General features: G+C 68.8%; 62 protein-coding genes (2 of these 62 running past the window's edge). 27 read left to right on the top strand and 35 right to left on the bottom strand.

What is annotated here, in order from left to right:
• From RZO50_RS13705 to RZO50_RS13720, 4 genes are all read left to right on the top strand, one after another.
• A protein-coding gene (locus RZO50_RS13705) for an HNH endonuclease (RefSeq protein ID WP_322600287.1) crosses the window boundary here: on the top strand, positions 1–356 show its 3' portion. The gene continues 19 nt to the left of window position 1, outside the view; the window shows 356 of its 375 coding nt (coding positions 20–375); the start codon falls outside the window, past its left edge; the stop codon is at positions 354–356.
• Positions 357–385: 29 nt separating this feature from the next.
• The gene (locus RZO50_RS13710; RefSeq protein WP_322600288.1) at positions 386–898 is read left to right on the top strand and encodes a hypothetical protein; all 513 of its coding nucleotides are present in this window, start codon (positions 386–388) and stop codon (positions 896–898) included.
• 23 nt (positions 899–921) lie between these two features.
• Positions 922–1,230, top strand: a complete 309-nt coding sequence (locus RZO50_RS13715; RefSeq protein WP_322600289.1) for a hypothetical protein — start codon at positions 922–924, stop codon at positions 1,228–1,230.
• Positions 1,231–1,414: 184 nt separating this feature from the next.
• Positions 1,415–2,437, top strand: coding sequence for an aggregation-promoting factor C-terminal-like domain-containing protein (locus tag RZO50_RS13720; protein ID WP_322600290.1), 1,023 nt, complete (start codon positions 1,415–1,417; stop codon positions 2,435–2,437).
• 56 nt (positions 2,438–2,493) lie between these two features.
• On the opposite strand, the gene RZO50_RS13725 is transcribed toward RZO50_RS13720, so the two are convergent.
• Genes RZO50_RS13725 through RZO50_RS13755 form a run of 7 tightly spaced genes read right to left on the bottom strand, consistent with a single transcriptional unit; the run spans position 2,494 to position 8,780 of the window.
• Entirely contained in the window at positions 2,494–3,210 is a 717-nt protein-coding gene (locus RZO50_RS13725) for an NUDIX hydrolase (protein ID WP_322600291.1), read from the bottom strand.
• Positions 3,211–3,236: 26 nt separating this feature from the next.
• Positions 3,237–3,794: an NYN domain-containing protein gene (locus RZO50_RS13730; RefSeq protein WP_322600292.1), complete on the bottom strand. Its 558-nt coding sequence runs from the start codon at positions 3,792–3,794 to the stop codon at positions 3,237–3,239.
• Positions 3,795–3,806: 12 nt separating this feature from the next.
• Complete coding sequence (locus tag RZO50_RS13735) at positions 3,807–4,151, bottom strand: DUF2200 domain-containing protein (protein WP_322600293.1); 345 nt, start codon at positions 4,149–4,151, stop codon at positions 3,807–3,809.
• A gap of 2 nt (positions 4,152–4,153) precedes the next feature.
• On the bottom strand, positions 4,154–5,437 hold the full coding sequence (locus RZO50_RS13740; protein ID WP_322600294.1) for a M18 family aminopeptidase: 1,284 nt from the start codon (positions 5,435–5,437) through the stop codon (positions 4,154–4,156).
• A 50-nt stretch (positions 5,438–5,487) separates the two neighbouring features.
• Entirely contained in the window at positions 5,488–6,429 is a 942-nt protein-coding gene (locus RZO50_RS13745) for a DMT family transporter (RefSeq protein WP_322600295.1), read from the bottom strand.
• A gap of 58 nt (positions 6,430–6,487) precedes the next feature.
• Complete coding sequence (locus RZO50_RS13750) at positions 6,488–8,170, bottom strand: ABC1 kinase family protein (RefSeq protein WP_322600296.1); 1,683 nt, start codon at positions 8,168–8,170, stop codon at positions 6,488–6,490.
• Between the two features lie 49 nt (positions 8,171–8,219).
• Positions 8,220–8,780, bottom strand: coding sequence for a PadR family transcriptional regulator (locus tag RZO50_RS13755; protein ID WP_322600297.1), 561 nt, complete (start codon positions 8,778–8,780; stop codon positions 8,220–8,222).
• 191 nt (positions 8,781–8,971) lie between these two features.
• Between RZO50_RS13755 and msrB the strand changes: the two genes are divergently transcribed.
• Positions 8,972–9,448 carry a peptide-methionine (R)-S-oxide reductase MsrB gene (gene msrB, locus RZO50_RS13760; protein WP_322600298.1) on the top strand — a complete coding sequence of 159 codons (477 nt, stop codon included), beginning with the start codon at positions 8,972–8,974 and terminating at the stop codon, positions 9,446–9,448.
• The gene (gene msrA, locus RZO50_RS13765) at positions 9,445–9,987 is read left to right on the top strand and encodes a peptide-methionine (S)-S-oxide reductase MsrA (RefSeq protein WP_322600299.1); all 543 of its coding nucleotides are present in this window, start codon (positions 9,445–9,447) and stop codon (positions 9,985–9,987) included. Before msrB ends, msrA begins: the two co-directional genes overlap by 4 nt.
• A gap of 92 nt (positions 9,988–10,079) precedes the next feature.
• Here msrA and RZO50_RS13770 read toward each other — a convergent pair whose 3' ends face one another.
• Positions 10,080–10,253, bottom strand: a complete 174-nt coding sequence (locus RZO50_RS13770; protein WP_322600300.1) for a hypothetical protein — start codon at positions 10,251–10,253, stop codon at positions 10,080–10,082.
• A gap of 113 nt (positions 10,254–10,366) precedes the next feature.
• Between RZO50_RS13770 and RZO50_RS13775 the strand changes: the two genes are divergently transcribed.
• The gene (locus RZO50_RS13775) at positions 10,367–11,554 is read left to right on the top strand and encodes a MalY/PatB family protein (RefSeq protein WP_322600301.1); all 1,188 of its coding nucleotides are present in this window, start codon (positions 10,367–10,369) and stop codon (positions 11,552–11,554) included.
• A gap of 64 nt (positions 11,555–11,618) precedes the next feature.
• Here RZO50_RS13775 and RZO50_RS13780 read toward each other — a convergent pair whose 3' ends face one another.
• Complete coding sequence (locus RZO50_RS13780) at positions 11,619–11,846, bottom strand: RNA-binding S4 domain-containing protein (protein ID WP_322600302.1); 228 nt, start codon at positions 11,844–11,846, stop codon at positions 11,619–11,621.
• 67 nt (positions 11,847–11,913) lie between these two features.
• On the opposite strand from RZO50_RS13780, the gene RZO50_RS13785 reads away from it, so the two are divergent.
• Positions 11,914–12,408 carry a GNAT family N-acetyltransferase gene (locus tag RZO50_RS13785; RefSeq protein ID WP_322600303.1) on the top strand — a complete coding sequence of 165 codons (495 nt, stop codon included), beginning with the start codon at positions 11,914–11,916 and terminating at the stop codon, positions 12,406–12,408.
• 15 nt (positions 12,409–12,423) lie between these two features.
• Here RZO50_RS13785 and RZO50_RS13790 read toward each other — a convergent pair whose 3' ends face one another.
• From RZO50_RS13790 to RZO50_RS13805, 4 genes are read right to left on the bottom strand one after another with little or no spacing between them, the layout of a single operon-like run.
• On the bottom strand, positions 12,424–13,866 hold the full coding sequence (locus RZO50_RS13790; RefSeq protein WP_322600304.1) for a cryptochrome/photolyase family protein: 1,443 nt from the start codon (positions 13,864–13,866) through the stop codon (positions 12,424–12,426).
• A complete protein-coding gene (locus RZO50_RS13795) occupies positions 13,863–14,483 on the bottom strand; it encodes a GyrI-like domain-containing protein (protein ID WP_322600305.1) in 621 nt (206 codons plus the stop codon). Before RZO50_RS13795 ends, RZO50_RS13790 begins: the two co-directional genes overlap by 4 nt.
• Positions 14,484–14,505: 22 nt before the next feature.
• The gene (locus RZO50_RS13800; RefSeq protein WP_322600306.1) at positions 14,506–14,895 is read right to left on the bottom strand and encodes a DUF3054 domain-containing protein; all 390 of its coding nucleotides are present in this window, start codon (positions 14,893–14,895) and stop codon (positions 14,506–14,508) included.
• A gap of 4 nt (positions 14,896–14,899) precedes the next feature.
• Positions 14,900–15,397 (bottom strand): DUF427 domain-containing protein, encoded by a 498-nt coding sequence (locus RZO50_RS13805; protein WP_322600307.1) that lies wholly within the window; start codon positions 15,395–15,397, stop codon positions 14,900–14,902.
• 68 nt (positions 15,398–15,465) lie between these two features.
• On the opposite strand from RZO50_RS13805, the gene RZO50_RS13810 reads away from it, so the two are divergent.
• On the top strand, positions 15,466–16,707 hold the full coding sequence (locus RZO50_RS13810; protein WP_322600308.1) for an NAD(P)/FAD-dependent oxidoreductase: 1,242 nt from the start codon (positions 15,466–15,468) through the stop codon (positions 16,705–16,707).
• On the opposite strand, the gene RZO50_RS13815 is transcribed toward RZO50_RS13810, so the two are convergent.
• Entirely contained in the window at positions 16,704–17,447 is a 744-nt protein-coding gene (locus RZO50_RS13815) for a sulfurtransferase (protein WP_322600309.1), read from the bottom strand. The genes RZO50_RS13810 and RZO50_RS13815 overlap by 4 nt on opposite strands.
• 85 nt (positions 17,448–17,532) lie before the next feature.
• Between RZO50_RS13815 and RZO50_RS13820 the strand changes: the two genes are divergently transcribed.
• The 5 genes from RZO50_RS13820 (at position 17,533) to RZO50_RS13840 (ending at position 20,753) form a co-directional block, all read left to right on the top strand.
• Complete coding sequence (locus RZO50_RS13820; RefSeq protein ID WP_322600310.1) at positions 17,533–17,973, top strand: MarR family winged helix-turn-helix transcriptional regulator; 441 nt, start codon at positions 17,533–17,535, stop codon at positions 17,971–17,973.
• A gap of 20 nt (positions 17,974–17,993) precedes the next feature.
• On the top strand, positions 17,994–18,416 hold the full coding sequence (locus RZO50_RS13825; protein ID WP_322600311.1) for an organic hydroperoxide resistance protein: 423 nt from the start codon (positions 17,994–17,996) through the stop codon (positions 18,414–18,416).
• Between the two features lie 128 nt (positions 18,417–18,544).
• Positions 18,545–19,348 (top strand): glycosyltransferase family A protein, encoded by an 804-nt coding sequence (locus RZO50_RS13830; protein WP_322600312.1) that lies wholly within the window; start codon positions 18,545–18,547, stop codon positions 19,346–19,348.
• Complete coding sequence (locus tag RZO50_RS13835) at positions 19,348–20,163, top strand: endonuclease/exonuclease/phosphatase family protein (RefSeq protein ID WP_322600313.1); 816 nt, start codon at positions 19,348–19,350, stop codon at positions 20,161–20,163. The genes RZO50_RS13830 and RZO50_RS13835 overlap by 1 nt, the downstream gene beginning before the upstream one ends.
• Positions 20,160–20,753: a hypothetical protein gene (locus tag RZO50_RS13840; protein WP_322600314.1), complete on the top strand. Its 594-nt coding sequence runs from the start codon at positions 20,160–20,162 to the stop codon at positions 20,751–20,753. The genes RZO50_RS13835 and RZO50_RS13840 overlap by 4 nt, the downstream gene beginning before the upstream one ends.
• Positions 20,754–20,760: 7 nt before the next feature.
• Here RZO50_RS13840 and RZO50_RS13845 read toward each other — a convergent pair whose 3' ends face one another.
• Positions 20,761–22,041: an NAD(P)/FAD-dependent oxidoreductase gene (locus RZO50_RS13845; protein WP_322600315.1), complete on the bottom strand. Its 1,281-nt coding sequence runs from the start codon at positions 22,039–22,041 to the stop codon at positions 20,761–20,763.
• 216 nt (positions 22,042–22,257) lie between these two features.
• On the opposite strand from RZO50_RS13845, the gene RZO50_RS13850 reads away from it, so the two are divergent.
• Entirely contained in the window at positions 22,258–22,575 is a 318-nt protein-coding gene (locus tag RZO50_RS13850) for a hypothetical protein (RefSeq protein ID WP_322600316.1), read from the top strand.
• 15 nt (positions 22,576–22,590) lie between these two features.
• Here the strand turns inward: RZO50_RS13850 and RZO50_RS13855 are convergent, their stop codons facing one another.
• Positions 22,591–24,138, bottom strand: a complete 1,548-nt coding sequence (locus RZO50_RS13855) for an MFS transporter (RefSeq protein WP_322600317.1) — start codon at positions 24,136–24,138, stop codon at positions 22,591–22,593.
• A gap of 62 nt (positions 24,139–24,200) precedes the next feature.
• Between RZO50_RS13855 and RZO50_RS13860 the strand changes: the two genes are divergently transcribed.
• Positions 24,201–24,914, top strand: coding sequence for an LON peptidase substrate-binding domain-containing protein (locus tag RZO50_RS13860; protein WP_322600318.1), 714 nt, complete (start codon positions 24,201–24,203; stop codon positions 24,912–24,914).
• Here RZO50_RS13860 and RZO50_RS13865 read toward each other — a convergent pair.
• The 4 genes from RZO50_RS13865 to RZO50_RS13880 are packed head-to-tail and all read right to left on the bottom strand — an operon-like array spanning position 24,911 to position 29,191.
• Positions 24,911–26,152, bottom strand: a complete 1,242-nt coding sequence (locus tag RZO50_RS13865; RefSeq protein WP_322600319.1) for a DUF6716 putative glycosyltransferase — start codon at positions 26,150–26,152, stop codon at positions 24,911–24,913. The two genes, RZO50_RS13860 and RZO50_RS13865, sit on opposite strands and share 4 nt — an antisense overlap.
• Complete coding sequence (locus tag RZO50_RS13870; RefSeq protein WP_322600320.1) at positions 26,149–27,021, bottom strand: N-acetylneuraminate synthase family protein; 873 nt, start codon at positions 27,019–27,021, stop codon at positions 26,149–26,151. Before RZO50_RS13870 ends, RZO50_RS13865 begins: the two co-directional genes overlap by 4 nt.
• The gene (locus RZO50_RS13875; RefSeq protein WP_322600321.1) at positions 27,018–28,274 is read right to left on the bottom strand and encodes an acylneuraminate cytidylyltransferase; all 1,257 of its coding nucleotides are present in this window, start codon (positions 28,272–28,274) and stop codon (positions 27,018–27,020) included. Before RZO50_RS13875 ends, RZO50_RS13870 begins: the two co-directional genes overlap by 4 nt.
• Entirely contained in the window at positions 28,271–29,191 is a 921-nt protein-coding gene (locus tag RZO50_RS13880) for a hypothetical protein (protein ID WP_322600322.1), read from the bottom strand. The genes RZO50_RS13875 and RZO50_RS13880 overlap by 4 nt, the downstream gene beginning before the upstream one ends.
• 181 nt (positions 29,192–29,372) lie before the next feature.
• On the opposite strand from RZO50_RS13880, the gene RZO50_RS13885 reads away from it, so the two are divergent.
• From RZO50_RS13885 to RZO50_RS13900, 4 genes are all read left to right on the top strand, one after another.
• Entirely contained in the window at positions 29,373–29,888 is a 516-nt protein-coding gene (locus RZO50_RS13885) for a hypothetical protein (protein WP_322600323.1), read from the top strand.
• Entirely contained in the window at positions 29,882–30,661 is a 780-nt protein-coding gene (locus RZO50_RS13890; protein WP_322600324.1) for a hypothetical protein, read from the top strand. The genes RZO50_RS13885 and RZO50_RS13890 overlap by 7 nt, the downstream gene beginning before the upstream one ends.
• Before the next feature lie 106 nt (positions 30,662–30,767).
• Positions 30,768–32,357 (top strand): sodium-dependent transporter, encoded by a 1,590-nt coding sequence (locus RZO50_RS13895; RefSeq protein WP_322600325.1) that lies wholly within the window; start codon positions 30,768–30,770, stop codon positions 32,355–32,357.
• Positions 32,354–32,521: a methionine/alanine import family NSS transporter small subunit gene (locus RZO50_RS13900; RefSeq protein WP_322600326.1), complete on the top strand. Its 168-nt coding sequence runs from the start codon at positions 32,354–32,356 to the stop codon at positions 32,519–32,521. The genes RZO50_RS13895 and RZO50_RS13900 overlap by 4 nt, the downstream gene beginning before the upstream one ends.
• A 19-nt stretch (positions 32,522–32,540) precedes the next feature.
• Here the strand turns inward: RZO50_RS13900 and RZO50_RS13905 are convergent, their stop codons facing one another.
• A complete protein-coding gene (locus tag RZO50_RS13905; RefSeq protein ID WP_322600327.1) occupies positions 32,541–32,912 on the bottom strand; it encodes a hypothetical protein in 372 nt (123 codons plus the stop codon).
• Between the two features lie 66 nt (positions 32,913–32,978).
• Between RZO50_RS13905 and RZO50_RS13910 the strand changes: the two genes are divergently transcribed.
• Positions 32,979–33,902 (top strand): 5'-3' exonuclease, encoded by a 924-nt coding sequence (locus RZO50_RS13910; RefSeq protein ID WP_322600328.1) that lies wholly within the window; start codon positions 32,979–32,981, stop codon positions 33,900–33,902.
• Here the strand turns inward: RZO50_RS13910 and RZO50_RS13915 are convergent, their stop codons facing one another.
• The 3 genes from RZO50_RS13915 to trpD are packed head-to-tail and all read right to left on the bottom strand — an operon-like array spanning position 33,903 to position 37,289.
• Positions 33,903–35,174, bottom strand: coding sequence for an MFS transporter (locus tag RZO50_RS13915; RefSeq protein WP_322600329.1), 1,272 nt, complete (start codon positions 35,172–35,174; stop codon positions 33,903–33,905).
• Between the two features lie 49 nt (positions 35,175–35,223).
• A complete protein-coding gene (locus RZO50_RS13920) occupies positions 35,224–36,219 on the bottom strand; it encodes a PHP domain-containing protein (RefSeq protein ID WP_322600330.1) in 996 nt (331 codons plus the stop codon).
• 8 nt (positions 36,220–36,227) lie between these two features.
• Complete coding sequence (gene trpD / locus RZO50_RS13925) at positions 36,228–37,289, bottom strand: anthranilate phosphoribosyltransferase (RefSeq protein WP_322600331.1); 1,062 nt, start codon at positions 37,287–37,289, stop codon at positions 36,228–36,230.
• A 179-nt stretch (positions 37,290–37,468) separates the two neighbouring features.
• Here trpD and ctaE point away from each other — a divergent pair, with 179 nt between their 5' ends.
• The 5 genes from ctaE to RZO50_RS13950 all read left to right on the top strand — a co-directional run bounded on the left by ctaE (position 37,469) and on the right by RZO50_RS13950 (position 42,335).
• Entirely contained in the window at positions 37,469–38,110 is a 642-nt protein-coding gene (gene ctaE, locus RZO50_RS13930; protein WP_322600332.1) for an aa3-type cytochrome oxidase subunit III, read from the top strand.
• Positions 38,111–38,129: 19 nt separating this feature from the next.
• A complete protein-coding gene (gene qcrC, locus RZO50_RS13935) occupies positions 38,130–38,927 on the top strand; it encodes a cytochrome bc1 complex diheme cytochrome c subunit (protein WP_322600333.1) in 798 nt (265 codons plus the stop codon).
• Between the two features lie 37 nt (positions 38,928–38,964).
• On the top strand, positions 38,965–40,044 hold the full coding sequence (gene qcrA / locus RZO50_RS13940; RefSeq protein WP_322600334.1) for a cytochrome bc1 complex Rieske iron-sulfur subunit: 1,080 nt from the start codon (positions 38,965–38,967) through the stop codon (positions 40,042–40,044).
• 23 nt (positions 40,045–40,067) lie between these two features.
• Complete coding sequence (gene qcrB / locus RZO50_RS13945) at positions 40,068–41,861, top strand: cytochrome bc1 complex cytochrome b subunit (RefSeq protein ID WP_322600335.1); 1,794 nt, start codon at positions 40,068–40,070, stop codon at positions 41,859–41,861.
• 63 nt (positions 41,862–41,924) lie between these two features.
• Positions 41,925–42,335, top strand: a complete 411-nt coding sequence (locus RZO50_RS13950) for a rhodanese-like domain-containing protein (protein WP_322600336.1) — start codon at positions 41,925–41,927, stop codon at positions 42,333–42,335.
• A 30-nt stretch (positions 42,336–42,365) separates the two neighbouring features.
• Here RZO50_RS13950 and RZO50_RS13955 read toward each other — a convergent pair whose 3' ends face one another.
• From RZO50_RS13955 to RZO50_RS13980, 6 genes are all read right to left on the bottom strand, one after another.
• Positions 42,366–43,190, bottom strand: coding sequence for a PP2C family protein-serine/threonine phosphatase (locus tag RZO50_RS13955; RefSeq protein ID WP_322600337.1), 825 nt, complete (start codon positions 43,188–43,190; stop codon positions 42,366–42,368).
• 2 nt (positions 43,191–43,192) lie between these two features.
• Complete coding sequence (locus RZO50_RS13960; RefSeq protein WP_322600338.1) at positions 43,193–43,627, bottom strand: cytochrome c oxidase subunit 4; 435 nt, start codon at positions 43,625–43,627, stop codon at positions 43,193–43,195.
• Positions 43,628–45,379: an aa3-type cytochrome oxidase subunit I gene (ctaD, locus tag RZO50_RS13965; protein ID WP_322600339.1), complete on the bottom strand. Its 1,752-nt coding sequence runs from the start codon at positions 45,377–45,379 to the stop codon at positions 43,628–43,630.
• A 2-nt stretch (positions 45,380–45,381) separates the two neighbouring features.
• Complete coding sequence (ctaC, locus tag RZO50_RS13970) at positions 45,382–46,275, bottom strand: aa3-type cytochrome oxidase subunit II (protein ID WP_322600340.1); 894 nt, start codon at positions 46,273–46,275, stop codon at positions 45,382–45,384.
• A gap of 161 nt (positions 46,276–46,436) precedes the next feature.
• Complete coding sequence (erpA, locus tag RZO50_RS13975; RefSeq protein WP_322600341.1) at positions 46,437–46,802, bottom strand: iron-sulfur cluster insertion protein ErpA; 366 nt, start codon at positions 46,800–46,802, stop codon at positions 46,437–46,439.
• A gap of 79 nt (positions 46,803–46,881) precedes the next feature.
• Positions 46,882–48,276 carry a dipeptidase gene (locus RZO50_RS13980; RefSeq protein WP_322600342.1) on the bottom strand — a complete coding sequence of 465 codons (1,395 nt, stop codon included), beginning with the start codon at positions 48,274–48,276 and terminating at the stop codon, positions 46,882–46,884.
• A 46-nt stretch (positions 48,277–48,322) separates the two neighbouring features.
• Between RZO50_RS13980 and RZO50_RS13985 the strand changes: the two genes are divergently transcribed.
• The gene (locus RZO50_RS13985) at positions 48,323–48,892 is read left to right on the top strand and encodes a DUF3043 domain-containing protein (protein ID WP_322600343.1); all 570 of its coding nucleotides are present in this window, start codon (positions 48,323–48,325) and stop codon (positions 48,890–48,892) included.
• On the opposite strand, the gene RZO50_RS13990 is transcribed toward RZO50_RS13985, so the two are convergent.
• The 5 genes from RZO50_RS13990 to dnaE form a co-directional block, all read right to left on the bottom strand.
• On the bottom strand, positions 48,867–49,913 hold the full coding sequence (locus tag RZO50_RS13990) for a quinone-dependent dihydroorotate dehydrogenase (protein WP_322600344.1): 1,047 nt from the start codon (positions 49,911–49,913) through the stop codon (positions 48,867–48,869). The two genes, RZO50_RS13985 and RZO50_RS13990, sit on opposite strands and share 26 nt — an antisense overlap.
• Before the next feature lie 47 nt (positions 49,914–49,960).
• A complete protein-coding gene (gene nrdR, locus RZO50_RS13995) occupies positions 49,961–50,452 on the bottom strand; it encodes a transcriptional regulator NrdR (RefSeq protein WP_322600345.1) in 492 nt (163 codons plus the stop codon).
• 8 nt (positions 50,453–50,460) lie between these two features.
• Positions 50,461–51,762: a histidinol dehydrogenase gene (hisD, locus tag RZO50_RS14000; RefSeq protein ID WP_322600346.1), complete on the bottom strand. Its 1,302-nt coding sequence runs from the start codon at positions 51,760–51,762 to the stop codon at positions 50,461–50,463.
• Positions 51,763–51,785: 23 nt separating this feature from the next.
• Positions 51,786–52,727 carry a hypothetical protein gene (locus RZO50_RS14005; protein ID WP_322600347.1) on the bottom strand — a complete coding sequence of 314 codons (942 nt, stop codon included), beginning with the start codon at positions 52,725–52,727 and terminating at the stop codon, positions 51,786–51,788.
• 95 nt (positions 52,728–52,822) lie between these two features.
• Positions 52,823–55,669 carry the 3' portion of a DNA polymerase III subunit alpha gene (gene dnaE, locus RZO50_RS14010; RefSeq protein WP_322600348.1) on the bottom strand. Its footprint extends 672 nt past the window's final position, so only the last 2,847 of its 3,519 coding nucleotides appear in the window; its start codon lies beyond the right edge, outside the window; the stop codon is at positions 52,823–52,825.

Genomic DNA, 55,669 nt, shown 5'->3' on the forward strand with positions numbered 1-55,669 from the left:
GTGCCGCGCGATATGCCAGACGGCGCACGAAGCGGGTCGCGGCGTCCGGCAGTGACCTCACGGATCTCCAGTGGAGCGCGATCCGCGTCGCATGGGGCGCGTGCGCCTACTGCGGCAACCAGGGGCCCCTGCAGAAGGACTGCGTCATCCCGATCTCGCGTGGGGGCCGTTACACGCTCGAGAACGTCGTTCCGGCGTGCCGATCGTGCAACGCGAGCAAGTGCAACGCCGAGGTGACGGGGTGGATGCGCCGCAAGCGCCTCGACGAGCCGGCCTTTCTGGCCCGGTGGGTCGCGGTGCTCAGCGAGCTGCGGACACCCGAGACCGCCACGGGTGACCCGCCGACTCGCTCTTGACGTATCTGAGCGGACGTTGAACCCTCGTGGTGAGTGAGCGACCCGACGCTCACGACGATCTGGGGGTTTCCATGCGCATCATCGACCGACTCGTTCCGCTCACCGCCCTGACCGCGGGCAGCCTGCTCGTCCTCAGCGGGTGCTTCGCGAACCCGCTGGAGCAGCTCATCGGCGGCGGCGCCGAGGACGCCGTCGAGCGGATCATCGAGGAACAGACCGGAACCGACATCGACCTCGACACCGGAGGCGGAGCGGACATCCCCGACGGCTGGCCGGACCTGCCGCTGCCCGCAGGGGATCTGGTCGCCGCGTACGCGGTCGACGGCACCTTCTCGCTGGTGTACGCCGTGGAGGGGGAGGCAGCCGCGGAGAGTCTGATCGGCGCCCTCGAGGGACAGGGTTTCGAATCGATCAGCTCGGGCGACGTCGGCGACCTCAAGACGGTGCTCCTGCAGACGTCCGAGTGGACCGTCAACGTGGGCTGGGGGCTCGAAGACGGCGATGCCGTCAGCCTCAGCTATACCGCGTTCCCCACGGAGTGACGCCTCGAAGCTACGCTGGCGGCATGGACGAGGACGCCGCCGTCGCGACGCTGACCCTCGTGGTCGATCTCGCGGTGACCAAGACCGACGCCCTCGACGTGATCGCGCTCGCGTGCCACGGCGAGGTCGTGGGTGCGCGCACGCCGCACCCGCGGGTCGGACTGACCGCCCACGAGTGGGCGGAGGTCGAGGTGCCGAAGTTCGGTGACCCACCACCGCTGGCCATCGACGTGCATTCGACACGGGATGAGCGGCACGCCCGCGGTGCGGCACGGGATCTCGCCGCAGGGCTCGCACGGCTCGGATGGACCGCGCACCTGGCCGGCCACTGACGGGGCCGACCCACCGCCCCCATCGCGACGCCCTCCGCGCGCGCCCGCGTCCGACGCGCCGGGGCGAGAAGGTAACGTTCGGGTCACATTCAGGTCGGGTCTGGCAGACTCTTGGACTTGTGTCCACCTCTGCCGACGCGAATCGCCGTCTCAACGGCGCGAAATCCCGATACGGAACCTGGTTTTGATACACACGAACACGAATCCCTCCCCCGTCACCACGCGGCGCGTCCGGCGCGAGGCCGAACGCCGGAACCGACGACGTCCGGCGGTCGCCGTCGCGAGCCTCGCGATCGGCGTCCTCGCCGTCGGCGCGATCACCGGCACCACCGCCGTCTCCCACGCATCCGCCTCCTCGGCGCCTGCTCTCGCCGCCTACGCGCTGGCGTCGAATATGACGGCGACACCGGCTCCGACGGCTTCCACGACGAGCTTCGACCTCGATGACATCACGGACGAAGCGGAAGAGGCCCTGACCGCCGCGGCCGCCGCGCTCGAGTCGGCCGACGAGGTCGAAGGCGACGTCGCCGACTCCGGACTCGATCTCGGCGACGCAGCGACCGAGATCGACACGGACGCCCTCGAAGAGGCGATCGAGGACCTCGACGGCGCACATCTGCTCCCCTCACCCGCCGTCGCGGATCTGACCGACGATGTGGATGCCCTCGTCGCCGCCATCTCGGAGGACGTGGCGGGCATGCGCGGCAGCCTGGAGGCCGCGGAGAAGAAGAAGGCCGAAGAGGAGGCAGCGGAGCAGGCCCGCAAGGAGGCCGAAGCCGCGGCCGCGGCGGCAGCCGCCGAAGCCGAGGCACAAGCCGAAGCGGCCGCGCAGTCCTCGAGCTCGACCTCGTCCGGGTCCACGACCGGCGTGGCCAACCCGGGCTACGCCTCCGGTGGCACGAGCGCCGGCGAGGCGCAGTCCATCGCGCGTGGCATGCTCGGCGGCTACGGCTGGGGCGACGACCAGTTCAGCTGCCTGGTCGCCCTGTGGAACAAGGAATCCGGGTGGAACTACCAGGCCTACAACGCGTCGAGCGGGGCCTTCGGCATCCCCCAGGCGCTCCCGGGGAGCAAGATGGCGTCGGCCGGCGCCGACTGGCAGACCAACGCCGCCACCCAGATCTCCTGGGGTCTCGGGTACATCTCCGGCCGCTACGGTTCGCCGTGCGGCGCCTGGGACCACTCTCAGGCGGTCGGCTGGTACTGATCCGCCCACACACCTCCGTGCCCCCGTCCACCTCTCGTGGACGGGGCACGCGTGTCTCACTCGGGAAACGGGAGGACGAACTCGCGGTTGCGGTCCCAGGGCTCCGTCCACCCGAGACGATCGAACAGTCGGTCCAAGAGCATCGCCGTGAAGCCCCAGACCACGTGTTCTCCCGTCGCGTGCGGGACGACGAAGCCCGGCCCCCGCCAGGACTCACTCCCTCGTCGCACGATGACCGTGCCGCGCCGATCGGTATCGAGCAGATCCGCCACAGGTACCCGGAACACGTCGGAGGACTCCCGCTCGTCGACCACGTGCACCGGTGACGGGCGCCGCCACCACCCGATCACCGGATGCACGACGTGTCGCGAGTAAGCCAGCGGAACCTCGTCGAGGACGCCGAGCACGTCGACGCCCGACGGATCGAGGCCGGTCTCCTCGCGAGCCTCCCGCAGGGCAGCATCAACCGGTCCGCGGTCACCGGGATCGACACGACCGCCGGGGAACGCGACCTGACCGGCATGGGAGTTGAGAGTGGTCGCTCGCGCGAGGAGCAGCACGTCGAGGTCTGCCGACACCGCGGCGTCATGCGCGTCGTGGTCACTGGGCAGATCGTCGAGCACCCCGAAGAGCATCAGCACGGCGGCCGGACGGGAGCCGGCCGCCCTCGGCAGGGATCGGAGGGCGGACAGATCGAGATGACGGCCCCGTCCGGCGGCCACGGCGGCCAACTCCGCACGGGCGCTGCGCTCCGACGAGGAGGAAGAGGACATCACCTCAGGCTACGCCGAGCCGGGGTTCAGATCTGAAGGAACACCTCGGGATCGAATTCCTCGATGGGGATGACGCGCACACGCGGCAGCGGTGCGTCGAACGCGTCCGCGTCGTACTCGAGATCGAACAGTTCCAGGTTCGGGATCGAGGCGTACTCACTGCTTCGGAATTCGTGGAACGCGAGCACACCGAGGCGCCGGTCGCCCTCCCCGAGCCCCCTCAGATCATCGACGAAGTCGCGATCGTGGCTGACCAGGACGACGTCGCCCTCGTGAGCGGTCAGCGCGCGCAACGTGCGCTGGATGGCGATGTCGACGACCTTCTCGTCGGACGGTCCCGACAGCGAGACGGGCTGATACCCCAACGCCAGCAGCGCCTGCACGAAGGACATCGGCAGGTGCGCGGAGGCATTGAGAAAGAACAGCCCGCGGGCGGGCTGACGCCACCGCCCTTCCACGAAGCTCAGCAGGCGGTCCCACCGCGGCCGCTCATCCGGTTGGGGACGGCGTCCGAGGATCGACGATCCCAGGGTCGCATCGATGTTCTCGCCGTCGACGAGCACCCAGGTGGTCCGTTCGGTCATGTCGTCCTCCGGTCACGGTGCACGAAGCACCTTCTCCATCGCCTTGCCCTTGGCCAACTCGTCGACCAGCTTGTCCAGGTATCGGATGCGCTGCATGAGCGGGTCCTCGACCGACTCGACGCGCACGCCGCACACCACGCCGGTGATGAGCCCGGCGTTCGGATTGAGCCGCGCATCGGCGAAGAACTGCTCGACGGTGGATCGCCGCGCAAGCTGATCCGCCAGCGCGGCCTCGTCGAACCCGGTCAACCACGAGATCACCTGGTCGACCTCTGCCCGGGTGCGCCCCTTCCGCTCGGCCTTGGCCACGTAGAGCGGGTAGAGGTCGGCGAACGGCGTCGCGAAGATCCGGTGCACGGTCAGGCTCCCAGATAGGTGGCGGCGACGCGGTGGAGATCCCACAGATCGCTCACACCGGCCAGTTCGCGAGCGGAGTGCATCGACAGGATCGGGATTCCCACATCCACCGTCCGGATTCCCAGTCGGGTCGCGGTGATCGGTCCGATCGTCGATCCGCACGGGACGGCGTTGTTCGAGACGAACTCCTGAGAGTGCACGCCCGCCTGGGCGCACCACGCATTCCACGCCGCGGCCCCCGCCGCGTCCGTTGCGTAACGCTGGTTGGCGTTGATCTTCAAGATGGGGCCGGACCCGAGGACGGGCTGGACCACCGGATCGTGCCGGTCCGCGTAGTTGGGATGCACCGAATGACCGACATCACTCGAGACGCACCAGGACTCGGCGAGGGACCGGAGCTGCTGCTCGCGATCGGCCCCGAGAGAGAGCCACATCCGCTCGAGGACATCCGACAGGAACGGGCCGGCCGCGCCGGACCGCGTGCCCGAGCCGACCTCTTCGTGGTCGAAGACGGCGAGCATCGGGATGTGATCGGCGACCTGGTCGGCTGCGGCGATCATCGCGACGACCCCCGCGTGCACCGACGCGAGGTCGTCGAGACGCCCGGCGGCGAAGAACACATCGTCGCGACCGAACACCTCCCCGCGCGCGGCATCGGCGGTCACGATGTCGTATCCGCGGATGCGGTCCGCGTCGACACCGGCGGCGGCGGCGAGCTCGGCGAGGAGATCGGCCGAATCGGTGCTCCCCAGCCCCCACACCGGCTGAGTCTGCGACTGCCGGTCGATGGACAGTGCCTCGTTGACCGCTCGGTCGAGGTGAATGGCCAATTGCGGCAGGCGCAGCAGTGGCCCTGTCGCTGCGAGCACGACGCTTTCGTCGTCGAGCACCAGCCTGCCGGCCAGACGCAGTTCGCGATCAAGCCACGAATTCAGAAGAGGCCCGCCGTACACCTCGACGCCGGCCTGCAGCCAACCGAGGCGCCCCGTGGTCGGTCGCGGTTTGAGTTTGAAGCCCGGCGAGTCGGTGTGCGCGCCGAAGATCCGCACACCGGTCGCGGCATCCGGCGTCGCCGGGACCGCCCACGCGATGAGCGCACCGTCGCGGACCACGAAGAAGCGCCCACCCGATGCACGGGGCCACGGCGCTGATTCACGCACGCGGACGAAGCCGGCGTCCGACAGGCGGCGGGCGGCCTCCTCCGCTGCGTGGAAACTGGACGGCGCGGCCTCGACGAAGTCGGCGAGGTCGGCCGCGTGGGCGCGGGCGTCGGGTGCGGTGGGCACGGGCTGGTTCTCTCCTGAGGGTCCGGGGACGACGATGCTTTCGAGCGTAGTCATCCGCTCGTTCGCGTCGACGCATCCGCCGGTGCGCCGCCGGCAGATGCCTCCGCCGGCTGCTCTCGGGCGAGCGCCCACACGCCGGCGATGGCGGCGGTGCCGGCCACCGCGAAGACGGCGAAGCTCCACACGGGTGCGCTCGCTGCCTCCTGGAGAACGGTGATCCCCAGGACGACGGCGACGAACGGATCGACCACCGTCAGTCCCGCCACCACGACCTGGGGGTTGTTGACGGTGTGGGCGGTCTGCACGAACCAGATCGACAGGGCACCGGCCACGGCGATGCCGGCCGCACACGCGATCGTGAGCAGGTTGGTCTCATCGAGCACGTCGTCGCGATGACGGATCGCCGTCTGCACGCGGAGGATCACGGTCTTGCCGAGCGTCGCGACGAAGCCCGAGTACAGGCCGCCCAACAGCACGTAGACCACCGCCGGCGTGCGGCGACGACGGAAGACCGCGAGTGCGCCGAAGGTCAGCGCGAGAACGGCCAGGAGGACGATCAGAACGGCGATCAGCTGCGTATCGGTGATCGTCGTCTGTTCACTCACGGCCGCGGCGACGGAAACGAACACGCCGAGGCTCACGACGCAGACCGCGATCGAGATGACCTCCCGCCACCGTGGCCGCGTGCGCGTCACCAAGGCCGTCAGCAATGACGCGAAGACCAGGGCGACCACGCCGACCGGCTGCACGACCATCAGCGGCGCGAACGCGAGTGCCGCGAGCTGGACCACGATCGCGAGGCCGAACAGGGCTCCTCCGACCAGCCAGATCGGATCGCGCGCCAGACGCCAGAACCCCACCGCGCCGATGCCTGCACCGCCGGTCGCGGCGCGAGCCACCCCCCGCGACTGCAGGAAGTTCGCGATCGTCAGAAAGAGCGCGGACACCACCGCGAGGACGATGCCGACGATCGGAAACGATGTGATGGTCACGCGGTGCCCCCTCTCGGTCTCCCACGCTAGCGGGGGCGCGGTGGTGCAGGCGAACCTCTCACGGGACGCGCCGCGCGATGACGCCGGCCAGCAGGGCGTGCAGGAGCGCCGGCACGGAAGCGATCATGAGCGACGCTCCGATGACCGCGTCTTCGGGACGCAGGACGGCTCCGGCGATCAGGAGGCCAGCGAACAGCACGGCCGAGACCACACGACGGGCGAGTGTCTCCAGCCCGCGCACCCGCGCATCCAGGCGGGGCGAGTCGACGGCGAGACGTCCGTCTTCGAGGCGGGTCAGGACGTCGTCGACCCGCCGCGGCATGCGGGCGACCAGCCCCGCCACCGATGCGGCCTCCTTCGCGAACGCCTGGACCAGGCCGCCGCGCTCGTCGCGGATCAGGCGTTGCGCGTACGGCTCGACGGCGTCCCAGATGTTGAAGGCGGGGTCGAGGGCGCTGCACACCCCCGACGTGAGAGACACGGCACGGATCACCAGCAGAAAATTCTCGGGGAGTTGGAACGGCATGCGCCGCACCAGGTCGCGGAACTCGATGGCGAAGTCGCGGAACTCCCGCGGGTCGACCTCCTGGAGTTCGGCGAACCCCATGCCGCCGAAGCGGGCGAACAGCGTTGTCATGGCCCGCTCGAGTTCGACGGTGTCGGCCGACGGCAGGAGAACTCCGACGTCGCGGATGCTGTCGACCAGCTGGCGGCCGTTTCGTGCGGCCACCGCGATGATCAGCTGCTGCAGTCCGCGACGCAGCCGGTCGGGAACCTCCCCCATCATCCCGAAGTCGATGAACGTCAGCGACCAGGGTCGCTCCGCCTCCGGGGTCGGCGTGACGAACACATTGCCGGGATGCGGATCGGCATGGAAGTACCCGTGGGTGAAGAGCTGGTCGAACATCACGGCCGCGAACTCGTGCGCGACCTCGGTGGGATCGATTCCGGCGTCTCGGAGCGCGTCGCGGTCGGTGATCTTGATCGCGGTGACATCGGCCAGCGTCAGAACCCGACGCGTCGAGCGTTCCCACGCGACGTCGGGGGTGCCGACGCGCGGGTCTCCCGCGAAGACCTCACGGAATCGCTCGGCGTTGGCCGCTTCGTGGAGGTAGTCGATCTCCTCGCGACTGGTGATCGCGAACTCCTCCAGCAGCGCCGGGAGATCGACGTGTTCCCGCACGACTCGCACCCGGCTCAGCCATGCGGCGACGCGGCGCAGCGCGGCCAGGTCGACGTCGACGATCCGATCGATTCCGGGCCGCTGGACCTTCACCACCACCTCCGCGAAGCCGACCTCGAGGGCCTCGACGCCGAGCAGCCGTGCACGGTGCGCTTGGCCGAGAGAGGCTGCGGCGAGCGGCTCCGGATCGATCCATTCGTAGATCGCCGACAGCGGCGCACCCAGCTCCGCCTCGGCGAAAGCGCGGATCTCTTCGAAGCGGACCGGCGGCACCTCGTCCTGGAGCCCCTCCAGTTCCTTGGTGATGACCGGCGGCAGCACGTCGAGGCGCGAGGACATGAACTGCCCCACCTTGATCATGAGCCCGCCCAGCGACACCGCGAGAGCGTGGAAGTTGCGGGCAAGGCGCTGCAACCGACGCGCGCGGCCACGGGCAGCGAGAGAGGCGAGGCCGATGCGCGGCAGGAACAGCTCGAACCACCACGCCTGCACCATGTAGCGCGCGGCGAAGCGCAGGATCCGTCGGTAGCGGGCGCGGGTATCCCCCACGTCGGTCATCGGGCCTCCCGTGTGCGACGCCCGGTGCCGACGTCGGGCCGGCATCCGATCAGTCCCGGGCGAGGATCGAGTAGAGCTTACGACGCGCGTCGTCGAGGACCTGCTCGGCCTCCGAGACCTGATCCGCCGTCCCGTGCTGTGCGACCTGGGCGGCGGCCTGGGCGAGCTTCACTCCGGCCTTGGGCAGCGCGGCGGCACGTGCGGCGTCCTTCATCCCCGGCATCTCCCACGGCGCCGATCGATCCGCGACGCTCTCGGCCTCCGCGCGGCCGGCCTCGGTGAGCGAGTAGGTCTTCTTGCCGCCGGACTCTTCGGCCGTGATGAGTCCCTCGTCGGCCAGCATCTGCAATGTGGGGTAGACCGAGCCCGGGCTGGGCTTCCACACCCCGCCGCTGCGCTCAGCGATCTCGGCGATGATCTGGTAGCCGTGCATGGGCGACTCGAGCAGGAGGGACAGCACGGCCGAACGGACATCACCGCGGGCCATGCGCGTGGGGAAACGTTGCTCGAAGGCTTCCCGCAGCTGATCCATCGCGTCGAAGAGGCCACCGCCGGCGGCTCCGAATCCGCGGCCTGCCCCGAACTGCCCCGATGAGAACGACGTGTTCACGATGACCCCTCTCTTCGCCCCGCGGACGATACTCGACGATATATCGCCACGATACGCTCGCTGAGCCGCCCCGGCAGCGCGCCGGGCATGTTCTCAGGGCGCACCCAGGTTCACGGGACCATTTCCGGGACCGCCGACGTTGCAGTGATGGACGCACCACCCCGGCGCGTCCCGGAGCGGAGGAAATGGACATGAACGACGACCACGCCACCCCTGAGGCCCTGGGAGGCCTCTCCGACATGCAGCGCCGCGTGACACAGCAAGACGGCACCGAACCGGCCTTCGCCAACGCTTACTGGGACCACCACGAGCCCGGGATCTACGTCGACGTCGTCTCCGGCCAGCCGCTGTTCTCCTCCGTCGACAAGTTCGACAGCGGCACCGGATGGCCGAGCTTCACTCAGCCGATCATTCCCGAAGCGATTCGTACCCGTCGGGACTGGTCTCTGCTTGTGCCCCGCACCGAGGTGCGCTCCAGCGCAGCTGACAGTCACCTGGGACATGTGTTCCGAGACGGCCCCCGCACGGCCGACGGCCTGCGATACTGCATGAACTCCGCCGCGCTGCGATTCGTCCACCGAGATGATCTCGTGGCGGAAGGATACGGGGAGCATCGCGGGATCTTCGCGGATGACGACGAGAGCGATCAGAAGGGACGTGCCGAATGACGAACGACGGAGCAATCACCGAGGTCGACGGGCTCGAAACCGCCGTGCTCGCCGGCGGATGCTTCTGGGGAATGCAGGATCTCATCCGGAAGCAGCCCGGAGTGGTCCAAACCCGTGTGGGCTACACCGGCGGCGTCAACGCGCACGCGACCTATCGGAACCATCCCGGGCACGCGGAGGCCGTCGAGATCGTCTTCGACCCGGCCAAGACCACCTATCGCGACATCCTCGCGTTCTTCTTCCAGATTCACGATCCGTCGACGCTCAACCGACAGGGCAACGACATCGGCACCAGCTACCGCTCGGCCATCTTCCCCCTGGACGCGGAGCAGGAGCGCGTGGCGCGGGACACCATCGCCGACGTCGACGCGTCAGGTCTGTGGCCGGGAGCAGCGGTCACCACCATCGAGAAGGCCGGACCCTTCTGGGAGGCCGAGCCCGAGCACCAGGATTATCTGCTCCGCATCCCGAACGGCTACACCTGCCACTTCCCTCGTCGCGGCTGGGTCCTCCCCGCGCGTTCGGAGTCCACGACCTGATCGTGCGGTGACGCGCGAAGAGCCGGACAACCGCGAACGGGTCGTCCGGCTCTTCGCCCATCAGTCGAGCACACGCCCGCAATCGGGAGCGCTCACCCCTCATCGCCGAAGTCGTCGTCGGCATCCGGTGCCGGCGTGTCCGGCGACGGAATCGACGGCGCCGGAGCACCCTCGTCGGATCCGCGGGGCGCCGGGGGCAGTGTGTCCCCCTCCCCCGCCGCGAGACGTGTCTTGTCTTCTTCGCTGAGATGTTCGCGATCGCTCATCCCCACACGGTACGAATCCCGCCGTACCCCACGCACCGGCTTGACAATGTGTGCGACGGTGGATTGTCCGCCCGAACCTCGTCGGCGGATGCGGCGAAGAGGGGACGACACCGGTGAGGCGATTCGACGAGATCACAACGACCGATCTGAGCGACGCGGGCAGCATGAAGTGGACCGCGTATCCGGGGAAGACCGGCGCCTGGGTCGCCGAGATGGATTTCGGTGTCGCTCCCGCCGTGCAGGACGCTCTCGCCGCTGCCATCGCCCGCGGCCTCACGGGATATCTCCCGGCATGGCTGACGGCGGATCTCGCACGGGCCACATCCGACTGGTACGCCGAGCGCTTCGGATGGCGCATTCCGGTCGGTCGCATCCATCCCGTTCCCGATGTGATCGCAGCGTTCGAAGCGACGATCGAGCACTTCACCCCGGCCGGGTCAGCCGTGATCGTGCCGACGCCCGCCTACATGCCGTTCCTGTTCGTCCCGCAGATGCACGGACGCGAGGTGATCCAGGTCCCCTCGATCGAATGCGACGGACGCATGACGATGGACCTCGAGGGTATCGGGCGGGCGTTCGACGACGGCGCGGGGCTGCTCGTCCTGTGCAATCCGCACAACCCGCTCGGCACGGTGCACACGGCGGATGAGCTCGCTGCCGTGGCCGAAGTCGTCCACCGCAGGGGCGGCCGGGTGTTCGCCGACGAGATCCATGCCCCCCTCGTCTTCGACGGCGCGCGACACATCCCCTACGCCTCCATCTCGGATGTCGCCGCGTCGCACACCATCACCGCGGCCTCGGCCTCGAAGGCGTTCAACCTGGCCGGACTCAAGTGCGCACAGCTGATCGTCTCGAACGACGCCGATGCCTCCATCTGGGCCGAGCACGCGATGTGGTCCGGTCACGGCACCTCGACGCTCGGCGTGGTGGCGAACATCGCCGCGTACCGCGACGGCACCGAGTGGCTCGGGGAGGTCGTCGACTACCTCGACGGGAACCGACGCACTCTGATCGACCTGCTCGCCGAGCACGCACCACTGGCCCGCGTCACGATGCCCGAGGGCACCTACATCGCCCTCATCGACTTCCGCGCATACGGACTGGAAGGCGACCTCGGCGAGTGGTTCCGCGCGCATGCCGATGTCGCCCTCACCGACGGTGCCGCCTGCGGCGAGGCCGCGGAAGGTCACGCCCGGATCATCTTCGCCCTGCCCCGACCGATCCTCGCCGACGCGATCTCGCGCATCGGCGAGGCACTGGCGCGACACGCCGCCACGAACGGTCGGACCTCGGCCGCGTGACGCGCGACTCGGCGACCGCTGCTGTCGTCGGAGGCCGTCACAGCCTCTCGGGGGGTGATCTGCGTCAGGCCTGCACGCGGACGCGGCGGCCGTCGAATCCGACGATGTCACCGACCCGGAGCTGACGACCGCGGCGGCGATCCACCTCGCCGTTGACACTCACGTAGCCGTCGATGATCGCCTCCTTCACGTCTCCGCCGGAATCGAGCAGGCCGGCGTACTTGACGAACTGCCCGAGACGGATCATGTCACCGCCGATGGGCACATCCTCGATGGGAGCCGAACGCGTCATGAGGCGATCGTATCGAGAAGCGGCGCCATCTCCCGGGGCGCGTCGGCGGTCGACGTAGGGTCGCTGTGTGGACATCCGATTCGCCGACGAAGCCGACGCCGGTGCGCTCGAACAGGTCGAGGCCTCCGCAGACCGTGCGCTCGTCGCCTCACTCGGGGTGGACGAGGCCTTCGAAACAGAGTCCGGTCTCGTCCGCGCCGCCATGCCGGGATTCATCCTCGTCGCCGAGCTCTCCGGACGGGTCGTCGGCTTCGCGCAGGTGCTCGAGCGGCCGGGACTCTGCCACCTCGAACAGCTGTCCGTGCATGTCGATCATGCACGACGAGGCGTCGGAGCCGCCCTGCTGGCCGCGGCGATGGACACCGCATCGGCGCGCGGCCACCAGGAGATGACCCTTCGGACGTTCGTCACCCCGCCGTTCAATGCTCCGTTCTACGCGCGACACGGATTCGTCTCGTGCGAACCGGAGCACGCCCTCCACGCCGAGATCGTCGGCGCCGAGGCCGACCTCGATCGCCTCGCTCCGCGCGTCCTCATGCGCGCGGCGCTCGCGGGACGGTGATGGACTCGGGTTCGGTCAGGCGGATTCGCGCCGTCTGCGCATCTGCGCGAGGGGCATGTTCAGACGGGGGTTTCCGGCAAGGAGATCCTCGTGCTCGTCGAGGAAACGCCAGTACGCGGCGGTGAACGCGGACTCGCGGGCAGCCCTCTCGGTCGGCCACCACGAGCCCATGCGCTGAAGATATGCGCCTCCGGATATATAGGGTTTGGTGGCCACGCGACCGCCGTCCGCGTACTGGCTCATCCCCTGCACATTGGGTACCATCGCCCACTCGTACGCGTCGACGAACAGCGCGGAGAACCACTCGTACACCGCGCGCGGATCGTATCCCTGCAGCAGGAACCAGTTGCCCAATACCATCAGTCGCTCGATGTGATGCGCGTAGCCGTATCGCATGACACGCGCGAGCACGGTGCGTACCGGCAACGGGATCTCCTCGGGGACGTCCACTCCCGTGTACCACCACTCCTCGAGATCCCTGCCGAGACGAAAGTGGTTCGCCGTCATGAGATCCGGCCACGCACGGTAGGCGCCCCGCATGTACTCGCGCCAGCCGATCACCTGTCGCGTGAACCCCTCGACGGCGGCCAGGGGAACATCATCTCGTCGGGCGACGACAGCGGAGACGACCTCCGCCGGAGCGAGAAGGCCGACGTTCAACAGGGGGCTGACCACGCTGTGGAAGAGGAAGGGCTCGTTCGCCGCCATCGCGTCTTCGTACCGGCCGAAGGACGCGAGCCTCTCGTCGACGAAGGTGTCGAGCCATGCTCGCGCGTGGGCGGGTGTGACCGGGAGCCAGAACTCCCGCGGGTCACCCGGCGCGCCCGGGAAGTGACTCGCGACGTCCTCGATCGCCGACGCCGTGAGCTCATCGATGTCGACGTCCGGGAGCGCGGGCACCTCGATCCCGTCGCGGGGCAACGGTTCACGGTTGTCCGCGTCGAAGTTCCACCGTTTCCCCGCCGGCGCCGCGCCGTCCATGAGGATGCCGGTGCGTCTGCGCTGCCATCGGTAGAAATCCTCCATGCGGGCAGCCGGATGCTCGGCGAACCACGCGTCGAGGTCCGCCGTCGGTGTCAGGAAGAGAGCGTCGTCGTAACGACGCGTCGAGATTCCCGCCTCGTCGCACACCGAGCTGATGCGCCGGTCGACGGCCCGATCGGTGGCGCTCATCCAGGCCAGACCGTCCACATCGTATTCCCGGATCATCCGCCGCAGTGCCTGCGCGAAGCCGAGACCCTCGTGGAGCGGCACTCGCGCAACGGCTCGACCGCGCTGCTCTGCGGCCGCGGCGGCATGACGAAGGCCGGCCAGCAGCAGCACGCGCTTGTGCGCGTGGTAGCGCCGCCTCGCGAACGAGGATCTCGCCTCGACGAAGAAGAACACATCGATCTCCTCGTCCGCATAGGCGGGATGCTCTTCGAAGAGCTGGGTGCCGAGGATGAGAGCCGCTTTCATCGCCCGCGGTCCTTCGACACCGGCTGTCGGAGGATCGTCCTCAGCCGCTCGGGAGCGCTTCGTCGCGGATCGCCCAGGTATATCTCATGGTGAACACCGCGCATGCGGAACCCGCGTTCCGGAATCACCTGCTCGTGCAGTCGTGCGAGCACGGGACCTTCCTCGTCATAGGGCCCGACGTGGAGCGTCTGGATGCAAAGCCCTTCGTCGAAGCTCTCGATGCGGAGCCGATCCAGCGCCGGGGCGTCCTTTCGATGCGCGACCGAGCGTGCCGCGTCGGTATGCACCTCCGCGATCCCCTCAGGCACGAGGATCATGACGGTCCACGACCACGCCTTCTTGTCGCGGGCGGTCGTGAAGGATGCCATGTCGTCAGCCCACCACAGTGCCTCCAGGGGGGCGACGACATGGTCCCGCCCGAGCTCTCGCTTCGCGATGGACTTCAGTGCGTAGGAGAACGGGTAGAGGGTGGCGAGGGCGTCGCGATAGGCGTCCGATGTGTTCGGGTCGCCGGATCCGTCGACCATCGCGAACCGGCGCGGCGGCACCACGATCTCGTCGAAGACGTTCCGTCGCGCCGTGTAGCCGGCGAGCTCCCGCTTGGGATCGACCCTCATCACCGGCGCCCGCCGTCCGCCATCAGACGGTGCGCGCCCGCCGCGCCAGTGCCGCGACCGCGCGCCACCCCACGAGGCCGACGAGAAGCACCCCCGCGGTGACGAGGATGAACGACACCTCCGTGCCGGTGTCGAAGATCGCCCGCACGAGGACTCCCCCCACCACGGTGGCCAACCAGACGGGGATTCCCGCACGAAGCGGCGAGAGCGGCCGGCGCCACGCCCGTGCGAGGAGCCAACCGAGCGCGAGGCCGACCAAAAACGGCAACGCCGTCGCCCACAGTCCGGACCACACCTGTTCGGCGTGAGAGGCGCGCCCGAGGGCGACGAAGGCGATCACGACGGCGATGTCGGCGATCACCGCGCCGACGAGTGCTCCGGTGCGCGGACGGGTCTCGACGATGTCATTCACCCTCTCACCATCCCATGGAGCCGGGGACACCCTTGAACGGACCGACCACGTCGGGGGTGATCCACCCGCCGTAGAAGTTGCCGTGCTGGGGCTGAACGACGACTCCTCCGATCTCGCACCGGTCCATCCCCTCCGCGTACACCGCGACACGACCGGAAAGATCGCCGAATCCCGGCATCGGGGTCGGGTAGGTCCACGCGGCACGCGGACGCACCGCGTCGCCGCCGAGCACGTCGAAGTATCGCGCGCGACCCTTGAACTCGCACATCGACGTCCCTTCCCCGGGCGACAACGCGCCCGTGACGAAGTCCGCGATCGGAAGGTAGTACGTCGGGGGGTGGCTGGTCTCCAGCACTCGGACGACATCATCCGTATCGACGATCACTTCGCCGCCGAGCACGATGACGGCGCGTCGGTCGACGCGCTCGACCCGCGGCGGGCGGGGATAGTCCCACACCGACTCCTGACCGGGTCCGACCGGGTGGCGCTGAGGGTGACGCATGATCCCAGGGTAGGACCGTCCGCGCCACCCGGGGCCGCCTCCGACACCGCCCACCGTACGCTTCGGTCATGGACAGTGCCGAGGTCGTCGTGATCGGTGCGGGTTTGGCGGGCCTGCGGTGCGCGCTCGAGCTCGCGCGCGCCGGTCGGGAAGTCGTCGTCCTGGAAGCGCAGGACCGCGTCGGCGGCCGGCAGCGCACGGACCGCGTCGACGGCTTCCTGCTGGACCGCGGGTTCCAGGTGCTCAATCCGGCGTATCCGGCCGTCCGCCGCGACATCGACGTCGATTCCCTCGGACTGCGGTCCTTCCCCGTCGCCGTCCGCGTCCGCCTGGCGGGGCGCACCGTCGAGCTCGCGCATCCGCTGCGCCATCCCGCACGGCTGCCGCGTACCCTGGCCAGCGGCCTCCTCGATCCGCAGGAGCTGAGCGCTCTGGCTCGCTGGGCCCTCCCCACGATCGTCGCCCCGCGGCGTGCGGTACGGGGTCGAGACATACCGCTGGCGGACGCGTGGGACACGGCGGGCATCCACGGCCCGTTGCGCGCCCGGGTGCTCGAACCGTTCCTCGCGGGAGTGCTCGCCGACGGATCCGGCGCGACCTCCGATGCCTTCGTCCGGCTGCTGATGCGGATGTTCGCACTCGGACGTCCCGCCCTCCCCGCGACCGGCATCGAGGCGCTCCCCCGACAGTTGGCACGGCGCGTCGGCGGGGCCGGTGGCCGCATCCGTCTGTCGCACCGTGTCGCCCGCATCGATCGCGACGGTCCCCGGATCCTGGTCGTCGGGCCGGACATCGACACCCTCCGTGCGGGAAAGGTCGTCGTCGCCACCGGACCCGACGTCGTCTCCGATCTCGTCGATCTGCCCCGCCCCGTCACGCGCGGGCTGCAGACGTGGTGGTTCGACGCGGACGCGCCGCCCTCGGCCTCAGGCGCCGTCCACGTCGACGGAACCCGCTCCGGCCCCGTCGTGAACACGGCCGTCATCTCTCACACGGTTCCCGAGTACGCACCGGCGGGGCAGCACCTGGTGCAGGCGACGTGCCTGCTGTCGCCGTCGGACGCCGCCGATGAGACGGCCGTGCGTCGGCACCTGGTGACGATCTGGGGACCGGCGGCAACCGGCTGGCGACTCCTGCGGCGCGACGACATCCCCGACGCGCTTCCCGCCCAACCGGCCCCGCTGCGCCTCAGGTCGACGGCGCTCGTGACGGACGGGGTGCACGTCGCGGGCGACCATCGCGACACCGCATCGATCCAGGGAGCCCTCGTGTCGGGGACCCGGGTCGCCCAGGCGGTCGTCGCCTCCTAGGAGGACGACCGGGCGCGAGGGGACAGGTCGGCGCTCAGTGCTTCGCGTTCGTCGAACACGAAGCACTCCCCGCTCCAGTGCGTGCCGCCCACCCGCTCGAAGTAGCCGAGGATCCCTCCGTCGAGCTGGAAGGCATCCACTCCCTGCTCGCGCAGGTGGATCGCCGCCTTCTCGCAGCGGATCCCGCCGGTGCAATAGCTGACGACGGTCTTGCCCGCCAGGTCTTCGCGCGCCGCCCGCGCCGCGTCCGGGAACTGCGTGAACCGATCGATTCGCCAGTCGAGGGCACCGTCGAAGCGGCCGTAGTCGACCTCGAAGGCGTTGCGGGTGTCGAGCATCACGACCTCACGCCCCTCGTCATCGGTCCCCTGGTCGAGCCATCGTTTGAGGCGTTCGGGAGACACCGCCGGTGCGCGTCCCACCTCCGGACGGATCGTCGGCTGATCCATGCGGATGATCTCGCGCTTGACCTTGACGATCATCTTCCCGAACGGCTGGTCGTCCGACCAGCTCTCTTTGGCCGTGAGCGCCGAAAGTCGCGGATCGGAGCGCAACGCGGCGAGGAAACCCCGCACCGCGGCCGACTCACCCGCCACGAAAAGGTTGATCCCCTCCTCCGCGAGGATGACAGTGCCGCGCAGGTCGGCGCCGACCGCACGCGAGAGCAGCGCCTCCCGCAACGTCTCGAGATCAGTCAGGGACGTGAACAGGTAGGCGCTGATGTTGAGCACGCGGGTCACCGGTCCAGGGTACGCGGCGCACCTCCGCACCTTTCGTCGTCTCCATTGACTTGTGCACAGTTCAATTGTGCGCAATGCTTTTTCGATGGCCGGCGTCGACGACATGGTGTGCTTCTCGCTCTATGCCGCGAGTCGATCGACGACGCAGGCGTACCGCCGCGTGCTTCGTCCGTGGGATCTCACGTACCCGCAATACCTCGTGCTCGTGGCGCTGTGGACGGAGGGTCCTCTCTCGGTGCGACGGATCGGCGATCGTCTCGCACTCGATTCCGGCACCCTCTCCCCGCTCCTGCGTCGTCTCGAGCGGCGGGGATACGTCACCCGCGGTCGGCGCAGCGACGACGAGCGTGTGGTCGACGTCTCCCTCACCGAAGCCGGGGAGGCGCTGCGTGACGAGATGCACGAAGTCCCCCGGCAGATCGCGGAGTGCATGGGGATTGGCATCGACGCCGCCCGCGCGCTCATGGACTCCCTGCACGAGCTCACCGCGCGCGTGCAGGCGGGCAACGAGGCGACCGCCTCGTGACACCTCACGGAAGGAGACAGATGGACGCCATCTACACCGCCGAAGCCCTCGCCACCGGAGAGGGACGCGCCGGCGCCGTCCGCACGGTCGACGGACACGTCGACATGGATCTCCGGATCCCCCGCGAAATGGGCGGACCCGGCGGCGGCGCGAACCCGGAGGCCCTCTTCGCCGCCGGGTACGCCGCCTGCTTCCACAGCGCGCTCCAGGCGGCGGCCCGCGCGCAGAAGGTCACCCTGGAGAACTCGAGTGTCGGCTCACGGGTCCACATCGGAAGCAACGGTGAAGGCGGGTACGGCCTCGCCGTCGAGCTCGAGGTGGTCATCCCCGACCTCCCGGCCGACCAGGCGCAAGACCTTGCCGATGCCGCACACCTCATCTGCCCCTACTCCAACGCGACGCGCGGCAATATCGAGGTGACCGTGACGGTCTCGGAGGACTGACCCCGCGCCCCCGGGCTCGCACGACGGGCCCGGGGGCGTTATCCGCGGTGAACCGACGTGTCAAGCTGGGCGCGACGGCACGCCGGCCCGGATAGCGTGGCCGGACACCTCGCCAAGGAGGCATCGTCGTGTTCCATCTGACCCCGTCGCCGGCGGCGTCCGGCGTGTGCGTCGTCATTCCGGTGAAGGACGACGCTGCGGCGCTCGAGACCTGCCTGCAACACCTCGCCCGACAAAGCCTCGGCGTCGATGAGGTCATCGTCGTCGACAACGGTTCTCACGACGGCTCCGCGGCTGTGGCCCGCGCTCACGGCGCGACCGTCATCGCCTGCGCCGAACCGGGGATCCCTGCCGCCGCGGCGGCGGGCTACGATGCAGCCCGCTCCGCGATCATCCTCCGCCTGGACGCCGACTGCCGCCCGGGTCCGGGCTGGGTCCGCAAGATGGTCGGAGCGATCCAGGCCGACCCCCGCATCGGAGCCGTCTTCGCCGGCGCCACGTTCCACGACGGTCCGACGTGGCTGCGTCGACCCCTGGCCGCGGCCTACCTGAGCCTCTACACCGTGGTGGTGGGCCTCGCGCTCGGTCACTGGCCCCTTTTCGGATCGAACCTGGCGATGCGCACCGAGGCGTGGCGCTCCGTGCGTGCGTCCGTGCACCGGGGTCGAGCCGACACGCACGATGACATCGACCTCGCCTTCCACCTCGGCGAGCGGCACCGAATCGCCGCCGTCGGCCGGGGACACATGACCATCTCGATGCGCCCGTTCGCCGAGGCCCGGTCGTTCGGGACGCGGGTACGCCGAGGATCCCGGACCGTGCTGATGCACTGGCCGCATGACTTTCCCCCGGTGCGGTGGGACCGTCGCCTGCTGCGACGCGTTCTGCGCCACCCCCGGGCAACGCGGAACATCCACCGCTTGGCGGCGTGATGGGCCGGCGACCGCTCATCGGCGCGACCGACGCGCCCTGGCTGCACGTGATGACCTTCAACATCCGGCGCCGACTCCCCCTGTCGATACGACCGGCGGACCGGTGGGTTCGGCGTCGACGCGCCGTCGAGGCGCTGCTGCGCATCGAGCGGCCGAGCATCCTCGGCATCCAGGAAGCGATGCCCTCGCAGGCGGATGCCGTCGAGGACGCGCTGGGCGGCACGTATCGGCGGCTCGGACACGGCCGCGGCCGCGACGGACAGGGCGAAGGGTGCCCGCTGTTCTGGGACTCCGAGCGGCTCGAGCTCGTCTCCGGTGAGCAGGTGGCCCTGTCCCCCACCCCCTCCGTCGCCGGTTCCCGCGGCTGGGGCAACCCGGTGCCCCGCATCGCGGTCGTGGCCCGCCTGCGAGACCGCTCGACGCATCGCGAGATCGTGGTGGTGAACACCCACCTCGATGTGTTCTCGCGCCGGGCGCGGCTGCACGCCGTGCGCGCGCTGCACGCGATGATCCTCGACGCGGGCGTCCCCGGTGTGCTCCTCGGTGACATGAACGCGCGCCCCGGGTCGGCGACGGCGCGGGAACTCTGGGGCGAGGGGCTCCGCGACACGTGGCCGTCGGCGCGACGCCGCCTGACCTCGGAATGGGCGACGTTCGCCGACTATCGGTCTCCTCGGCGCGGGCCGCGCATCGACTGGATCGGCGTCACCGGAGGAATCGATGTGGCATCCGTCGGCGTCAACACGTTCCGCACCTCTGCGGGGTGGCCCTCCGACCACCTTCCGGTTCACGCGCTCCTGAAGGTCGATTCATGACTACCCTCGCGAGGAATTTCCTCCGCCCCGCTCGTACCCCGACGGCGGTCGCCGCCGACGCGGTGCGGGTGATCGGTTTGATGGGGGTCGTGGTCGCCTTCGTCCTCTATGAACCCACGGACGCCGGCATCCTCGCTTTCACCCTTCCGGGCTTGATGCTCCCGCGGTTCGTCGCGATGCGCCCCGCGGCCGACCTCCTGTTCGGCGTCATCCTGCTCACGGCGGCGTGGAGCAACGTCTACGACCTCTACACGACGGTGCCCGCCTGGGACCTCGTCGTGCACTTTGCCGCGACCGGGGCGATCACCGTCGCAACCTACCTTCTGCTCGCCCATGTCCGCGTGGTCGCGCCGGCGACCGGACACCCCGGCGCCCGCCGCTCACCCCTCGTCCTCTCCCCGATCATCGGTCTCGCCGTGAGCGCGCTGTGGGAGATGGTGGAATGGGCCGGACGCGAGTTCGTCACCGATTCCATCTACGTCACGTACGCCGACACGATCGGGGACATGGCGATCGGGGCGGTCGGTGCCGCCTCGGCGGGCGTGCTCCTCGCCGTCATGCGGCTGTCCGATCCGCCCGCAGGCGCCTGATCCGCCGTCAGACGCGGCCCGGCAGGATCAGGTTCCAATACACCCAGGGCAGCACGTGCCGGTCCGCGATCCACGACAGACGGTTCTCGCGGAACATACCCGGCAGGAACGGGATGGTCGGATCCGGCCGCCCATCGGGTCCGAACTCCGCCCAGACCACGCTCGAACGCGACACCGTCATCGGGCAGACGCCGTATCCGTCGTAGCGATGCGCGGGCGTCCGGCCCGAAAGCGCCGCGGTGAGGTTCTTGGCGAGCACGTATGTCTGCTTGCGCAGCGCCCCGCCGGACTTGGAGTTGGTGGTGGCCGCCGCGTCCCCGATCGCCCAGATGTCCTCGAAACGACGATGACGCAGCGTCCCCGGATCGACCTCGGCGAAGCCGCCCGGGTCATCGGCCGCGGCGAGCCCCGACGCGGCGATCCAGTCCGGCGCCGACTGCGGGGGAACGACGTTCAACACGTCGTAGCCGATGCGCTCCTCCGCGCCGCCGCCGGTGCGCGGACCGATCACCACCTCACGCGAGACGCCGTCGACGCGGCGCAGCTCGCTCGCGGTGCGGAGCTCGATCCCGTACTCGGCGACGATGCGATCGAGTTCGGCGTCGATGTGCGGCAGGCCGAAGACCGTCTCCTCCGGAACGACGAGCACGACACGGATGTCGTCGAGCACCCCTCGGGCCCGCCAATGCGCACACGCCTGGTACATCGGCTTCTGCGATGCACCCGCGCAGGATGCGGGTCCCGGAGGCTGGGTGAACACCACCGTGCCCGAGCGCGTGTCGCGAAGGAGCGCGGAGAGCTTCTGCGCACCGTCGTAGACGTAGTGCGAGGCGACGTGCGGGGTCTGCAGGCTCTCGCCCAGTCCCGGGACGGCATCCCAGTCCTTCACGATGCCGGGGCTCAACACGAGGTGCTCGTAGCCGACCACGTCACCGCCACTGAGGGTCACGGTGCGCGCGCGTGGGTCGACAGCTGCGACCGCGTCACGGATCCACGACACACCGGCGGGCATCACCGCCGCCTGCGGACGCGTCGTCTCGGAAGCCCGCGCCGTGCCTCCCGCCACGTGGGAGAACAGCGGCTGATAGCGGTGGGTGCTCTGCGGTTCGATCAGCGCGATATCGGTCACGCCCGCCCGGCGCAACCGCGCGGCGGCCGACACACCCCCGTTGCCCCCGCCGACGATCACGATGCGATGGCGCGAGACCGGTCTGCGCTCGGGGGCGTCTTGGCGCACCGCGGGTTCGGCGGCGGGCGTGTGTCGTTGATCCTCGTCAGGGTGGGCCATACGGCAACCGTACGGACCCGGCTGGGCGGACGAGCGACCTTGCCGGACGGGACACAAGACGCTATGCGGCTGCGCGCGCTGCCGAGCCGCAAGACGAACGCAAGAATTCTCGGAGGATTCCCCGTCAACCCCCCTGGCACTCTCGAGCGGACGGGCGCAGAATGGGCATCGCCCCTCGCAGGAGCAGAAAGCCGCACACCCATGACCATCGCGATGATGCCATCGTCAGCCCAATACGTCCTGGTCGACCTCGAGGACGAGATCCGCCTGATTCACGACACCCGCTACGCCGAGAACGACTCGCGACGCCTCGTCGCCTTCGTCGAGCCCGCGCATGAGGGTCAAGTCGCCGTCACCTGGCTGCGTTCCCTCCCGCTGCGCACGCGGTTCCCGAACGCCGTCGCGGCGCTCGCCGAGATCGAATCATGGTCGGCGCTGGAGCGCGCGGGCGGGGCGACGCCTCCCGTCCCGATCGCCCATTACGCACCTCGCCGGATCGCCCGGCCGCTCCCGCGACGATCCCGCCGCGCCTGAACCGCTGGGCGCCGCTCAGGCGTGCCCCATCCCCTGCTCGGCGTCGTCGTCCGCTTCGGCTTCCGCCTGCAGACGACGGCGCCACGTGAGGTCGATCAGGCCGACGACGAGCGCAAGCGCGAGGAACACCGCTGCGGCGAGCATCCCGAACGCATACGCATCGTGGAACACCACGATGTCGCTCGCGGTTCCCTCCTCGCGGTAGATCGTGGCATAGAAGAACGACAGCGCCACCGCCGTGCCGATGGCCGTGCCGATGCGCTGACCGAGCTGCCCGACAGATCCGGCCAGACCGCCCTGGGTCACCGGGATGTCGGCCAGTGCGAGGGTCTGGTTCGGGGAGATCACCAGCCCGCCGCCGAGACCCCCCACGACCATGGCCGCCGCCATCGCCCACGGCGTGTGAGGCGGGGGCACGAACACAGCCACGAGGACGAGGAGCCCGGCCGCGGTGAGGACCGCCGTCAGTCCCCAGACCACCAGAGGCCGCCCGAATCGATTGACGAGGTTTCCTCCGACCCATGAACCCGCCGCGCTCGTCATCGCGAATCCGATCGACACCATTCCGGCGAAGACGGGTTCGAGTCCGAGACCGTCCTGCAGGAACAGGTTGGTGAGCAGGAAGATCGACGGCAGAGCGGCGAAGTAGGAGGTCGCCAGCAGGGTGCCGTTGCGGTAGGACCGGACCCGGAACAGGCGCAGGGGGACGAGAGGCGCCTTGCCGCTGGCCTCGTAGCGGCGCTCCCACAAGACGAAGGCGCCGACGAAGAGTACGCACGCGACCAGCAGCCACCACCGAACCGGATCGTCGTCGGGTGAGCCCGTGGTGAACAGGAACGGCAGCATGAGCGAGACCACCGCGAGGGCGAACAGCGTCGTTCCGAAGGGGTCCAGCTCCAGAGGGCGTCGCGTGCGGCGATGCAAGGTCGGCAGCAGCCAGATCGCGAGCGCGATGGCCGCCAGTCCGAGGGGCACGTTCATCCAGAAGATCCACCGCCACCCGTCCTGTGCACCTCCCAGGGCGATCGCGAGCCCGCCGATGGTGGGCCCCAGGGCCGTGGAGACGCCGATGATCGCGCCGAAAGCCCCGAAGGCCCTCCCGCGGGCAGGGCCGCGGAAGAGTTCCTGGATGATCCCGAGCACCTGCGGCATCTGGATGCCCGCTGCCACGCCCTGCAGCAGCCGCGCGATGAGCAGGACGGTCATCGACGGCGCCAAGGCGCACACGAGGCTCATGAGCGTGAACAGGCTGAGCCCGACGATGAACAGCGCGCGCCGCGAGCGCTGGTCACCCAGCCGACCCGCAGGAACGAGCACGAGCCCGAACGTGAGGACATAGCCCGAGACGATCAGTCCGAGCTCGGTGGAGGCCGAACCGAAGGCGTCCTCGATGGAGGGGAGCGCGACGTTGACCTTCGTCAGGTCGAGGATCGTCAACGCGGCGACCGACACACAGACCGCGAAGGCCCGCCACGTCTGCGCCGAGGTCAGCACCGGGATGTCGGAGGTGGCGGTGGGCGGCGTCGAGGAGGTGTCGGATCGTTTCGCCGCCTGGTCACTCATCACGCTCAGGCTATCGCGCCGCCAGCGCCCCCGGCCCCGTCCTCGGATGGTTGACTGGAGGCATGCGCGAGACGGCGATGTTCCCTCTCAGCAGCGTGCTGATGCCGTACATGCCGCTGCCGTTGCGCATCTTCGAGTCGAGGTACCTGGTCATGCTCGGAAATCTCCTCGACGAGGAGGACCCCCACTTCGGCGTCGTCCTCATCGAACGCGGGCCCGAGGCCGGCGGCGGGGAACAGCGCTTCTCGACCGGCACGCTGGCTCGGGTCTCCCGCGTGGCGGCGCGTGAGGAAGATCTTCAGCTGGTGGCCATCGGCGGCGGCCGTTTCGAAGTCGAAGAATGGCTCGACGACGCCCCGTACCCGCGGGCGATCGTGCGCGAGCTCCCGATGCCCGAGTGGAACGACGGACTGACACCATTGCGCGATCGAGCGGAGCGGACCGTCCGTCGCCTGCTGTCGGTCGCGGCGGAGTTCGCCGAGCTCTCTTGGGATGCCGACATCGAGCTGGCCGACGATCCCGCTCACGCCTGCTGGCAGCTCGCGGGTATCGCCCCTCTCGGCACGCTCGACCACCTCGCGTTGCTGCGGTGCTCATCGCTGGCGCAGCTCCTCACCGATCTGATCGCGCGATGCGAGGACGCCGAGCCCCTCCTGACGGCGCCTGCTCCCGACCGCGCGTTCCAGTCCGAGCTCGAGGATCTCCTCGACGACGGCGATGCGGGTGGCGAGAGCCCTCCGAAGCCGCCGAGCGGACCCGGTGACGGATCGGCCTAAGAGGAGGCGCCGGCGCGGACGCGTGCGATCCGCTGCACGAATCGCACGGCGTGCCGCGCCGGGACACCGACCGCCCAGGCGGCCCGCCCGGACGCCGAGCGATCGAGTCGGCCGAGCACGCTCTTGCGCTCCCACGCGTCGCGGAGCGCTCCGCCGCGACGACGCCACGGCGGCCGGTGCGGCAGCGCGTCCGATCGGCGGGCGTCGACCAGTTCTGCGAGGGTGTCGACCCACGTGTCTTCTTCCGCGGGGTGGAAGTAGTTGTCGTGGAGCCACCCATCCACAGGATGCCGGAAGGATCCGGCCACCATCGCCTCTTCCCCGGCGAGCAATCCGCTGCCCTCGAAGACGGTGTTGATGAGGTCGGGGGCGACGCCGAACGTGTCCAGCGCGATCACCGGGGTGCCGTGCGCCACCGCCTCGATCGCCGCCGTGGACGACACGGTCACGAGCCCCGCCGACCCCGCGAGCGCCTGGCTCATGGGGACGGTCGAGAAGACGAGGTTGGGTGGCAGCTCACCGAGGGATGCCAGCAGGCCCGGATAGTCATCGACCTCGTGATGCGTCTGGCTCTCCCCCGTCGTCGCGCGCAGTTTGACCACGACACGCCTCGACGGGTTCGCCTCGGCCGCCCGCACCAGCATCCGAGCGACGCGGAGTCGCTCGGGCCGCTCGCGTGGGACGATCGCCTGCGCGGCGAACACGAGATCCTCCCCCGCTGCACCGGGGAGTCCCCCTCCGCGGGCGAACGGAAGCCGCGCGAGCGCGAAACGCTGCGCGACTCCCTTCTCGATCGCCAACGCCGCGAAATCTCGCATCTCTCGGTGCGAGTGCAGCACGAACACATCGCACTGCGCGCGGTACACGAGCGCCTTGCGCGTTGCGGGCACGGAGATTCCGGGAAGTCCGGTCGCGATCACCGCCGTCGGGACAGCCCGGGCGACAACCCGGGCGAGGACCCGCACGAGCGGGCCCCGGGCGGCCAGCAGGACGACATCTGGCGCGTGGGCGCGGATGCGCTCGCCGAGGCCGTCGAACCCGACACGCGCCACGTCCGAGACGTCACTGCCGGACAGCGCCGCGCGCTCCTGCGCCGCACTGACCACGAGCGGCGTCTCGAGGATCAGCAGCCGACCGTCGACGGCCTCGGGGTGCGACCCCAGAAGAGCGGCCGCCCATTTGACGTAGGAGTCGGTGTCGGCGATCGCGATGACCCGAAGCGGGTGGGTCGTCGTCACGCCGGGACGCGGCGCAGTTTCGCCATCGGCGCCCGCTCGCTGTCGAAGACCCGCTTGACGCCGTCACCGAGCGCTGACTCGATGATGCGGATGTCGCGCACGAGGTGGTTGAGTCCGGTCGGTTCCAGCGACGCGGCGTGGTCGGATCCCCACATGGTCCGGTCGAGGGTGATGTGGCGCTCGACGGCGGTCGCGCCGAGCGCCACGGCCGCCAGGGAGATCTGGAGCCCGCGCTCGTGACCGGAGTAACCGACCGGAACACCGGGGTAGCGTTCGCGCAGCGTCGGGATGACGCGCAGGTTCGCCTCTTCCGGTTCCATCGGGTAGGTCGAGGTCGCGTGCAGCAGCACGAGATTGCCGGTCCCGAGAACCTCGATCGCGTGGTCGATCTGCGCCGTCGTCGACATTCCCGTCGACAGGATCACCGGCTTCCCCGTCTCGCGGAGCGCAACGAGCAGGTCGGTGTCGGTCAGCGACGCCGAGGCCACCTTGTGCGCAGGCACGTTGAGGTCTTCGAGGAACTCCACACTCGGCACGTCCCACGGCGACGCGAACCAGTCCACGCCGCGCAGAAACGCGTGATCGGCGAGGGCGATGTACTCGTCGCGACCGAACTCGATCCGCTTGCGGTACTCGAAGTAGGTCATGGTCCCCCACGGCGTCTCGCGCGGGACGTCGCGCATGTGGGCGGGGGTGGAGATCTCCGGCGTGCGCTTCTGGAACTTCACCGCGTCGGCACCCGCTTCGGCGGCGACATCGATGAGCCGCTTGGCGATCTCGACGTCGCCGTTGTGGTTCAGTCCGATCTCGGCGATGACGTAGGTGGGTCGACCGCCCCCGATGACGTTGCTCCCGATGGTGACGGTCATGAGTTGCTCCTCCAGGTGGATGCCGCGGGCGCGGCGGATGACATGTCCAGGGCGATGCCGCGCGCGGCGAGGACCCGTTCGGCGACCTCGCGCACGGCCCCGGCGCCGCCGGAGGCCTGGAGCACGGTGCGGGCGGCGGCCAAGACGAGCGGATGCGCCTCGGGCACCGCGATGGGCCAGCCCACCAGCTCGAGGCACGCGAGGTCGTTGACGTCGTTGCCGACGTAGGCGAGGCGGTGCAGGGGGATGCCACGCTCGGCGGCCCACTCGATGAGCGCACCGGCCTTGTCGTCGAGCCCCTGTGCGACGTCGACGCCGAGCTTCCGGGCACGCGCGGAGACGACCGGGTTGCGCTCGGTGGACAGGATGACGACGGGCACACCGGCACGTCGCAGGAGGGAGACCCCCATCCCGTCGGACCGGCTGACCCGGACGAACTCCGTCCCATCGGCGTCGACGAGAGCGGCGTCGTCGGTGTGGACCCCGTCGAAGTCGGTGACCACGGCATCCACATCGATCGGCCCGTCGATGGGCGACGGCGCGATGGAGCGCAGCCCCGCCGACGCCATCGCGCGGGCGACGTCGAGCTCCTCGGGCGTATCGATCTCGATCGCCGTACTGTCGGGGACCTCGACCAGGCGGGTCCTCCCGAAGAAGCGATGGCCCGCGGCGCGGAAGCCGTCGACGTCCATGACGTAGAACGCGCCGGACTCGAGATGGTGGGGCTCGCGGTCCTGGCGTCGAGGCCGGTGCGCCGGGTCGTGGTTGACACCCGATGCGATGCCGTCCGCATCACGCCGCCAGAGGAACCCGTAGGTGCTCACCGCCGAGAAGGCGCTGTCGGCATCGCCCGAGGCGACCTGCGAGACCGCGGTGGTCAGCGCATCGGTATCGATGAACGGCGACGTGGCCTGCAGGAAGGCGAGCGTCCGGGCCTGGATGCCCCCGTCGGCGAGGCTGTCGAGGGCGTGCAGCAGAGCACTCTCGGACGACGCGGTGTCTCCGGAGAGGTCGGCGGGACGCGACACGACCGTCGCGCCCCACTCGCGGGCCACGGCGGCGATCGCCGCATCATCGGTCGAGACGACGACCAGATCGATTGCGGGCGACGCCTTGGCGGCGGCGACGGCGCGCGCCACCAACGGGACGCCTCCGACGCGTCGGAGGTTCTTGCCCGGTATCCCCTTCGAGCCGCCGCGCGCCGGAATGATCGCGACCGTGCCGATGCGCTCGCGCGGTACCTCTCCGGTCATCGCACGGCCCGCCTGCGGTGGCGGGTACCGGGTTCACGTGCGCGCAGCACGGCGGCCGACCCGTTCAGGACGAGAGGAAGGGTCGTCGTGGTCGATGAGGTGAGCGTGAGCACATCCAGGCGTTCGCGTGCGCCGGCGAGGACGAGCTCGATCGGGAGGTTCGGGCGCTCGATCATCACGTGCGGCAGCCGTGCCACGGCCTCCAGCTGCTGCGCAGACTCGCGCCGGTGCGGCAGGTAGGTCACCGGCGCGATGGATGCCTCGTGGGCGACCCAATCCAGGTAGACGTCGCGATCCAGGTGTCCGTCCTCCGGGCGTGCGCTGCCGAGCACGACCCGCGACGTGGGAAGCGGGTGGGGGCGAGCGGTCTCGCGAGTGAACGCGAAGTCGTGACGGGTTACGGGCACGCCGAGTTCGGCCAGGGCGTCGCGTCGCCCGTAACCGAGATCGAAGGCGGTGAAGACGTCGATCTCGCCCTCCAGCGCGCGGGAGATCAGGTGCGCGTGGGCGATCGGACCGACACGGGTGGTGAGGCCGCGCTCGGCGTGTCCGGGCCGAGCGTAGGGACGGCGACCGACGAGGGTGTCGGCGTAGGCCACGGCGTTGGCACCGTCGTCGAGGAACGTCACGCGGCGTGGCCTCAGCACCGCGGCGGCGAGGCGGAACTGGCCGGAGTAGCCGTCGCCGACCAGCCAGTGGCGGTGACGCGCGAGAAGTCCCCACGGGATCCCGAGATAGGGGTGGGTCTCGGCGAACCGGGCACCCCGAGCGAGGAGCTCGTCGGCGGTCTCGGGCATCTGCGCGGTGAGGCGCCCGGCGAGGACGACGGACTCCCGCCGCGCGTGCGCCCACTCCGCCGCCCCGATCAGTTGCAGCGGGGACTCGACCCACGCCAGCGGCGCCGACTCGCGTGCCATTCGACCTCCGGATCGTCGGAAGGCGCGGTCGCAGCCCCGCCTGTCTCTACACGGTCGGTGTCGGCGGTGAACCCGGCGTGGGGTTCCGCTGGCCGTCAGGTGTCGCGTTGGTGAACGAACGGCGCGCCCACCCTGTGGAGAACCGGCTCCCTGCTGATTTCTCGCCGATTACGGTGGTGCTGTGACGAGCCGCACCACCACGATCACCGCCACCGGCCTGACCGCGCTGGCCATCGCCGCTGCGCTCACCGCGTGCGCTCCGACGCCGGAGCCGACCCCCACTCCCACGGGCTTCGCCTCGGAGGCGGAGGCCTTCGCGGCCGCCGAGGCCACCTACCGCGCTTACGTCGACGCGACGAACGCCGCACGCGCAGATCCCTCCCATTCCCCGAGCCCAGAGTCCTTTCTTCGTGGCGAGGCCCTCGAAGACGAGATCGAAGCTGCGCGACAGCTAACTGACCTTGGGCTCAGCATTTCCGGAGAGACAGTTGTCAGCGAGGTGCGCCCGAAAATCCTCTCCCAAGACAGGGTCGCTATCGAGGTGTGTCTCGACTCGTCCCGGACGCGCTTGATCGACCAAGAAGGCACCGACGTGACTCCATCGCGCGAAACGCCGACCTTGGTCAACGTCGAGTTAGTACATGCCGGGGACTACTACATCACGTCGTCCACGACGCAACAGACCGGTTCATGCTGAGCGCGCTGGCAGTCGTGGGGCTTGCTGTCGCAAGCATCAACGGCGTTGCGATTCCCGCTAGCAGCAGTTGCCCGCTGTCACTTGAGGCCATCGGCGGCTGCACAGCGACGAGCGACGGGTCCCAGGTCGACCTCGGTGCGTCCCTGGGCGGTGGTCCGGGCGTGGGGAGCGACGGCGACGGTGGCGAGAACGCCGGCGAGTGGTACGGCGCGGAGGGGGACGCCGAGGAGGCGACGCCCGACTGCATGCCGGGATTCTGCGACCGCGGCAACTACGACGTCTTCGTGTACCCCACCGTGACGGCCGAGGATCTCGTGTCGTTCCGGCCCGTCGGTCCGTCGATCGGCAACGAGCCCGCCGGCTTCGCCGTCGTCGGTCTGCCCACCAACGTCTACGCCTCCGCGTCGGAACAGACGATGACCGGCGAACTGCTCGGGCACGACGTCGCTGTGCGATTCGTCCCGGTCGCCTTCGAATTCGACTATGGCGACGGCACCACCTCGACATCGGCCAGCGGTGGGGCCCCGTGGCGCACCTCCGGAGCCCCGCAGTTCTCCCCGACGGAGACGGGCCACACGTATCGCCAGCGGGGCGTGCACACGGTCACCGCCACCGTCGTGTTCGATGCGACGGTGGACTGGGGGCACGGTTGGCGTCCCGTCACCGGCAGCGTCCGCGCGCACAGCGGTGCCCATGTCGTCGAGGTCCTCGAGGCGCGCACGGCACTGGTCGATCGCTCCTGCGCCGAATCGCCCGGCGGCCCCGGATGCTGAGGGGCGTCGCGACACGATCCGCAATGCCCCTCCCCGGTCCGGTCGCGCACTGCTAGCGTCAGCCTTCTCAGATCGCCGCCACGAGGATCACGAAGGGAGCTCTTCTGTGAGCGAAACCACCCCGGCCGCAGGAGCCGCCAGACCCCGCGAGCAGTGGACCGGCCAGGTCGGCTTCATCCTCGCCGCCATCGGCTCGGCCGTCGGGCTCGGCAACATCTGGCGCTTCCCCGGCGTCGCGTACGAGAACGGCGGGGGCGCGTTCCTCATCCCGTACCTCGTCGCCCTCATCACCGCCGGCATCCCGATCCTCTTCCTCGACTACGCCATCGGGCACCGGTTCCGCGGGGCCGCCCCCACCGCCTTCCGACGGCTCGGTGGGGCTCGCGCGGGCCGGTGGCTCGAGTCCCTGGGGTGGTTCCAGGTCACGATCGCCTTCGTGATCGGTCTCTACTACACCGCCGTCATCGCGTGGGCGCTGAGCTTCTTCGTCTTCTCCTTCGACCTGCGGTGGGGCGACGACCCCGCGGGGTTCCTCTTCGGCGAGTACCTCCGAGTCGGCGAGCCGGGGATCAGTCTCGACTTCGTGCCGGGCGTGCTGATCCCGCTCGCCCTGGTCTGGATCGCCGCGATCATCGTGCTCGCCCTCGGCGTGGCCAAAGGCCTCCAGCGGGTGAACGTGGTGTTCCTGCCGCTGCTGGTGGTCGCCTTCCTCGTGCTCGTGGTGCGCGCCCTGTTCCTCGACGGCGCGGCCGACGGGCTGAACGCGCTGTTCACACCGGACTTCGCCGCCCTCGCCGATCCCGACGTGTGGATCGCCGCGTACAGTCAGATCTTCTTCTCGCTGTCGATCGCGTTCGGCATCATGATCACCTACGCGTCCTACCGCAAGCGCCGGTCGAACCTCACCAGCCCGGGCCTCGTGGTCGCGTTCGCGAACTCCTCTTTCGAGATCCTCGCCGGCATCGGCGTCTTCGCCACGCTCGGCTTCCTCGCCTTCCGCCAGGGGGTCGCCGTGGCGGACCTCGACGGCATCGCCGGCGTCGGGCTCTCGTTCGTGACCTTCCCCGCCATCGTGTCCGAGATGCCGGGTGGCCCGATCTTCGGCGCGCTGTTCTTCGGCTCGCTCGCGATGGCCGGCTTCACCTCCCTGGTGTCGGTGCTCCAGGTGGTCATCGCCGCTGTTCAGGAGAAGCTGTCCATCTCGCGCCGGGCGGCCGCAGTCGGAATCGGCGTCGTCTCGGCGGTGCTCTCCGTGCTGTTCTTCTCCACGACCACGGGCCTGCTCGCCCTCGACGTGACCGACATGTGGACCAACAACATCGGCATCGTCGCCTCGGCCGTCATCATGACGATCGTCGTGATCTGGGTTCTTCGCCGGGGTCCGGAACTCCGCTATCACCTCAACGCCGTCTCGACGTTCCCCGTGGGTCGCGTCTGGATCGCGCTGGTCGGGGTGCTCGCACCGCTCGTGCTGGGCTACATGCTGGTCGCCCGCATCGTCACCCTTCTCACCGAGGGGTACGACACCTACCCGTTCTGGTATCTCGGTGTCTTCGGCTGGGGCGCGATCGCCGTGCTGATCATCGGCGCGGTAATCGGCGCGATGGTGCCGTGGCGCCGCTCCCCGGATGACTACCGTGCGTGGCCGCCGTACCCGCCGGCCCCCGTCGAGACCCGCAAGGAGGCAGGTCGATGACCCCCATCGCCGTCACGTTCCTCGTCCTGGCCATCATCGTGGTCTGGGGCGGACTCATCGCGAGTTCGCTCTTCCTCCGCTCCCGACCCGAGACTTCCGCCTATCCCCCCGGCGGGGTGGATGACCACCGGGAGGACGTCGGCGTCATCGAACACGACACCTGACCTCCCGGCGGTCGCGGGATCAGTCCTCGCCGACGGTGACCGTGAAGGTGACGTCCTCGATGCCCCCGTCGTCGTTCGACAGGACGACGTCGGTGCTTCCCACCGCGAGTGCGGTCACGCCGGGGTTGAACGTCGCACCGTCTTCCTCCCGTCCGGGGGTGAACTCGGCCACCGACGTGTCGGCGATCTCGCCGCTGTAGCTGTCGACGGCCAGATCGCCCGTGTTGATGTTCAGCACCTGGCCGACGATCAGGTCCACCGAGGCCCCCTGCAGGTCGCCCACCTCCATGGTGACCGGGGTGATGGCGGGTCCATCGGAGGACGAGCATCCGCTGAAGGCGATGGTGGCTCCGACGACGGCGAGGGCTGCGGCCCAGTTCTTCATGCGCATGATCCCACCCTGGCAGAACCCGCATCGGGTCGTCGGCCCCGGCTCCCCGCGTGACAGGATGGGGCCGTGGCCGACCGTCTCATGCTCCTCGATTCCGCGTCGCTCTATTTCCGCGCCTTCTACGGAGTCCCCGACACCGTCCGTGCTCCCGACGGGCGCCCCGTCAATGCCGCCCGCGGGTTCCTCGACATGATCGCCCGGCTGGTGACACGCTTCGAACCGACGCATCTGGTCGCCTGTTGGGATGACGACTGGAGACCGCAGTGGCGGGTCGACCTCATCCCCTCCTACAAGGCGCACCGGGTCGTGGAGACCGTTTCGAGCGGCCCCGACGTGGAGGAGGTGCCCGATCCGCTCGAGGCCCAGATACCCGTGATCCGCGACGCCCTCGACGCACTCGGCATCCCGATCGTCGGCGCTGCCGAGCACGAGGCCGACGACGTGATCGGCACTCTCGCGACCCGCGCCACGATGCCCGTCGATATCGTCACGGGCGACCGCGATCTCTTCCAGCTCGTCGACGACGACCGCGACGTCCGCGTCGTCTACACCGCTCGTGGCATGAGCAATCTCGTCGTCGTCGACGACGACCACCTCGTGGCCGCGTACGGCGTGCACGCCGCGCAGTACGCCGATTACGCCACGCTGCGCGGAGACTCCTCCGACGGGCTGCCGGGGGTGGCCGGTGTCGGCGAGAAGACCGCCGCCACCCTTCTGCGGGCGCATGGAGACATCGCCGGCATCACAGCCGCCGCGCAGGCCGGCGAGGGGATGACGCCTGCGCAACGGAAGAAGGTCCTCGCCGCCGCCGACTACCTCGCCGTCGCCCCGACCGTGGTCGAAGTGGTCCGCACGCTGGACCTCCCCGAGGTCGACGCACGCGTCCTCCCGCTCGCCGAAGACCTCGCCGCACGGACGGCCGCCGTCGCCGACCGGTGGGCGCTCGGGACGTCCATGACCCGCGCCGTCGAGGCGCTCGGCCCCGCGTGATCAGCGCGCTCGGGCTGCGCTGACGACCGCGCTCATCAAGAGCGCGGCGTACGCGATCGCCAGCGCGAGCGTGAGCCACAGCGTCCCCTGCCACGAACCGGTGAGGTCGTGCACACCGCCGAGAACCGGTGCCGCGGTGGCCCCGAGAGCGTAGCCCCCACCCTGGACGAGCGCGGACATCCCGGTGGCCTCGGAATCGTTCCGCGAGACCGCCACGAGGGTGCTGAAGATCACGACGAACCCGCCCGCATGGCCCATCGCCCCGATGCTGACCCACACCCACAGGAGCTCGGGCGCGGCGAGCATGCCGAGGGCGAGGACGATCCAGGACGCGCAGATCACCGCGGCCGGGACGAGACGCGGGGTGAACCGGGTGAGGACCGGGATGAGCAGCGCACCGACGATCCCGACGCCCTGGAACAGCGACGCGAGTGCTCCCGCGGAGGTCGCGCCGACGCCGAGGAGGTCGGCGGTCATCGTCGGGAGCCACGTGCTGAAGCCGTAGTAGAGGAAAGCCTGCGAGGCGAACGCCGCCAGCAGCAGCCACACGACCGGCCGTGCCAGGTACGACCGGCCCCGGCGCGATGACACGACCGGCGTCGGTCCGGTCAGGTTCGTCGCATCCCAGCCGTCGACGCGCGCGGGTGCGACCGATTCCCCGGAGAAACGCTGGCCGAACATCCTCTCCGTGCGACGTTCGCGCCGCAGGTAGACACTCCACAAGGCGATGCCGGCGATCGTCAGCAACGCCCATGCGAACAACGCCAGAGGCCATCCCACGACGTCTGCCATGGGCGCGGTGAGCAGCGTGGTCAGAAGGGTCCCCACGTTGAGGGTCGCCGTGTACGCCGCCGTCACCACGCCGACGCGCTCGCTCGGCACGTCGCGCCGGATGATCACCGGGGTCACGACGTTGCCGATCGTCACCGCCGCACCGATGACCACCATGCCCAGCATCAGAGCGCCGAACCCGGGCACGGTGCGGATCACGGTGCCCGCGAGCACGCCGACCAGAGACAGCATCAAGGCGAGTTCGGGCCCTGCCCGCCGGATCGCGACCGCGGCGAGCGGCGTCAGCACGGCGAACATGAGGACCGGTGCGGTGGTCAACAGCCCCGCCTGTGCCGACGGGATTCCGAGATCGACCTCGATGTCGCGCAGCACGGGTGTGGGAGCGACGATGTGACCCCGGAAGCTCAACGCGGACACGAGGATGCCCGCGACGACGAGCCAGGGGAACGCACGCGCGGCGGGGTCCGTCGGGCGCTTCACCCGTCGAGTCTACGGACCGTGGGCGGCAGGGCCGGTGAGGTGGCGCCGTTCACGTGCCCTGCGCCGTCCAGGCGCGAAGGCGCTCCAGCGGCCACGTCGTGACGATCCTGTCGGCCGGCACGCCGAGGCGCTCCGCACGGGCGGCGCCGTGATCGAGAAGGGACAGCTGCCCGGGCGCGTGGGCGTCCGAATCGATGGCGAACAGGCATCCCGCCTCGAGCGCGACGGCGATGAGCTCGTCCGGCGGATCCTGCCGCTCGGGACGACTGTTGATCTCCACCGCGGTCCCGTGCGCCGCGCACGCATCGAACACCTCCCGCGCATCCAGAGCGGAAGGAGGACGGGTACCGCGTGCACCCTCCACGAGACGACCGGTGACGTGTCCGAGGACATCGACGCGTGGATTCGAGGCGGCGGCGACCAGCCGGCGTGTCATCGGGCCGCGATCCATCCGAAGCTTGGAGTGGGCGGAGGCCACCACGACATCCAGCCGGTCGAGCAGATCCGGGTCCTGGTCGAGGCCGCCGTCATCGAGGATGTCGACCTCGATGCCGGTGAGGAGCGTGAAGCCGTCCGACGCGAACCCGGGCACGATCGCCATCTGTTCACGCAGTCGTTCAGCCGTCAGCCCGTTCGCGACGCGCAGCCTCGGCGAATGGTCGGTGAGCGCGAGATACTCGTGCCCCAGCCGACGCGCCGCCTCCACCATGGGATCGATGGAGGTCAGCCCATCCGACCAGTCGCTGTGGCTGTGCAGATCGCCGCGCAACAGGCTCCGCAGACGCGAGGGCTCCTCGGCCCCGGCGTCTGCCCGGAGGTCTCGAAGACGATCGGGGATTCGCCCCTCGAGGGCCTGTCGAATCACCTCGTACGAGGAATCTCCGACGCCCCGGCGGCGACGCAACGACGCGCCGTCGGCGAGATCGGCGTCCGACAATCCCGCGATCGCGTCGGCTGCGGCCCGGAAGGCCTGGGACTTGTATCGAGACGATCTGCCCCGCTCGAGCAGCGTCGCGATCTCGATCAACGCGTCGTGCGGGTGCATCGTCGGGCTCAGTCCGCGAGGTCGTGGGTCGCGGTGACCCAGCCGTCCAGCGTGCGGGTCGCCGCTCCGCAGTCGACGGCCTCGCGAGCCAGGTCCATCGCTTCACCGAGACGGTCCACGATCGGCCGCTGCACCTGCGAGGCGTCCCGGAACAGACGATAAGCCACGATGCCCGCCGCGGCATTGAGCAGCACGATGTCGCGCACCGGCCCCGTCTCGCCGGCGAGGACCCGGCGAACGACCGCGGCGTTGTGCGCGGGGTCGCCGCCGACCAGATCCTGGATCTCGGCGAGCGGCAGCCCGAGATCGCGAGGGTCCACGTCATGCTCGTGAACATCGCCTCGGCTGACCTCCCACACCCGCGAATGACCCGTGGTCGTCAGCTCGTCGAGTCCGTCGTCGCCGCGGAAGACCAGCGCCGTGGCGCCGCGGTTCCGGAACACACCGGTGATCAGCGGCACGCGTTCCAGACTCGCCACACCGACCGCGTTCGCCTCGGCGCGCGCGGGGTTCGACAGCGGGCCGAGGAAGTTGAACACCGTCGGCACGCCGAGCTCCTTGCGCACCGGGCCGGCATGACGGAAGCCGGGGTGGAAAGCCGATGCGAAGACGAACGTGATCCCCGCCCGCTCGAGCGTCGCTGCGACGGATACGGGGTCGAGGGTCAACGCCACACCGAGCGCTCCCAGGACGTCGGAGGACCCCGACGCGGAGCTGGCCGCCCGGTTGCCGTGCTTGACGACCGGGATGCCGGTCGCCGCCGCCACGATCGACGCCATGGTCGAGATGTTGACCGTTCCGAACCGGTCGCCGCCGGTGCCGACGATGTCGAGGACCTCTGAGCTGACCGGCAGCGGGACGGCCGCCTCGAGGATGGCATCGCGGAAGCCGACCACTTCATCGATCGTCTCGCCCTTGGCGCGCAGCGCGATGAGGAAGGCACCGATCTGGCCCGCAGTCGCCTCCCCCGCCATGATCCGGCGCATCGCCCACGTCGACTCCGACACACTCAGGTCGCGCTCCTCGAGAAGCGTCGTGAGGATCTCAGGCCATGAAGTCAGCTCCGCCATGCGACCGAGCCTATCCGTGACGCGACACACAGGAATTCACGGGCGGCACTCGGCGCCTTCGCGGCTGTCACATAGGCATCTGATCGGCGTTTTGGCGCTGCCACTTAGGCCATCCTTACCTCGAAACGCCAGGATTGGGCACGCCGAGATGGGAAAAACCACCCGCAGAATCGGCAATAATGGTCCATGTGACGACCACGCCAGCGACCTATGCCCAGGCGATGCGTTCCGTCAAGCGCCCGGATCCGGTCGCCGTCGGAACCATCGTGTGGCTCGGCAGCGAGGTGATGTTCTTCGCGGGTCTCTTCGCGATCTACTTCACGCTGCGGAGCACCTCCCCCGATCTGTGGGCCCAGGAGACCCAGCTGCTGAACGTGCCCTACGCGTTCGTGAACACCATCATCCTCGTGCTGTCGTCGGTGACCTGCCAGATGGGTGTGTTCGCCGCCGAGCGCTTCCAGCCCTACAGCGGCGAGGTCAAGGGACGTCGCCGTTGGGGCATGGTGCCGTGGTTCTGGCTGACCTTCGCGCTCGGCGCGATCTTCGTCTCCGGCCAGGTGTGGGAGTACGCGCAGCTGGTCTACGAAGGTATGCCGATCACCGCGAACGCGTATGCATCCGCCTTCTACCTGACGACGGGTTTCCACGCCCTGCACGTCACCGGCGGACTGGTCGCGTTCCTCCTCGTGATCGGACGCGCATACGCCGTCAAGAACTTCGGCCGCAAGGAGATGACCTCCGCGATCGTGGTCTCGTACTACTGGCACTTCGTCGACGTCGTCTGGATCGCCCTGTTCGCGGTCATCTACTTCCTGAAATAGAGCGGAGCTGATTCCTCACATGGCACGCAAGAACACGCGCCGCTCGCAGGGTCGTCGCAGCCCCTGGGCGGCCGCCGCCCTGATCGGTGTCGGCCTCCTGCTCACCGGAGGCGCCTACGCGGGCGCTTCCGCCGCGATGGCCGCCACCGACGACACCACCGCGTCGACGCTCACGGTCGAAGACGGCAAGAAGCTCTTCCAGGCCAACTGCGCCACCTGTCACGGCCTTGACCTGCAGGGCACCGAGAGCGGCCCGTCGCTGTACGGGGTGGGTGAACTCTCTGTGGAGTTCCAGGTCGCAACCGGCCGCATGCCGTTGCAGATGCAAGGCCCGCAGGCCCCGCAGAAGCCCGTGCAGTTCACCGACGAGCAGATCGCCGCGATGGCCGCGTACGTGCAGACCACCTCGCCCGGCCCGGAGTACCCCGCCTCGGAGATCCTCGACGGCGAGGGCGACATCGCCCGCGGCGCAGAGCTGTTCCGCGTGAACTGCGCGATGTGCCACAACGTCGCAGCCGCGGGCGGCGCGCTGACCGAGGGCAAGTACGCACCGGCCCTCACCGAAACCAGCGCCCTGCACATGTACGCCGCGATGGTCACGGGGCCGCAGAACATGCCGGTCTTCAATGACATGACCCTCAGCCTCGAGGACAAGCGCGACATCATCTCGTCGCTGCTGTTCATCCAGGAGAACAAGTCGCCGGGCGGATTCAGCCTCGGATCGCTCGGCCCGGTGTCGGAGGGTCTGTTCATCTGGATCTTCGGGATCGGATCGCTGATCGCCATCACCGTGTGGATCACAGCGAAGTCCAACTGACCTACCACTGACACTGAAAGCACCTACGAGGAGCACCATGGCAAACGAGGACGACGCGCTCGAGCACGAGAGGGCTTCCTGGAAGCCCTCCCCCGGGCTCGCCGTCGCGGTGAGCGACCCGGTGCGCACGCCCGACCTTCCGCCGCACCGCGAGCGGATGACCGATAAGGACCCGGCTGCGATGAAGCGCGCCGTCCGCACGGTCTACACGCTCTTCTACCTCTCGGTGGCGGGTAGCATCTGGGCCGTCGCGGCGTACATGCTCTTCCCGATCGAGAGCGGTTCGCTCGTCGACATCCGCTACAACAACCTGTTCGTCGGGCTCGGCATCGCCCTGGCCCTGCTCGCCATCGGCATCGGCGCCATCCACTGGTCCAAGGCCGTGATGAGCGACAAGGAGTTCATCGAGCCTCGTCACGCGACCCGCGGGCGCGATTCGGTGCGCGAGGCCGCGATCGATGTCTTCGACAAGGCGAACGAGGAGTCCGGGTTCGGCCGGCGGGCGATGATCCGCAACTCGCTCATCGCGGCCCTCGCCGCCTCCGTCGTCCCCGGCATCACGCTGTTCCGCGGCCTCGCCCCCGAGAACTCGCCGGAGCACCCTCACGGCGGTGACCCGGTGTACCTCCTGAGCCACACCATGTGGAAGGAAGGTTCGCGCCTGGCCCACGACCCCGAGGGCACGCCCATCCGCGCCGCGGACGTCACGCTCGGCTCGGCGGTCCACGTCATCCCGGAGGAGCTCGCCGAGCTCCACCACGACGAGGGCTACCTGGAGGAGAAGGCCAAGGCGATCGTCCTCCTCATGCGGATGCCCCCCGAGGACATCATCGAAACGCCCGAGCGCGCCGACTGGTCCTACGACGGCATCGTCGCCTACTCCAAAGTCTGCACCCACGTCGGTTGCCCCGTGGCTCTGTACGAGCAGCAGACCCACCACCTGCTGTGCCCGTGCCACCAGTCGCAGTTCGATGTCTCGGACGGCGCGAAGGTGATCTTCGGACCCGCAGCGCGCCCGCTCCCCCAGCTGCCGATCACGGTGGACGACGAGGGCTACCTCATCGCACGGAGCGACTTCACTGAACCCGTCGGCCCGAGCTTCTGGGAGCGCCATTGAGTACGACTCACCCCACCGAGAACGTGACTCAGGAGCCTGCCGTTTCTGAGGCGAAGACCGGTCGAGACAAGCCCCTCGGCGGCCGATTCGTCGGCGCCGCGTCGAACTACCTCGACGAGCGCACGAGCATGTCGGGCATCGTCAAGGAACTCGGCCGCAAGATCTTCCCCGACCACTGGTCGTTCATGCTGGGCGAGATCGCCCTGTGGAGCTTCGTGGTCGTCCTCCTGTCCGGTGTGTTCCTGACCTTCTTCTTCCAGGCCTCCATGGTGCCCACGCACTACACCGGCGCGTACATCCCGATGCGCGGTGTCGAGATGTCGGCGGCGATGGATTCCGCGCTGCGGATCTCGTTCGACATCCGCGGCGGCCTGCTGGTTCGTCAGATGCACCACTGGGCGGCGCTGGTCTTCGTCGCCGGTATCGGCGTCCACATGCTCCGGGTCTTCTTCACCGGGGCCTTCCGCAAGCCGCGCGAGCTGAACTGGGTCATCGGATTCGTCCTGTTCATCCTCGCGATGGCCGAGGGCTTCACCGGCTACTCCCTGCCCGATGACCTTCTCTCGGGCAACGGCCTGCGCATCATCGACGGCATGATCAAGGGCATCCCGCTGATCGGCACCTGGACCTCGTTCCTGCTGTTCGGCGGCGAGTTCCCGGGCATGCAGATCGTCGGTCGCTTGTACACGCTGCACATCCTGCTGCTGCCGGCCATCCTCGTGGCCCTGCTGGCACTGCACCTCATGTTGATGATCATCAACAAGCACACGCAGTTCGCCGGGCCCGGCCGCACCAACAGCAACGTCGTGGGCTTCCCCATGATGCCCGTGTACATGTCGAAGATGGGCGGATTCTTCTTCATCGTCTTCGGTGTCATCGTCCTGATCGCGTCGCTGTTCACGATCAACCCGATCTGGAACTACGGACCGTACGACCCGTCGCCGGTCTCCGCCGGCACCCAGCCGGACTGGTACATCGGGTTCGCCGACGGTGCACTGCGCCTCGTGCCGCCGCACTGGGAGTTCGTGTTCCTCGACCGGACCTGGTCGATGAACATCCTCGTGCCCATCGCGGTACTCGGTCTGTTCATCGTGCTCGTCTTGATCTACCCGTTCATCGAGGCATGGATCACCGGCGACAAGCGCGAGCACCACATCGCGCAGCGCCCGCGCAACGCCGCCACCCGCACCGCGATCGGTGCCGCCGGCGTCGTGTTCTACGCGGTTCTGTGGGCCGCCGCCTCGTCCGACATCATCGCCACCCACTTCAAGGTGACGATGGAGGGTGTCATCCACAGCCTCCAGGCGATGCTCATCTTCGGGCCGATCATCGCGTACTTCGTGACGAAGCGCATCTGCATCGCGCTCCAGAAGAAGGACCGCGAGATCGTGCTGCACGGATACGAGTCCGGGCGCATCGTCCGCCTTCCCGGCGGTGAGTTCATCGAGGTGCACCAGCCCGTCGATGAATATGAGCGCTGGCGCCTGATCGACGCCGAGACGTACGAGCCGCTCGTGGTTCGCCCCAACGACAAGGGACGTATCCCGTGGCACGCCAATCTCCGCGCGTCGCTGTCGCGGTGGTTCTTCGAGGACCGTCTCGCGCCGCTCACGCAGGCCGAGCTCGACGAGGCAACCGCGCACCAGCATCACACGCTGGAGCACATCGCCTCGGAGGAGGACGCAGAGATCCAGGGAGCCCACGAGCGTGCCGGCGTCCCCGACGCGCCGCACGTTCCGATCGACGACGGCCACAACCCCGAGACGGCCAACCGACCGTCGAACGTGATCGTCCCGGACGAGGACGACAAGAAGTAGTCGGCACGACATCCGGTGGCCGTCTCCCGCGGGAGGCGGCCACCGTCACGTTAACCTGATCACATGACGATCGACGCCCTTTCGTATTTCGAGAACAAGCTCGCGCACGAGACCGACGCGAGCGACGTGTACACCGCGCAGAAGGCCGGCGAGGATTTCGTCCTCGTCGATGTGCGCGGCGACGACGCATGGCGGCAGGGACGGATCCGCGGCGCGGTCCACCTTCCGCACCAGCGGATCGCAGCGGAGGCCGGTGCCCTCATCGACGTCGCCACACCGGTCGTGGTGTACTGCTGGAGCCCCGGATGCAACGGCGGAGCCAAAGGCGCAGCCGCGTTCGCACGGTTGGGGTACGCCGTGAAGGAGATGATCGGCGGATACGAGTACTGGGTTCGCGAGGGACAGCCCACCGTCGACGACACCGGAGAACTCCCCCGCGTCTTCGACCCGCAGGTCATGGTCGTTCGCCCCTGACCCGTCACCCGGGGTCGGGTGCCGGGTCGATCAGGCCGTCCGCTCGGCCTCCCAGAGCTCATCCTCGTCGAGCCCCTCGGCGAACCGCCCCTCCGCCGCTCCGGCGAACTGCACGCGCTCCGGCGCGCTCGCGTTCTCAACGGGCATCACGTCGCAGACGACCGCGGTGACGTTGTCGAGTGTTCCGGCCTCCAGCGCGAGACGCACAAGCTCGTCAGCGGCTTCCTGGGGCGTCCTCGCCCGGTCGACGACGGTCCGCGCCACATCGTCCTCCGGAACGTAGTCGGTCAGCCCGTCGCTGCACAGCAGCCAGCGATCGGCAGCTCGCAGAGAGGTCTCGGCGACCGCGACGACATCCGCCTCTCCACCGCCCAGCGAAGCGGTGATGATGTTTCGACGGGGGTGGGTCGCCGCCTCTTCCGGTGCGATGATCCCCCGGTCGACGAGGACCTGCACGTATGAATCATCGCGGGTCTGCCGCTCGAAGCGACCATCCCTTACGCGATACGCACGCGAGTCGCCCGAATGGGCGATGAGGAGATCGTCAGCGTCGGTGAGGAACACGCCCGTGAAGGTCGTGGCCATGCCGCGAAGCGATGGATCACGCTCGGCATGCGCGCGCAGATCCCAATTCGCCTCGAGAATCCGCTCCCGCAGGGCCTGAGCGGTCCACGAGGCCACGCGTCCCGCGACGAGACGGTGGACCAGAGCCGCCGACGCGAGATCACCCGATGGCCCGCCACCGACACCGTCGGCAACGGCGGCTCCCCACGACGACGCGAAGGCCGCGTCCTGATTCGTCTCACGGTAGGAGCCGACATCGGACGCGGCGGCCGCGACCAGGCGATATGCCACGCTCAGCGTGCGAAGTAACCGCGGTAGTACTCGTAAACCCAGCCGACGATCGCGACAAGGAAGATCGCAAAACCGATCGGCACCATCCACGAGCCGACAGCGAGGCCGATGAACGCGATCGAGGCCGAGAACGCCAGCACGATCGGCCACCATGACCACGGACTGAACTCACCGAGCTCGGGGTCACCGTCGTCGATGTCCGCCGTGAGCACGTCCTCGGGCAGCTCTCCGCCCTGTGCCTTGTGGACACGGTCGACATAGAAGGCGATCATGACGCCCATGAAGCCCGCGAAGAACAGCGCTACCGTCCCCACCCACTCGACGGCGGTGTACCACGGCAGCTCGGGCGCCGAGATGATGTTCCACACGGTGTAGACGACACCGATGAGGAAGAAGAAGGCGGTGAGGATCCACCACAGTCCGACGTTGGTACGCACTTACTTGACCTCTCCCTGAGCGACGTCGACAACCGGGGTCTGCGGGGCGTCCTTCGCGGGCCCCACACCGACGGGCAGGCCCGCTTCGGGGTGGTTGAGGTCGAACGCCGGACGCTCGCTGCGGATACGCGGGATCGACGTGAAGTTATGACGGGGCGGCGGGCAGGAGGTCGCCCACTCGAGCGACCCTCCGTAGCCCCACGGGTCGTTGACCGTCACCTTCGGCGCCTTGCGCGAGGTCAGCCACACGTTGAAGAGGAACGGGATCATCGAGGCACCGAGCACGATCGAACCGATCGTGCTGACCTGGTTCTGCCACGTCCACCCATCGGCGGCCGAGTAGTCCGCGTAGCGACGCACCATCCCGTCGACGCCCAGCCAGTGCTGGATGAGGAAGGTCATGTGGAAGCCGATGAACAAGAGCCAGAAGTGCACGTAGCCGAGGCGCTCATTGAGCATGCGACCCGTCCACTTCGGCCACCAGAAGTAGAAGCCGGCGAACATCGCGAACACGACCGTGCCGAACACCACGTAGTGGAAGTGTGCCACGACGAAGTAGGAGTCGGAGAGATGGAAGTCCAGCGGCGGCGACGCCAGGATCACACCGGTCAGACCACCGAAGACGAACGAGATCAGGAATCCGAGGGCGAAGACCATCGGCGTCTCGAATGTCACCGAGCCTCGCCACAGCGTGCCGATCCAGTTGAAGATCTTCACGCCCGTGGGCACGGCGATCAGCATCGTCATGACCGCGAAGAACGGCAGCAGGACCCCTCCGGTGACGTACATGTGGTGCGCCCACACGGCCACCGAAAGAGCGGCGATCGCGATCGTGGCGTAGACGAGGGTCTTGTAGCCGAAGATCGGCTTGCGGCTGAAGACCGGGAAGATCTCCGACACGATGCCGAAGAACGGCAGCGCGATGATGTACACCTCGGGGTGCCCGAAGAACCAGAAGAGGTGCTGCCACAGCAGGACGCCGCCGTTCTGCGGGTCGTAGATGTGGGCGCCCAGCACGCGGTCGGCGGCGGCGGCGAGGATCGCGGCGGCGAGCACCGGGAACGCCATCAGGATGAGGATGCTCGTGATGAGGGTGTTCCAGGTGAAGATCGGCATACGCCACATCGTCATGCCCGGTGCGCGCATCGTGAGGATCGTGGTGATGAAGTTGACCGCACCGAGGATCGTTCCGAAACCGCTCATACCGAGGCCGAGCATCCAGAGGTTTCCCCCGACGCCCGGTGAGAAGCTCGCGTTGGCGAGCGGCTGGTAGGCGAACCAGCCGAAGGCGGCCGCGCCCTGCGGGGTGAGGAATCCGGCGACGGCGATGGTGGAGCCGAACAGGAACAGCCAGAAGGCGAAAGCGTTCAGCCTCGGGAACGCGACGTCGGGCGCGCCGATCTGCAGCGGGAGGATCGCGTTGGCGAAGCCGGCGAACAGCGGCGTCGCGAACATCAGCAGCATGATCGTGCCGTGCATCGTGAACAGCTGGTTGTACTGCTCCTTGGTGGGCACGATCTGCATGCCGGGCTCGAACAGCTCCGCACGGATGATCAGCGCCATGACGCCGCCCAGCATGAAGAACAGCACCGAGGCGATCAGATACATGTAGCCGATCGTCTTGTGGTCCGTGGAGGTGATCCACTTGACCACGATGTTGCCCTTCTGCTCGACGCGCGTGGAGCTCATGAGGGCAGCCTGACGAGGCGGCACCGTCTTGGGACGGGTGGATTCCGGCAGAGTCGTGGCCATGATCACTCGTCTCCCTCGGAGCTGGCGCCCGTCCCGGGCAGGTTCTGGAGGCGGTCGTACGCCTCGTTGATGTTGCCGGTCTGGCCAGCGGCCTCGAGCGACGCGAGATAGTCCTCGTACTCGGCTTCGCTGACGACCTTCACGTTGAAGAGCATCATCGAGTGGTACTCACCGCAGAGCTCGGCGCACTTGCCGGCGTACTCACCCTCGCGAGTCGGCGTGAAGGACCAGTAGTTGTCCTTGCCGATGTACATGTCCTTCTTGTAGAGGAAGTCGATGATCCAGAAGGAGTGGATGACGTCGCGGGAGTTCAGCTTGATCTCGACCGTCTTGTCCACCGGCAGGTAGAGCGTCGGCAGCTGCTCCTGGTCGATGTTGCCCTGTGCGTCCGGCTGCGCCTGGATCCCCATGGTCCAGACCGCGTCGGAGCCGTCCTCCTGATCGCCGTTGTACTGGAAATCCCAGGCCCACTGCTTGCCGATCGCCGTGATCGACACGTCCGGGTCGTCGTACCGGGTCTCGAGGATCGCCTGGTCGCGTGCCGTGAAGGCGAAGAAGCCGACGACGAGGATCAGCGGCACGATCGTGTAGAAGATCTCGATCGGCATGTTGTAGCGCAGCTGGACCGGCAGACCGGTCTGACCCTTGCGGCGACGGTATGCGACCATCGCCCAGAGCATCAGGCCCCAAGTGACCACGCCGACGGCGAGAAGCACGATCCAGGAGTTGACCCACAGGCCGGAGACCATCTCGGTCTTGTCGGTGGCGGGCACGCCGTCCTCGGTGAATCCGGGGAGGAATCCGTTCAGCTCCGTCGGAGTGCATCCGGCGAGGACTGCGGCCGTTGCGATCCCGATGGGGAGAACGGCCCAGCGGAGACGGCGTTTCGAGTGCACGGTGCACCTTTCCGGGTCGCGGGTATTGCTCCAGCCAGTCTAGAGCAACCTCCCATGCACTTCAGGCCAACCACACAGGTCGACCTCCGCGGGCACAGGTGACGCGGAACGGGTCCGAGGGTTTCGCACAACCCGCCGGACCCGTCGGAAACGGCTCGTGATCAGTGGAAGCTGTCGCCGCAGGCGCAGCTGCCGGCTGCGTTGGGATTGTCGATGGTGAACCCCTGCTCCGAGATGGTGTCCTTGAAGTCGATCTGGGCACCGTCGAGGTACGGGACGCTCATCTCGTCGACGATGACCTCGACGCCGTCGAAGTCGACGGCCTTGTCGCCGTCGAGGAAGCGCTCGTCGAAGTAGAGCTGGTAGATCAGGCCGCTGCAGCCGCCCGGCTGGACGGCCACCCGCAGACGAAGGTCGTCGCGGCCCTCCTGCTCGAGGAGGCTCTTCACCTTCTGCGCGGCCGCGTCCGTCAGTGCGACGCCGTGCTCGGGGGCGATCTGTTCGGTCGTCAGGGCGGTGTCGGTCATGACGCTCCTTCGGTGTGGGCCGCGCGCGGGCGCGGCGACGATGGCTCGATTCTACGCGTCGCCTGCGCTCAGCGGGCGATCAGCGCCCGCGACGGTCCAGCCGCGCCAGCAGCAGGGCCTCCGACGTCAGCGCGTGGCGGAAGGTGTCGAGGTGAAGAGACTCATTGGGGCTGTGTGCACGGGCGTGCGGATCTTCGACGCCCGTGACCAGGATCTGCGCGTCGGGGAACTCCCGAACGAGATCGGAGATGAAGGGGATCGATCCGCCGACGCCGAGGTCGACCGGATCGACGCCGTAGCCGTCGGCGAGAGCGCCCCGTGCTTCCGCGACGGCCCAACCCGCGGTGTCGACGAGGAATCCGTCACCGAGGTCGACGTCGCTGAAGCTCAGTTGCGCCCCCCACGGCGCACGGGCTCGCAGGTGCGCCTCGATCGCGGCGTAGGCCTCGGCGGCGGATTGTCCCGGGGCGATACGCGCGCTGACGACGACGGACACCTCGGGGTTCAGCGTGTTGGAGGCATTCCGGACGCTCGGGGCGTCGATGCCCGTGACGGTCAGGGACGGCTTGTTCCACAGCCGCCCGAGGATCGGCCCGGTGCCGATCGGCTCGACACCGTCCGGCAGTCCCGCCTCCGAGCGCAGCTGGGACTCGCCGTACTCCGGCGTCTCGGTGTCTCGGGTGGACAGACCGTCCACGGCCACGGACCCGTCAGCGTCCCAGAGGGTGGACAGCAGAGCGACCGTGGCCATCATCGCGTCCGGCACCGCTCCCCCGAACATGCCGGAGTGAGAGGCATGGTCCAGGGTGCGCACGGTCAGCGTGAACCGCGCATTGCCTCGGAGCGAGACCGTCAACGCCGGTGTGGTCGCGTCCCAGTTCGTGGAGTCGGCCACCACGATCACATCCGCGCGAAGATCGTCGGCGTTGTCGGAGAGGAACTGCGCGAACGAACGGGATCCCGCCTCCTCCTCTCCTTCGATGAACAGCGCCAGGCCCAGGTCGAAGTCGGGGCCGGCGGCGTCGACGAGCGCACGGATGGCGCCGATGTGCGCCATGATCCCGGCCTTGTCGTCCGCGGCACCGCGGCCGTAGAGTCTTCCGCCGCGCACGGTCGGCTCGAAAGGCGGCGTCTCCCACAGATCCTCGTCCCCGACGGGTTGGACGTCGTGGTGCGCGTACAGCAAGACCGTGGGACGCCCATTGCGGGCGGCACGGCGGGCGAGGACCGCCGGCATGCCCATCTCGTCGGTGCCGGGGATCGGCGCGCGCCGGATGGACACGTCGTCGAACACCCCGGTCTCCTCGGCGAGCCGCGCGACGGCCTCCGCGGTGCGACCGACCTCCGACTCGTCGAAGCCCGGGAAGGCGACGGAGGGAATGCGCACCAGCTCGCCGAGATCGGCCAGCGCGGACGGGATGCGTGCGGCCGCCGCGGTGATGACCGCGTCGTCGTGGGTCTGCTCAGAAGCCATGCGGGTAATCTTAAGTGCAGCATCACCCGCGATCCGAGGATTCATCGTGCCCAACACCCCCGCCGCACCGGCGCCCAAGGACGAGTCGACCGAGACGTCGGCCGCCGGCAAGGGCCGCCCCACCCCCTCCCGTGCCGAACGGGAGGCTGCCCGCAAGCGCCCGCTCGTGCCCGACACCAAGGAGGCGAAGGCGCGGCAACGTGCCGAATTGGCGGCCAAACGCGAGAAGGCGCGGCAGGGCATGGCGGCGGGCGAGGAGAAGTACCTGCCCCAACGCGACAAGGGGCCGCAACGCAGGTTCGTCCGCGATTTCGTCGATGCCGGGTGGCACCTCGCCGAGTTCGTGATGCCGGCGATGATCCTCGTGATCATCGCCACGCTCGTCCCGATCGTCGAGGTGCAGTACTACGCGCTGCTCGCCCTGTGGGGCTTCATCATCTTCGTCGTCGGCGACATGGTGTACACCTCCATCCGCGTCAAGAGCGCCGCGAAGGCGAAGTTCGGCGAGGACCGGGTCGAGAAGGGTCTCGGCTGGTACGGCGCGATGCGCATCGTGCAGATGCGCTTCCTCCGTCTGCCCAAGCCTCAGGTCAAGCGGGGCGAGTACCCCGTCTGAGCGCGACCAGGCGCCGGTTCACCTGACGGGCCCAGAGGGGACCGCGGTAGAGGAACGCGGTGTAGCCCTGCACGAGGGTCGCACCGGCCTCCAGACGCTCCTGCACATCATCGCCCGTCTCGATCCCGCCGACCGAGACGACGCAGAAGTCGGGGTCAGGCACGGCTGACCGCACGAGTCGCAGCACTTCCATCGCGCGACGGCGCAGCGGGCCGCCGGACAGACCACCGTCACCGGCCGCGGCGACGACCTGCTCCTCGCTGACCAGGCCCTCGCGTGAGATCGTGGTGTTCGTCGCGATGAGACCGGCCAGGCCCAGATCACGCGCAAGCCCCGCGACGGCGGTCACCTGGTCGTCGGGAAGGTCCGGCGCGATCTTGACCAGCAGCGGCGTGTCGCCCGACGCGTCTCGCACCGACTCCAGCAGGGGCCGCAGGGTCTCCACCGCCTGCAGGCCGCGCAGGCCCGGGGTGTTCGGCGAGGACACATTGACCACGAGGTAGTCGGCGATGGGAGCCAACAGCCGGGTGCTCCGGAGGTAATCCTGCGTCGCGGCGTCGACGTCCACCACGCGGCTCTTGCCGATGTTCACGCCCAGCACCGGGCGGGAACGACGACGACGCAGCCTGAGCAACCGGAGTGCCGCCGCCTCTGCGCCGTTGTTGTTGAAGCCCATGCGATTGATCACCGCACGGTCCGGGACCAATCGGAACAGTCGTGGCCGGGGGTTACCGGGCTGCGGGACCGCGGTGACCGTTCCGACCTCCACGTGTCCGAAGCCGAGCGCGTGCAGCCCCGCCGCGCCGTGGACGTTCTTGTCGAAGCCGGCCGCTACCCCGAAGGGCGACTCGAACTCGAGGCCGAGGGCGCGCGTGCGCAACTCCGGAGTGGGAGCAGTGGTTCGGCGGGCGATCGTCGAGACGCCGGGAAGGCCCAGGAATCGGATGACGGCCATCGCGGCATGGTGAGCCGTCTCGGGGTCCATGCGGCTGAGGACGGTCCGGAAGAGGAAGGGATACATCCCCTCCAGGTTATCGTCGGCGGCGATCCCCGTGATCGCGTCTCGGCTCAGCGGTCGGCGGGTCGCTCGGCTTCGGATCGCCCGTAGCGGTTCGGATGGTCCACCCGCAACTGCTCGATCGCCGCCTCGAAGTCCTCGAGCGAATCGAAGGCCTGGTACACGCTCGCGAAGCGGAGGAACGCCACCTCGTCGAGGTCACGCAGCGGACGGAGGATCGCCAATCCGATCTCGTTCGTGTCGATCTGGGATGATCCGGTCTGACGGATCGCCTCCTCGACCGTTTGCGCCAGAACGGCCAGGTCGCTCTCGGTGACCGGTCGACCCTGGCACGCCTTGCGGACCCCGCTCATGACCTTCTCACGACTGAACGGTTCGATCACCCCGGACCGCTTGATCACATTGAGGCTCGCGGTCTCGATCGTCGAGAAGCGACCCCCGCATTGCGGACATTGACGCCGGCGACGGATGCTGAGTCCGTCGTCACTCGTACGCGAATCGATGACCCTCGAGTCGGGGTTGCGGCAGAACGGACAGTGCATGTCGCCTCCTACGCCTCGAACCGCACCGAGACCGCCTCACCGTGGGCCGGCAGCGCTTCGGCCTCGGCCAGCGCGACGATCCCGTCGGCGACATCGGCCAGCGCGTCGCGCCGGTAGTGGATGACCTGCTGCGGGCGCAGGAATGTCGAGGCGGACAGACCGGAGGAGAAGCGTGCCTGGCCGCCGGTGGGCAGCACGTGGTTGCTGCCGGCGAGATAATCGCCGAGGCTCACCGGGGAGTACGCCCCCACGAACACAGCGCCGGCGTTGACGAAACGGTCCACCTGCGGGTCCTCGAGGAAGACCTCGAGGTGCTCTGGCGCGTACGCATTGCTGAAGGCGAGGGCGGTATCGACGTCGTCGACCAGCACGATGGCGGACTGCTCGCCACGCAGCGCCTCCATCGCGCGGTCGGCGTTCCTCGTCGCCACCACGCGCGTCTCGACCTGCGACGCGACCGCGTCGGCCAACGCCGGCGAGTCGGTCACGAGCACGGCGGACGCCTGCTCATCGTGTTCGGCTTGACTGATCAGATCGGCCGCCACCAGTCGGGGATCGGCGCTCGCGTCCGCGACGATCAGGATCTCGGTCGCACCCGCTTCGGAGTCGACGCCGACGAAACCGGCGACGACGCGCTTGGCGGAGGCGACGAAATTGTTCCCCGGGCCCGTCACGACGTCAACCGGGTCGAGTCCGATCTCGGGCACTCCGTGGGCGAAGGCTGCAACGGCTCCTGCGCCGCCGACCGCGTAGACCTCGTCGACACCGAGGAGACGCGCGGCGGCGAGGATGTCGGGGTGCACCCGCCCGGCGTGATCGGCCTGGGGCGGCGAGGCAAGGGCGATGCGTGCGACTCCGGCGACCTGCGCGGGCACCACGTTCATCACCACCGACGAGGGATAGACCGCCTTGCCTCCGGGCACGTAGACGCCGGCGCGGCCGACCGGCCGCCAACGTTGCTCGACGACAGCGCCGGGGGCCAGTTCGGTGCGCCGTGCGGGCGGCACCTGCGCGACGGACGCCCGCCGAACGCGGGAGATCGCCTCCTCGAGGGCATCGCGTACACGGTCGTCCAGGCCGGCCAGCGCCTCGTCGAAGTGCTCCGCGGGCACGCGGAGCGCGTGTCCTTCGACGCGATCGAAGCGTGCCGCCTGCTCACGGAGCGCCGCTTCGCCGCGTTCCGCGACGTCCGAGACGATCGCCGCGGCAGCGGTCAGCGCGTCGGCGCGTGCCACACCCGCACGGGGCACGGCGGCGAGCAGTTCCGCGGGCGTGAGAGCACGGCCGCGAAGGTCGATGGTGCGGAGCATCCCTCTAGGTTAACCGCTGCGGTTCAGCCGCGAGTGACTCCGTCGATATCGTGCAGGAACCCGACGGTCCCGTCCTCGTCCCGGACGACGAAGACCTCACCGCGGTCCTCGATGACGAGGGCCCACGCGGTCGGTCCGATGCGGAACAGCGGCGCACCGCCTTCGTCGACCACGTCGCGCTCCTCGGGCACGAGCGCCCAGAAGGCCTGTTGACGCGCAGGTCGCTCGATCTCGATCGTCTCGTCCGCGTCGACGGCCTCGAAGGTCCCGCGGGTCTGGTTGGGTGTGAAGTCGTCCGCATCGACGTCGGCCATGGGGGCCTCGTACCGGGCCTCACCGGTCCACTCGGCACCGGGGGCGGTGTCCTCCTGGTCGACGGGTACGTGAGCGGGGCGTGGCTCCACGGCCCGGACGGGGCGTGCGCTGCGGTGGGCGGGCACCTCCGGTCGGCCCTGGAAGTCCTGCGAGAAGGGCGGGATGACCGGCGCGAGCACCGTCAACACCACACCGACGAGCATGAGCACGAGCTCGACCCAGATCACCCACGAGCGCAGCCACAGTCCACTGTCGATCGCCACGGCGACCGTCTCCCACACCATCTGGAGCCAGAGCAGAGCGGCGAAGGAGAACACCACCGAGGCGAACTGATCGATGCCGAGGGAACCGACTCGACGGATGCCCTGCGGCGAGAGCCGGCGCAGGGCGAGCAGGAACACCGCGACGGTGGGAAGACCGATCGTGATGATCCACAACAGTCCGGACGTCCAGACGGAGTCGAAACGCGCGACCGTGACCGAGAAGAAGGACACGACGAAGGCGACGAGCCACACTCCCCCCAAGGTGACCTCGCGGATCGTGAACGGGCCGACTCCGTACTGCGGGGCGACGCCCTCCGACGGCGCGGTCTCGGCCGTCGGGCTCGCTGTCTCCTGCGGCGTGGTGTCGTCGTACTGCTCGTCGGTCACAATCGTCCTTCCCTGCGCGCGGTGCGCACGCGCCGTCCGATCCTACCCGCGCGTGATGAGACGCACATGAGACACGGCCGACCGGTCGAGCCGCGTCAGCCGAGACAATTCGGCCCGAGGAGCCCCTTCAGATCCCCGTACAGGTCCGCCGAGACGGTGACGGGCAGGGGGACCTCGAAGATCTTCGCCGTGCCGCCTTTGTGCAGCCGCAGTGTGACCTCGGTGTCTCCGGCGTGCCGCTGGAGCACGTCGGCAAGGTCGTTCACGAGGCGTTCGGTGGCGCGCTGCTCCGGCACCGCGAGCACGAGGGGACCCGCGGGATCGAAGCTTCCCAGGTCGGGGGCGAACGCCGCCTGCGCGTGCAGATTGAGACCGTCGTCCCGGCGGGACACGCGACCGCGGACGACGAGGATCGAATCCGCCTGCAGCATCGATTGGAACTCCGTGTAGGTCTTGCCCATGAACATGACCGTCACCTCGCCGTCGAAGTCCTCGACGGTGATCATGCCGTACGGGTTGCCGCTCGATTTGGCGACTCGATGCTGCACGCTCGTGAGCAGTCCCGCGACCGTCACCTGGTCCCCATCCTGCAGCTCCTCGGACGCGAGCAGGTCGTGGATGGAGATCGACGCGTGCTTGGCGAGCGGGATCTCGAGCCCCGCCAGGGGGTGATCCGACACGTACAGCCCGAGCATGTCTCGCTCGAAGGCGAGCTTGTCCTTCTTGGTCCACTCCGGACGCTCGGGCACCTTGGCCACCTGTTGCGGCTCGTCATCCCCCCAGAGGCTGTCGAAGTCGAACCCCACCTCACCGTGGGCTTCGCGGCGCTTGTCGAGCACGGCTTGTTCCACCGCGTCCTCGTGGATCTCCACGAGCGCGCGTCGGGTGTGTCCGAGCTCGTCGAAGGCGCCCGCCTTGATGAGCGACTCGACCGTCCGCTTGTTCGCGACCTGCGCCGGAACGCGGTTCAGGAAGTCATGGAAGGAGGTGAACGGACCGCTCTGACGCGTCTGAACGATCGCCTCGACGACGTTGGCGCCCACGTTCCGCACCGCTTCGAGACCGAAACGGATGTCCTCGCCGACGGCGGCGAAGAAGCGGATCGACTCCCCCACGTCCGGCGGCAGGACCTTGATGCCCATCCGGCGGCATTCGTTGAGGTAGACGGCGAGCTTGTCGCGCGAGTCCCCCACGCTGGTGAGCAGGGCCGCCATGTACTCCGCCGGGTAATGCGCTTTGAGGTACGCCGTCCAGTAGGAGACGAGTCCATAGGCGGCGGTGTGCGCTTTGTTGAAGGCGTAGTCGGCGAACGACTCCAGCACCCGCCACAGCGTGCCCTGGGCTTCCTCCGAGAATCCCCGCTCGGTCATCCCCCCGAAGAAGATCTCCTTCTGCTTGTCGAGCTCGGACTTCTTCTTCTTGCCCATCGCCCGCCGCAGCAGGTCCGCCTGTCCGAGCGTGTAGCCGGCGACGCGTTGCGCCACCGCCATCACCTGCTCCTGATAGACGATGAGCCCGTACGTCGTGTCGAGGATGTCGGCGAGCGGCTCGGCGAGCTCCGGATGGATCGGTTCGATCTCCTGCTGGCCGTTCTTGCGGAGTGCGTAGTTGATGTGCGAGTTGACCCCCATCGGCCCCGGCCGGTAGAGCGCGAGGACGGCGGAGATGTCCTCGAAGTTGTCCGGCCGCATCAGGCGCAGCAGCGACCGCATGGGTCCACCGTCGAGCTGGAAGACGCCGAGGGTGTCACCTCGCGAGAGAAGCTCGTAGGACGCCTCGTCTTCGAGGTCGAGATCTTCGAGGATGAGCGGGGTGCCGCGGTTCATCTCGATGTTCTCGAGGGCGTCGTTGATGATCGTCAGGTTGCGCAACCCGAGGAAGTCCATCTTGATCAGACCGAGCGACTCGCACGAGGGATAGTCGAACTGCGTCACGATCTGGCCGTCCTGCTCCCGACGCATGATCGGGATGATGTCGAGCAGCGGCTCACTCGACATGATGACGCCCGCCGCATGGACGCCCCATTGGCGCTTGAGGTTCTCCAGTCCCACCGCGGTGTCGAAGACGGTCTTGGCTTCCGGATCCGTCTCGATGAGAGTGCGGAACTCGACGGCTTCCTTGTAGCGCGGATGCTCTTTGTCGAACATGCCGGTCAGCGGGACGTCCTTGCCCATGACCGCCGGCGGCATCGCCTTGGTCAGGCGCTCACCCATGCTGAAGGGGAAGCCCAGCACCCGCCCGGCGTCCTTCAGCGCCTGTTTCGCTTTGATCGTGCCGTAGGTGACGATCTGCGCCACGCGCTCGTCGCCGTACTTCTCGGTCACGTACTGGATGACCTCGCCGCGACGACGGTCGTCGAAGTCGACGTCGAAGTCGGGCATCGACACGCGATCGGGGTTGAGGAAGCGCTCGAAGATGAGGCCGTGCTTGAGGGGGTCCAGGTCGGTGATCTTCATCGCGTACGCCACCATCGAACCGGCTCCGGATCCTCGACCCGGACCGACACGGATCCCGTTGTCCTTCGCCCAGTTGATGAAGTCGGCGACGACGAGGAAGTAGCCGGGGAAACCCATCTGCGTGATGACGCCGGTCTCGTACTCGGCCTGCTTGCGCACGTCGTCGGGGACGCCGCCGGGGTAGCGCTCGTGCAGACCCTTCTCGATCTCCTTGACGAACCAGGAGTCCTCGGTCTCGCCCTCGGGTACCGGGAACCGCGGCATGTAGTTCGCGCTGGTGTTGAACTCCACCTCGCAGCGCTCGGCGATCAGGAGCGTGTTGTCGCACGCCTCCGGATTGTCGCGGAACACCTGACGCATCTCGGCAGGCGACTTGATGTAGTACCCGTCACCGTCGAACTTGAACCGTTTCGGGTCGTCGAGGGTCGATCCGGATTGCACGCACAACAGCGCCGCGTGGCTCTTCGCATCGTGCTGGTGGGTGTA

It is taken from the genome of Microbacterium xanthum (assembly GCF_034531355.1).
Lineage (GTDB): Bacteria > Actinomycetota > Actinomycetes > Actinomycetales > Microbacteriaceae > Microbacterium > Microbacterium xanthum.

Bases quoted from the DNA above. Each gene is read 5' to 3' on its own strand.
- RZO50_RS13715 (WP_322600289.1), top strand. From the start codon at position 922: ATGGACGAGGACGCCGCCGTCGCGACGCTGACCCTCGTGGTCGATCTC.
- RZO50_RS13725 (WP_322600291.1), bottom strand. From the start codon at position 3,210: ATGTCCTCTTCCTCCTCGTCGGAGCGCAGCGCCCGTGCGGAGTTGGCC.
- RZO50_RS13730 (WP_322600292.1), bottom strand. From the start codon at position 3,794: ATGACCGAACGGACCACCTGGGTGCTCGTCGACGGCGAGAACATCGAT.
- RZO50_RS13750 (WP_322600296.1), bottom strand. From the start codon at position 8,170: ATGACCGACGTGGGGGATACCCGCGCCCGCTACCGACGGATCCTGCGC.
- msrB (WP_322600298.1), top strand. From the start codon at position 8,972: ATGAACGACGACCACGCCACCCCTGAGGCCCTGGGAGGCCTCTCCGAC.
- msrA (WP_322600299.1), top strand. From the start codon at position 9,445: ATGACGAACGACGGAGCAATCACCGAGGTCGACGGGCTCGAAACCGCC.
- RZO50_RS13770 (WP_322600300.1), bottom strand. From the start codon at position 10,253: ATGAGCGATCGCGAACATCTCAGCGAAGAAGACAAGACACGTCTCGCG.
- RZO50_RS13780 (WP_322600302.1), bottom strand. From the start codon at position 11,846: ATGACGCGTTCGGCTCCCATCGAGGATGTGCCCATCGGCGGTGACATG.
- RZO50_RS13790 (WP_322600304.1), bottom strand. From the start codon at position 13,866: ATGAAAGCGGCTCTCATCCTCGGCACCCAGCTCTTCGAAGAGCATCCC.
- RZO50_RS13795 (WP_322600305.1), bottom strand. From the start codon at position 14,483: ATGAGGGTCGATCCCAAGCGGGAGCTCGCCGGCTACACGGCGCGACGG.
- RZO50_RS13805 (WP_322600307.1), bottom strand. From the start codon at position 15,397: ATGCGTCACCCTCAGCGCCACCCGGTCGGACCCGGTCAGGAGTCGGTG.
- RZO50_RS13810 (WP_322600308.1), top strand. From the start codon at position 15,466: ATGGACAGTGCCGAGGTCGTCGTGATCGGTGCGGGTTTGGCGGGCCTG.
- RZO50_RS13820 (WP_322600310.1), top strand. From the start codon at position 17,533: ATGGCCGGCGTCGACGACATGGTGTGCTTCTCGCTCTATGCCGCGAGT.
- RZO50_RS13825 (WP_322600311.1), top strand. From the start codon at position 17,994: ATGGACGCCATCTACACCGCCGAAGCCCTCGCCACCGGAGAGGGACGC.
- RZO50_RS13835 (WP_322600313.1), top strand. From the start codon at position 19,348: ATGGGCCGGCGACCGCTCATCGGCGCGACCGACGCGCCCTGGCTGCAC.
- RZO50_RS13840 (WP_322600314.1), top strand. From the start codon at position 20,160: ATGACTACCCTCGCGAGGAATTTCCTCCGCCCCGCTCGTACCCCGACG.
- RZO50_RS13845 (WP_322600315.1), bottom strand. From the start codon at position 22,041: ATGGCCCACCCTGACGAGGATCAACGACACACGCCCGCCGCCGAACCC.
- RZO50_RS13850 (WP_322600316.1), top strand. From the start codon at position 22,258: ATGCCATCGTCAGCCCAATACGTCCTGGTCGACCTCGAGGACGAGATC.
- RZO50_RS13855 (WP_322600317.1), bottom strand. From the start codon at position 24,138: ATGAGTGACCAGGCGGCGAAACGATCCGACACCTCCTCGACGCCGCCC.
- RZO50_RS13860 (WP_322600318.1), top strand. From the start codon at position 24,201: ATGCGCGAGACGGCGATGTTCCCTCTCAGCAGCGTGCTGATGCCGTAC.
- RZO50_RS13870 (WP_322600320.1), bottom strand. From the start codon at position 27,021: ATGACCGTCACCATCGGGAGCAACGTCATCGGGGGCGGTCGACCCACC.
- RZO50_RS13875 (WP_322600321.1), bottom strand. From the start codon at position 28,274: ATGACCGGAGAGGTACCGCGCGAGCGCATCGGCACGGTCGCGATCATT.
- RZO50_RS13880 (WP_322600322.1), bottom strand. From the start codon at position 29,191: ATGGCACGCGAGTCGGCGCCGCTGGCGTGGGTCGAGTCCCCGCTGCAA.
- RZO50_RS13890 (WP_322600324.1), top strand. From the start codon at position 29,882: ATGCTGAGCGCGCTGGCAGTCGTGGGGCTTGCTGTCGCAAGCATCAAC.
- RZO50_RS13900 (WP_322600326.1), top strand. From the start codon at position 32,354: ATGACCCCCATCGCCGTCACGTTCCTCGTCCTGGCCATCATCGTGGTC.
- RZO50_RS13905 (WP_322600327.1), bottom strand. From the start codon at position 32,912: ATGCGCATGAAGAACTGGGCCGCAGCCCTCGCCGTCGTCGGAGCCACC.
- RZO50_RS13920 (WP_322600330.1), bottom strand. From the start codon at position 36,219: ATGCACCCGCACGACGCGTTGATCGAGATCGCGACGCTGCTCGAGCGG.
- trpD (WP_322600331.1), bottom strand. From the start codon at position 37,289: ATGGCGGAGCTGACTTCATGGCCTGAGATCCTCACGACGCTTCTCGAG.
- ctaE (WP_322600332.1), top strand. From the start codon at position 37,469: ATGGTCCATGTGACGACCACGCCAGCGACCTATGCCCAGGCGATGCGT.
- qcrC (WP_322600333.1), top strand. From the start codon at position 38,130: ATGGCACGCAAGAACACGCGCCGCTCGCAGGGTCGTCGCAGCCCCTGG.
- qcrA (WP_322600334.1), top strand. From the start codon at position 38,965: ATGGCAAACGAGGACGACGCGCTCGAGCACGAGAGGGCTTCCTGGAAG.
- RZO50_RS13950 (WP_322600336.1), top strand. From the start codon at position 41,925: ATGACGATCGACGCCCTTTCGTATTTCGAGAACAAGCTCGCGCACGAG.
- ctaD (WP_322600339.1), bottom strand. From the start codon at position 45,379: ATGGCCACGACTCTGCCGGAATCCACCCGTCCCAAGACGGTGCCGCCT.
- erpA (WP_322600341.1), bottom strand. From the start codon at position 46,802: ATGACCGACACCGCCCTGACGACCGAACAGATCGCCCCCGAGCACGGC.
- RZO50_RS13980 (WP_322600342.1), bottom strand. From the start codon at position 48,276: ATGGCTTCTGAGCAGACCCACGACGACGCGGTCATCACCGCGGCGGCC.
- RZO50_RS13990 (WP_322600344.1), bottom strand. From the start codon at position 49,913: ATGTATCCCTTCCTCTTCCGGACCGTCCTCAGCCGCATGGACCCCGAG.
- nrdR (WP_322600345.1), bottom strand. From the start codon at position 50,452: ATGCACTGTCCGTTCTGCCGCAACCCCGACTCGAGGGTCATCGATTCG.
- hisD (WP_322600346.1), bottom strand. From the start codon at position 51,762: ATGCTCCGCACCATCGACCTTCGCGGCCGTGCTCTCACGCCCGCGGAA.